The sequence below is a fragment of the Agrococcus sp. SGAir0287 genome (assembly GCF_005484985.1).
Classification (GTDB): domain Bacteria; phylum Actinomycetota; class Actinomycetes; order Actinomycetales; family Microbacteriaceae; genus Agrococcus.
The window spans coordinates 1,851,186-1,908,856 of record NZ_CP027942.1 but is presented as its reverse complement, the minus strand read 5'-3'; the positions used below and the strand labels follow the sequence as shown (position 1 = coordinate 1,908,856).

The 57,671-nt window shown below is 73.8% G+C and carries 50 protein-coding genes and 1 tRNA gene (2 of these 51 cut by a window edge); 29 read left to right on the top strand and 22 right to left on the bottom strand.

Annotated features, from left to right (window positions below; all coding sequences use genetic code 11):
- Positions 1-271 carry the start of an MFS transporter gene (locus tag C1N71_RS09070; RefSeq protein WP_137756094.1) on the bottom strand. 974 nt of this gene lie to the left of the window's left edge, so only the first 271 of its 1,245 coding nucleotides appear in the window; it begins with the start codon at positions 269-271; its stop codon lies beyond the left edge, outside the window.
- Positions 272-444: 173 nt separating this feature from the next.
- Here C1N71_RS09070 and C1N71_RS09065 point away from each other — a divergent pair, with 173 nt between their 5' ends.
- The 12 genes from C1N71_RS09065 (at position 445) to C1N71_RS09010 (ending at position 20,192) form a co-directional block, all read left to right on the top strand.
- Positions 445-1,242, top strand: a complete 798-nt coding sequence (locus C1N71_RS09065; RefSeq protein ID WP_137756093.1) for a siderophore-interacting protein — start codon at positions 445-447, stop codon at positions 1,240-1,242.
- A 332-nt stretch (positions 1,243-1,574) separates the two neighbouring features.
- A complete protein-coding gene (locus tag C1N71_RS09060) occupies positions 1,575-2,999 on the top strand; it encodes a glyceraldehyde-3-phosphate dehydrogenase (protein ID WP_254677964.1) in 1,425 nt (474 codons plus the stop codon).
- Positions 3,000-3,169: 170 nt separating this feature from the next.
- Positions 3,170-3,385 carry a hypothetical protein gene (locus C1N71_RS09055; RefSeq protein WP_137756091.1) on the top strand — a complete coding sequence of 72 codons (216 nt, stop codon included), beginning with the start codon at positions 3,170-3,172 and terminating at the stop codon, positions 3,383-3,385.
- Positions 3,386-3,467: 82 nt separating this feature from the next.
- Entirely contained in the window at positions 3,468-13,838 is a 10,371-nt protein-coding gene (locus C1N71_RS09050; RefSeq protein WP_254677963.1) for a non-ribosomal peptide synthetase, read from the top strand.
- A gap of 132 nt (positions 13,839-13,970) precedes the next feature.
- On the top strand, positions 13,971-14,180 hold the full coding sequence (locus C1N71_RS09045; protein ID WP_137756089.1) for an MbtH family protein: 210 nt from the start codon (positions 13,971-13,973) through the stop codon (positions 14,178-14,180).
- Positions 14,177-15,175 carry an ATP-binding cassette domain-containing protein gene (locus C1N71_RS09040; RefSeq protein ID WP_137756088.1) on the top strand — a complete coding sequence of 333 codons (999 nt, stop codon included), beginning with the start codon at positions 14,177-14,179 and terminating at the stop codon, positions 15,173-15,175. The genes C1N71_RS09045 and C1N71_RS09040 overlap by 4 nt, the downstream gene beginning before the upstream one ends.
- Positions 15,172-15,969 carry an ABC transporter permease gene (locus C1N71_RS09035; protein WP_137756087.1) on the top strand — a complete coding sequence of 266 codons (798 nt, stop codon included), beginning with the start codon at positions 15,172-15,174 and terminating at the stop codon, positions 15,967-15,969. Before C1N71_RS09040 ends, C1N71_RS09035 begins: the two co-directional genes overlap by 4 nt.
- A complete protein-coding gene (locus C1N71_RS09030; protein ID WP_137756086.1) occupies positions 15,966-16,751 on the top strand; it encodes a 4'-phosphopantetheinyl transferase family protein in 786 nt (261 codons plus the stop codon). Before C1N71_RS09035 ends, C1N71_RS09030 begins: the two co-directional genes overlap by 4 nt.
- A gap of 75 nt (positions 16,752-16,826) precedes the next feature.
- Positions 16,827-18,326, top strand: a complete 1,500-nt coding sequence (locus C1N71_RS09025) for a S10 family peptidase (RefSeq protein WP_137756085.1) — start codon at positions 16,827-16,829, stop codon at positions 18,324-18,326.
- Positions 18,327-18,474: 148 nt separating this feature from the next.
- Positions 18,475-18,987 (top strand): NUDIX domain-containing protein, encoded by a 513-nt coding sequence (locus tag C1N71_RS09020; RefSeq protein WP_137756084.1) that lies wholly within the window; start codon positions 18,475-18,477, stop codon positions 18,985-18,987.
- A 72-nt stretch (positions 18,988-19,059) separates the two neighbouring features.
- A tRNA-Pro gene (locus tag C1N71_RS09015) sits at positions 19,060-19,136 on the top strand.
- Between the two features lie 180 nt (positions 19,137-19,316).
- Positions 19,317-20,192, top strand: coding sequence for an oxygenase MpaB family protein (locus C1N71_RS09010; protein WP_137757284.1), 876 nt, complete (start codon positions 19,317-19,319; stop codon positions 20,190-20,192).
- A 12-nt stretch (positions 20,193-20,204) separates the two neighbouring features.
- On the opposite strand, the gene C1N71_RS09005 is transcribed toward C1N71_RS09010, so the two are convergent.
- The 5 genes from C1N71_RS09005 to C1N71_RS08980 form a co-directional block, all read right to left on the bottom strand.
- Positions 20,205-21,173, bottom strand: a complete 969-nt coding sequence (locus C1N71_RS09005; RefSeq protein ID WP_137756083.1) for an NAD-dependent epimerase/dehydratase family protein — start codon at positions 21,171-21,173, stop codon at positions 20,205-20,207.
- Positions 21,170-24,124: an alpha/beta fold hydrolase gene (locus C1N71_RS08995; protein ID WP_254677961.1), complete on the bottom strand. Its 2,955-nt coding sequence runs from the start codon at positions 24,122-24,124 to the stop codon at positions 21,170-21,172. Before C1N71_RS08995 ends, C1N71_RS09005 begins: the two co-directional genes overlap by 4 nt.
- Positions 24,125-24,158: 34 nt before the next feature.
- Positions 24,159-25,181 (bottom strand): 3-oxoacyl-ACP synthase III, encoded by a 1,023-nt coding sequence (locus C1N71_RS08990; RefSeq protein ID WP_368074092.1) that lies wholly within the window; start codon positions 25,179-25,181, stop codon positions 24,159-24,161.
- A gap of 111 nt (positions 25,182-25,292) precedes the next feature.
- The gene (locus C1N71_RS08985) at positions 25,293-25,583 is read right to left on the bottom strand and encodes a glutaredoxin family protein (RefSeq protein WP_254677960.1); all 291 of its coding nucleotides are present in this window, start codon (positions 25,581-25,583) and stop codon (positions 25,293-25,295) included.
- 38 nt (positions 25,584-25,621) lie between these two features.
- Positions 25,622-25,975 carry a DUF6804 family protein gene (locus tag C1N71_RS08980; protein ID WP_137756081.1) on the bottom strand — a complete coding sequence of 118 codons (354 nt, stop codon included), beginning with the start codon at positions 25,973-25,975 and terminating at the stop codon, positions 25,622-25,624.
- A gap of 87 nt (positions 25,976-26,062) precedes the next feature.
- On the opposite strand from C1N71_RS08980, the gene C1N71_RS08975 reads away from it, so the two are divergent.
- A complete protein-coding gene (locus C1N71_RS08975) occupies positions 26,063-26,524 on the top strand; it encodes a GNAT family N-acetyltransferase (RefSeq protein ID WP_137756080.1) in 462 nt (153 codons plus the stop codon).
- Between the two features lie 170 nt (positions 26,525-26,694).
- The gene (locus C1N71_RS08970; RefSeq protein ID WP_137756079.1) at positions 26,695-27,309 is read left to right on the top strand and encodes a TetR/AcrR family transcriptional regulator; all 615 of its coding nucleotides are present in this window, start codon (positions 26,695-26,697) and stop codon (positions 27,307-27,309) included.
- A gap of 63 nt (positions 27,310-27,372) precedes the next feature.
- Here the strand turns inward: C1N71_RS08970 and C1N71_RS08965 are convergent, their stop codons facing one another.
- Together C1N71_RS08965 and C1N71_RS08960 are read right to left on the bottom strand one after the other, a co-directional pair.
- Entirely contained in the window at positions 27,373-28,026 is a 654-nt protein-coding gene (locus C1N71_RS08965; protein WP_254678158.1) for a 5'-nucleotidase C-terminal domain-containing protein, read from the bottom strand.
- Between the two features lie 90 nt (positions 28,027-28,116).
- Positions 28,117-28,677: a helix-turn-helix domain-containing protein gene (locus C1N71_RS08960; protein ID WP_137756077.1), complete on the bottom strand. Its 561-nt coding sequence runs from the start codon at positions 28,675-28,677 to the stop codon at positions 28,117-28,119.
- An 83-nt stretch (positions 28,678-28,760) separates the two neighbouring features.
- Here C1N71_RS08960 and C1N71_RS08955 point away from each other — a divergent pair, with 83 nt between their 5' ends.
- Entirely contained in the window at positions 28,761-30,326 is a 1,566-nt protein-coding gene (locus C1N71_RS08955) for an FAD-dependent oxidoreductase (protein WP_137756076.1), read from the top strand.
- A gap of 76 nt (positions 30,327-30,402) precedes the next feature.
- Here C1N71_RS08955 and C1N71_RS08950 read toward each other — a convergent pair whose 3' ends face one another.
- The 11 genes from C1N71_RS08950 to C1N71_RS08905 all read right to left on the bottom strand — a co-directional run bounded on the left by C1N71_RS08950 (position 30,403) and on the right by C1N71_RS08905 (position 41,331).
- Positions 30,403-30,606 carry a cold-shock protein gene (locus C1N71_RS08950; RefSeq protein WP_137756075.1) on the bottom strand — a complete coding sequence of 68 codons (204 nt, stop codon included), beginning with the start codon at positions 30,604-30,606 and terminating at the stop codon, positions 30,403-30,405.
- Between the two features lie 288 nt (positions 30,607-30,894).
- On the bottom strand, positions 30,895-31,746 hold the full coding sequence (locus C1N71_RS08945; RefSeq protein WP_137756074.1) for an SDR family NAD(P)-dependent oxidoreductase: 852 nt from the start codon (positions 31,744-31,746) through the stop codon (positions 30,895-30,897).
- A complete protein-coding gene (locus C1N71_RS08940) occupies positions 31,743-32,468 on the bottom strand; it encodes a response regulator (protein WP_137756073.1) in 726 nt (241 codons plus the stop codon). The genes C1N71_RS08945 and C1N71_RS08940 overlap by 4 nt, the downstream gene beginning before the upstream one ends.
- Positions 32,465-35,002, bottom strand: a complete 2,538-nt coding sequence (locus tag C1N71_RS08935) for a sensor histidine kinase (RefSeq protein ID WP_137756072.1) — start codon at positions 35,000-35,002, stop codon at positions 32,465-32,467. Before C1N71_RS08935 ends, C1N71_RS08940 begins: the two co-directional genes overlap by 4 nt.
- 1 nt (position 35,003) lies before the next feature.
- A complete protein-coding gene (gene kdpC, locus C1N71_RS08930; RefSeq protein ID WP_217495984.1) occupies positions 35,004-35,615 on the bottom strand; it encodes a potassium-transporting ATPase subunit KdpC in 612 nt (203 codons plus the stop codon).
- 11 nt (positions 35,616-35,626) lie between these two features.
- A complete protein-coding gene (gene kdpB, locus C1N71_RS08925) occupies positions 35,627-37,780 on the bottom strand; it encodes a potassium-transporting ATPase subunit KdpB (RefSeq protein ID WP_137756071.1) in 2,154 nt (717 codons plus the stop codon).
- Positions 37,780-39,471: a potassium-transporting ATPase subunit KdpA gene (gene kdpA, locus C1N71_RS08920; protein ID WP_137756070.1), complete on the bottom strand. Its 1,692-nt coding sequence runs from the start codon at positions 39,469-39,471 to the stop codon at positions 37,780-37,782. Before kdpA ends, kdpB begins: the two co-directional genes overlap by 1 nt.
- Positions 39,471-39,560 (bottom strand): potassium-transporting ATPase subunit F, encoded by a 90-nt coding sequence (locus tag C1N71_RS08915; RefSeq protein WP_137756069.1) that lies wholly within the window; start codon positions 39,558-39,560, stop codon positions 39,471-39,473. Before C1N71_RS08915 ends, kdpA begins: the two co-directional genes overlap by 1 nt.
- On the bottom strand, positions 39,557-39,709 hold the full coding sequence (locus C1N71_RS14995) for a hypothetical protein (RefSeq protein WP_175414168.1): 153 nt from the start codon (positions 39,707-39,709) through the stop codon (positions 39,557-39,559). The genes C1N71_RS08915 and C1N71_RS14995 overlap by 4 nt, the downstream gene beginning before the upstream one ends.
- A gap of 71 nt (positions 39,710-39,780) precedes the next feature.
- Positions 39,781-40,707 (bottom strand): DUF389 domain-containing protein, encoded by a 927-nt coding sequence (locus tag C1N71_RS08910; RefSeq protein WP_137756068.1) that lies wholly within the window; start codon positions 40,705-40,707, stop codon positions 39,781-39,783.
- Positions 40,708-40,773: 66 nt separating this feature from the next.
- Positions 40,774-41,331, bottom strand: a complete 558-nt coding sequence (locus C1N71_RS08905) for a DUF6611 family protein (RefSeq protein WP_137756067.1) — start codon at positions 41,329-41,331, stop codon at positions 40,774-40,776.
- A 139-nt stretch (positions 41,332-41,470) separates the two neighbouring features.
- Here C1N71_RS08905 and C1N71_RS08900 point away from each other — a divergent pair, with 139 nt between their 5' ends.
- From C1N71_RS08900 to C1N71_RS08875, 6 genes are all read left to right on the top strand, one after another.
- On the top strand, positions 41,471-42,829 hold the full coding sequence (locus tag C1N71_RS08900; protein ID WP_254677959.1) for a TrkH family potassium uptake protein: 1,359 nt from the start codon (positions 41,471-41,473) through the stop codon (positions 42,827-42,829).
- Complete coding sequence (locus C1N71_RS08895) at positions 42,822-43,514, top strand: potassium channel family protein (RefSeq protein ID WP_137756065.1); 693 nt, start codon at positions 42,822-42,824, stop codon at positions 43,512-43,514. Before C1N71_RS08900 ends, C1N71_RS08895 begins: the two co-directional genes overlap by 8 nt.
- 74 nt (positions 43,515-43,588) lie before the next feature.
- Positions 43,589-43,858: a hypothetical protein gene (locus C1N71_RS08890; protein ID WP_137756064.1), complete on the top strand. Its 270-nt coding sequence runs from the start codon at positions 43,589-43,591 to the stop codon at positions 43,856-43,858.
- Between the two features lie 49 nt (positions 43,859-43,907).
- The gene (locus tag C1N71_RS08885) at positions 43,908-44,243 is read left to right on the top strand and encodes a DUF7882 family protein (protein ID WP_137756063.1); all 336 of its coding nucleotides are present in this window, start codon (positions 43,908-43,910) and stop codon (positions 44,241-44,243) included.
- A 637-nt stretch (positions 44,244-44,880) separates the two neighbouring features.
- Positions 44,881-46,062 carry an acetyl-CoA C-acyltransferase gene (locus C1N71_RS08880; RefSeq protein WP_137756062.1) on the top strand — a complete coding sequence of 394 codons (1,182 nt, stop codon included), beginning with the start codon at positions 44,881-44,883 and terminating at the stop codon, positions 46,060-46,062.
- A 17-nt stretch (positions 46,063-46,079) separates the two neighbouring features.
- On the top strand, positions 46,080-47,105 hold the full coding sequence (locus tag C1N71_RS08875; protein WP_137756061.1) for an LLM class flavin-dependent oxidoreductase: 1,026 nt from the start codon (positions 46,080-46,082) through the stop codon (positions 47,103-47,105).
- Here the strand turns inward: C1N71_RS08875 and C1N71_RS08870 are convergent.
- Complete coding sequence (locus tag C1N71_RS08870; RefSeq protein WP_137756060.1) at positions 47,102-47,641, bottom strand: DUF4395 domain-containing protein; 540 nt, start codon at positions 47,639-47,641, stop codon at positions 47,102-47,104. The two genes, C1N71_RS08875 and C1N71_RS08870, sit on opposite strands and share 4 nt — an antisense overlap.
- Before the next feature lie 55 nt (positions 47,642-47,696).
- A complete protein-coding gene (locus C1N71_RS08865; protein WP_137756059.1) occupies positions 47,697-48,290 on the bottom strand; it encodes a DNA-3-methyladenine glycosylase I in 594 nt (197 codons plus the stop codon).
- Between the two features lie 29 nt (positions 48,291-48,319).
- Here C1N71_RS08865 and C1N71_RS08860 point away from each other — a divergent pair, with 29 nt between their 5' ends.
- From C1N71_RS08860 to C1N71_RS08840, 5 genes are all read left to right on the top strand, one after another.
- A complete protein-coding gene (locus C1N71_RS08860) occupies positions 48,320-49,063 on the top strand; it encodes an AzlC family ABC transporter permease (RefSeq protein WP_137757281.1) in 744 nt (247 codons plus the stop codon).
- Positions 49,060-49,374, top strand: a complete 315-nt coding sequence (locus tag C1N71_RS08855) for an AzlD domain-containing protein (protein WP_137756058.1) — start codon at positions 49,060-49,062, stop codon at positions 49,372-49,374. Before C1N71_RS08860 ends, C1N71_RS08855 begins: the two co-directional genes overlap by 4 nt.
- Before the next feature lie 159 nt (positions 49,375-49,533).
- Positions 49,534-49,983 carry an FHA domain-containing protein gene (locus C1N71_RS08850; RefSeq protein WP_137756057.1) on the top strand — a complete coding sequence of 150 codons (450 nt, stop codon included), beginning with the start codon at positions 49,534-49,536 and terminating at the stop codon, positions 49,981-49,983.
- Positions 49,980-50,684: a transcriptional regulator FtsR gene (gene ftsR, locus C1N71_RS08845; protein ID WP_137756056.1), complete on the top strand. Its 705-nt coding sequence runs from the start codon at positions 49,980-49,982 to the stop codon at positions 50,682-50,684. Before C1N71_RS08850 ends, ftsR begins: the two co-directional genes overlap by 4 nt.
- Before the next feature lie 176 nt (positions 50,685-50,860).
- Complete coding sequence (locus tag C1N71_RS08840) at positions 50,861-51,409, top strand: MerR family transcriptional regulator (protein WP_137756055.1); 549 nt, start codon at positions 50,861-50,863, stop codon at positions 51,407-51,409.
- Between the two features lie 71 nt (positions 51,410-51,480).
- On the opposite strand, the gene C1N71_RS08835 is transcribed toward C1N71_RS08840, so the two are convergent.
- On the bottom strand, positions 51,481-52,395 hold the full coding sequence (locus tag C1N71_RS08835) for a ParA family protein (RefSeq protein WP_137756054.1): 915 nt from the start codon (positions 52,393-52,395) through the stop codon (positions 51,481-51,483).
- Between the two features lie 75 nt (positions 52,396-52,470).
- Between C1N71_RS08835 and C1N71_RS08830 the strand changes: the two genes are divergently transcribed.
- The 3 genes from C1N71_RS08830 to C1N71_RS08820 all read left to right on the top strand — a co-directional run.
- Positions 52,471-55,869, top strand: coding sequence for a pyruvate carboxylase (locus C1N71_RS08830; RefSeq protein ID WP_137756053.1), 3,399 nt, complete (start codon positions 52,471-52,473; stop codon positions 55,867-55,869).
- Complete coding sequence (locus C1N71_RS08825) at positions 55,866-57,224, top strand: FAD-dependent oxidoreductase (RefSeq protein ID WP_137756052.1); 1,359 nt, start codon at positions 55,866-55,868, stop codon at positions 57,222-57,224. Before C1N71_RS08830 ends, C1N71_RS08825 begins: the two co-directional genes overlap by 4 nt.
- A gap of 82 nt (positions 57,225-57,306) precedes the next feature.
- A protein-coding gene (locus C1N71_RS08820) for a peptide deformylase (protein ID WP_137756051.1) crosses the window boundary here: on the top strand, positions 57,307-57,671 show its 5' portion. 127 nt of this gene lie beyond the right edge of the window; only the first 365 of its 492 coding nucleotides appear in the window; it begins with the start codon at positions 57,307-57,309; its stop codon lies off the right edge, out of view.

Genomic DNA, 57,671 nt, shown 5'->3' with positions numbered 1-57,671 from the left:
CGAGGATGAGCACGAGGCGCGTCTGCGACATGCGCGCCGCGAGCACCGCGATCGCGGGCGCGCCGACGACGACGCCGAGCGCGTAGGCCGAGATGAGCCAGCCGGCGGTCTGGATGCCGCGCTCGGGGTTCTGCACGAATCCGGGCACGAGCTCGTCGCCGATGAGCGGCAGCAGGCCCATGGAGGCGAACTCGGTCGTGCCGATGCCGAAGCCGCCGAGGGCGAGGGCGACGAGCGCGAGGACGCGACGCGTCGGGGTGAGCTGCTGCATGGGAGGGGTCTCCGGATGGTGCGGGGGACAGGGCCGTGCAGCGCTGCAGGACTCCATCGTATTCCCTCGTGCATCGCGGCTCGGGGTCGACGCGGCGCAGGCGGTCGACTAAGGTGAGGGTTGCCTTACCGCCCACCCCTCCCGCAGCGAGCGCTGCACGAAGGAGCTCCCGCATGGCCGGACCCGCCCGCGTCGCCGCCGTCGCACCGCGCTTCATCGAGCTCGAGGTGCTCGGCGCCCAGCAGCTCTCGCCGCACCTGCGTCGCATCACGCTCGGTGGCGAGGACGTGGCGAACATGACGCCGCAGGGCTACGACCAGTGGTTCCGCTTCTTCATGCGCCGTCCCGGCCAGGACGCGCTGCAGGTGCCCACGAGCCCCAAGCAGTGGTTCCCGCAGTACCTGCTGATGTCGGAGGCCAAGCGCCCCTTCATCCGCAACTACACCGTGCGCTCGTTCCGCCGCGACGCGGGGGAGCTCGACATCGACTTCGTCGTGCACGAGGACCCGGGCCCTGGCGCGCAGTGGTCGCTCGACGCGAAAGTCGGCGAGCGCGCCGCGCTGCTCGACGAGGGCCTGCTCTACAACGACGAGGGTGCCGAGGGCGACGTGCTCATGGTCGGCGACGAGTCGGTCATCCCCGCCATCGCCGGCGTCTGCGGCTCGATCGACCGCGCGACGCGCGGCGTCGCCGTCATCGAGGTCGGTCACCTCGACGACGTGCAGGACCTCGGCGAGCCCGAGGGCGTCGAGGTGCATTGGATCCACCGGGGCGCCGAGCGCGAGGGCCAGGCCGGCCTGCGCGCGCTCGCCGACCTCGACCTGCCCGCCGACCTCGGCTACGCGTATGCGGCGGGGGAGCAGTCGCTCGCGACCGGCGCGCGACGCCACCTCGTGAAGCACCGCGGCGTCGACAAGGCGAACGTGACGTTCACGGGCTACTGGCGCCTCGGCAAGGCCTACGTCTCCTGACGCGCGCTCGCTTCGACGACGTCGCCCTCCGCCGTGGAGGGCGGCGTCGCTGCGCGCGGCGGGCGACGCGTCGCGCTCGTGAGCCTCGACGCGCTGCTGCTGCGGATCGATCGCGTCGCCGCCGCCGGCAAGAAGGCCGCTTCTTGACGCTCGGGCAAGCGTCGCCCGCCTGAGCGCCCGGAAGCCGCCCTCGATCTCGCGCTCCAGCGAAAGGATGGGATCGCGGCGAGATCCGCCGCGATGGACATCGACCCCACGTGGTCGCGAGGAGCGAAGAGCGAGTGACGGACGCAGTGCAGCGGTCTCAGGACGCATGGTTGGAGCGCGTGGCGATGGCGGAGTCCGCCATCCCCCTCATCGGCAGGCTCTATCGCGAGCGGAACGTCATCCCGCACGTGCACGGTCGCAAGATCATCAACCGTTCGGCGATCGAGGTGCTGCGTGCGCACCGCTGGGCTCGTCGCGTGAGCGACGTGGAGCTCGACGTCGCGCACTCGCTGCTCGCGCTGCAGGTCGCCGACGAGCTGCGCGTGCAGGGCATCTCGCTCGACCTCGGTCGGCTGCTCGACGGCGCCCCCGATGACGTGGCCGACCTCGAGGCGTACGTGCGCGACGCCATCGGATCGCTGCGCTCGTGGGAGCACCAGGAGCCGACCGACGTCGTGCTCTACGGCTTCGGCCGCATCGGTCGCCTGCTCGCCCGCATCCTCGTCGGCCACGCGGGCAACGGCCTCGGCCTGCGCCTGCGCGCGATCGTCGTGCGCTCGAGCGGGGCGAACGACCTCGACAAGCGCGCGAACCTGCTGCGCCGCGACTCGGTGCACGGCCCCTTCGAGGGCACGATCCAGGTCGACCACGAGGCGTCGACGATCCTCGCGAACGGCACGCTCATCCAGGTCATCCACTCCGACGACCCGGCGACCGTCGACTACGAGGCCCACGGCATCCGCGACGCGATCGTCGTCGACAACACGGGCCGCTGGCGCGACGAGGCGGGGCTGTCGTTGCACCTGCAGTCGAAGGGCGTCGCGCGCGTCCTGCTCACGGCACCGGGCAAGAGCCCGCTGAAGAACGTCGTGTACGGCATCAACCACGACATGATCGCCGCCGACGACCGGATCGTCACGGCGGCGTCGTGCACGACGAACGCCATCACCCCCGTGCTCAAGGTGCTGCACGACGCGTACGGCGTCGAGCACGGCCACGTCGAGACGGTGCACTCGTACACGAACGACCAGAACCTCATCGACAACTTCCACAAGGGCGACCGTCGCGGCCGCTCGGCGGCGCTCAACATGGTGCTCACCGAGACCGGCGCTGCGAAGGCCGTCGCGAAGGCGCTGCCGGAGCTCGAGGGTCGCCTGACGGGCAACGCGATCCGCGTGCCGACGCCCGACGTGTCGATGGCGATCCTCAACCTCACGCTCGAGACGGCCGTGGAGCGCGACCAGGTCAACGAGCTGCTGCGCCGCGCGTCGCTCAAGGGGCGCCTGCGCACGCAGATCGACTTCGTCGACTCGCCCGAGGTCGTCTCGACCGACTTCGTGGGCAACAACCGGGCGGGCATCGTCGACGGCCTCGCGACGATCGCCTCCGGCCGCCACCTCGTCGTCTACGTCTGGTACGACAACGAGTACGGCTACTCGTCGCAGGTGGTGCGCGTGCTCGAGCACATGGCCGAGCAGATGCAGGCGGCGCGCGTCGAGATGACGCGCGAGCCCATCGGCGGCGTCGCGGCGGAGGCTGCCATCGGCTGACGCGAGGATGCGGCAGCGGCGCGGCGGAACCTGAGCCAGGCTCAAGGTCCGCCGCGCCCGGGCTCGGGCGCCGTCCAACCCGCGGCCGGAGCCGTCCCGAACGACCAGCAGTGCCCGGAGCGGGCACGCAGGCTCAGGAGGGACATCCCATGAAGAAGACCACTCGGACCATGAGCGCCGCAGCCATGACGGCTGCGCTGGCCATCGGTGGCGTCGCCATCGGCGGACCCGCCGCCATGGCCTCGGACGCGTCGTACTCCGTGGGCTCGTACTCCACCTCCACTCCGACGCCGCAGGCGGCGCTCATCGAGGGACCGCTCGTGCAGGGCCCGCTCGTCGACGTCGGCGGCATCCTGAACTTCCTGCAGATCGGCCAGTTCCAGTAGGCCTCGCGCCTCGACCGACCGACACAAGACCATGTCGGCCCCGCGCGCCGCGCGGGGCTGGCGTCTTTCAGGAGCGCCATCCGTGACGAGCACGACGCCCACGAACGACCGATCGACCGACACCCCGAGCGACGACGCTCGCGTCCCGCTCACGGCGGCGCAGCGCGGCATCTGGTACGCGCAGCAGCTCGACGAGGCGAACCCGACGTACCAGATCGGGCAGTACCTCGACCTGCGCGGACGCATCGAGCCCGCGCTCATGCGGCTCGCGGTCACGAAGATCGTCGCCGACCTCGAGGCCGTGCACCTGCGCCTGCGCGACGACGGCGACGGCCCCTACGCGATCGCCGAGCCTCCGGCGCCCACCGACGACCTGCTCGAGGTCGTCGACCTGCGCGACCTCGACGCCGACGACGCGTTCGCGCGGGCACGCGAGCGCATGGACGTCGAGATGGCCACGCCGCGCGACCTCACGGGCGACGAGCTGTTCGGCGCCATCCTCTTCCGCCTCGACGGCGACCGCTCGCTGTTCTTCCAGCGCGTGCACCACATCCTGCTCGACGGCTACGGCGCCGTCGTCGCCCTGCGCTACCTCGCGGGCGTCTACACGAGCCTCGCGCGCTTCACGCCCGGCGGCCGCGTCCTCGACCTCGTCGACGGCGTCGTGGCGCGCGTCGCCGCGCGCATCCCCTCGCCGCTGCCGTCGCTCGCCCAGCTGCACGCGTCGCTCGACGCGTACGAGGCGTCCGACCAGCGCGACGCCGACGAGGCGTACTGGACCGATGCGCTCGCCGACGACGCGGTCGTCGAGGGCCTGGAGGGATCGGCGGACGGCGTCGCCTCGCGCGTCGTGCGCGTGTCGGTGCCGCTCGACGACGCCCTCGTCGAGCGCCTCGCCGGCCTTGGCCGCGACCTGCCCAAGACCGTCGTCGGCGTCATCGCGCTGTACATGGCGAAGGTGACGGGGGAGACGCGCGTGTCGCTCGGCCTGCCCGTGACGGCGCGTCGCGGCTCGGTCGCGAAGACGACGCCGTCGATGCTCTCGAGCATCCTGCCGCTGCGCGTCGACGTCGACCCCGCTGCCACGGTGGGCGACGTCGTGGCCCACGCGGGCGACGTCGTGCGCGGCGCCGTGCGCCACCAGCGCTTCCGCGTCGAGCGCGTGGCGAGCGCGCCCACGTTCGCGGGCCCGTCGGTCAACCTGCTGCCCGTCATCGACGCGCTGCGCTTCGGTGCGGCGACCGGGGAGGTGCGCATCCTGTCGACCGGCCCCGTGCACGACCTGTCGATCGTGCTCTCCGGCCTCGCGAGCGACGCCGCCGACGCCACGCTGCAGCTCGAGGGCGACGCCGAGCTCCACACGCCCGAGAGCCTCCGGGAGCACGCCGAGCGGCTGCTGGCGCTCGTCGGCGACGCGCTCGACGACGACGGCCTGGTCGTGACGGACGCGTCCATCCTCGGCGCCGACGAGGCGTCGACGCTGCTCGAGCGAGGCGCTGGCCGGCAGGTTCCGATCGAGCGCGAGACCGTGCTCGAGGCCTTCGCCGCCGTCGCCGCGCAGCGCCCGCACGAGCCCGCGGTCGTCGCCGAGGACGGCATGGCGACGTTCTCGATGCTCGACGCGGATGCCACGCGCCTCGCGCACCATCTCGTGTCGCAGGGCGTCGGCCCCGGCGCACGCGTCGCCGTGCGCATCGAGCGCAGCGCACTGCTGCCGATGCTCGTGCTCGCCGTGCTGCGCGCGGGCGGCGCCTACGTGCCGCTCGACCCCGAGTACCCCATCGACCGCGTCGCGGGCATGGTCGAGGACGCCGATCCCGTGCTGCTGCTCACGAGCACGGGGCAGCTCGAGCGCGACCGCGCCGCGGGAGCGGACTGGGCGGTGCCGACCCTCGCGGTCGACGCCGACACCGCGACGTGGCGCCGGGCCACCGCCGACCCGGCGGCGCTGCCCGTGGCCGCCGACGACGACCTGGCCTACGTCGTGTTCACCTCCGGCAGCACCGGTCGACCCAAGGGCGTCGGCGTCGACCGCATCGCGCTGCGCAACCTCTTCCAGCAGCACCGCGCCGAGATGTTCGAGCCCGCAGCCGAGCGGCTCGGACGCCCCGTGCGCGTCGCGCACACTGCAGGCCTGTCGTTCGACGCCGCGTGGGATCCGCTGCTGTGGCTCTTCGCCGGCCACGAGCTGCACGTCATCGACGACGACGCCCGACGCGACCCGCAGCGACTCGTGCGGCTGCTCGCCGAGCGCCGCATCGACGCCATCGAGACGACGCCGTCGTTCGCCGAGGCGCTCATCGCCGCCGGCATGCTCGACGCCGACCGGCACCCCACGGAGATCGCGCTCGGCGGCGAGGCCGTCGGCCCCGCGCTCTGGGATGCGCTCGCAGCGCGCGACGACATCCACGCCGTCAACCTCTACGGCCCCACCGAGACGACGGTCGACAGCCTGATCGCCGTCATCGAGCCCGGCGTGCAGCCGCACATCGGTGCCTCGGTGCGCAACGCACGGCACTACATCCTCGATGCGAGCCTCGCGCCCGTGCCCGACCGCGCCGTCGGCGAGCTGTACCTCGCGGGCGCGAACGTCGCCCGCGGATACGTCGGCCGGCCCGATCTCAGCGCCGAGCGCTTCGTCGCCGACCCGTTCGCCGACGACGGCTCGCGCATGTACCGCACGGGCGACGTCGTGCGCCGCCGACGCGACGGCTCGATCCGCTTCGTGGGCCGCATCGACGACCAGGTGAAGATCCGCGGCTACCGCGTGGAGCTCGACGAGGTCGAGGCGGCCATGCGCCGCCAGGACCGCGTGACGCGCGCGGCGGCCGTCGTGCACGGCGAGGGCGCCACGGCGCGCATCGTCGGCTACGTCACCGCCGACGGCGACCTCGACGGCCTCGGTGCCGCCGTGCGCGAGTCGATGCGCCGCGGGGTGCCCGACTACATGGTGCCGTCGACGATCATGGCGCTCAGCGACCTGCCGATGACCCCCAACGGCAAGCTCGACCGCCGCGCCCTGCCGACGCCGGAGCGCTCGAGCGCCGACCCGGCGCAGCAGCCGCAGACGACGGTGCAGCGCATCGTCGCCGAGGCCTTCGCCGAGACCCTCGAGGTGGATGCCGTCGGCATCGACGAGGACTTCTTCGCCGCCGGCGGGCACTCGCTGCTCGCGACGCGACTCGCGTCGACGCTCTCGGAGCGGCTCGAGCGGCAGATCACCGTGCGCGACGTCTTCGAGCGGCCGACGGTCGCCGCGCTCGCGGAGCGCGCGGGCGACGCGGGCGTGGACGACCGGCCGTCGCGACTCTCGCGCGCCACGCGCCCCGACCCGCTGCCGGTGTCGCTCGCGCAGCGTCGCCTGTGGTTCCTGAACCGGCTCGAGCCCGACTCGGCCGCCTACTCGATCCCCGTCGTGCTGCACCTCGACGGTCCGCTCGACGTGGCCGCGCTGCGCGCCGCGTTCGTCGACGTCGCCGAGCGGCACGAGCCGCTGCGCACCGTCACGCCGCTGGTCGACGGCGAGCCCGTGCAGCGCATCCTGTCGGGAGCCGACGCCGCGCCGCCGTTCACGGCGGTCGACGTGCCCGAGGAGCGGGTCGAGGCCGTCGTGCGCCAGGAGGCCATGCGTCCGTTCGACGTGACGGTGGAGACGCCGCTGCGCGCCGTACTGCTGCGCGTCGCGCCCGAGCGCCACGTGCTCGTGGCGACGATGCACCACATCGCCTCCGACGGCTGGTCCCTCGCGCCGTTCGCGCGCGACCTCGGCACCGCCTACGCCGCCCGCGCGGCCGGGGAGGAGCCCGGCTGGGCGCCCCTCGCCGTCGACTACGCCGACTTCGCGCTGTGGCAGCGCGAGCACCTCGGCTCGGCCGACGACCCGGACAGCGAGCTGTCGACGCAGCTCGCACACTGGCGCAGCGTGCTCGACGGTGCGCCCGACGAGATCTCGCTGCCGCGCGATCGCGCCCGCGGTGCCGCCGACCCGACCGATCCCGCGCAGCGCGGCGTCGGCGAGGTCGCGCTGACGCTCGACGCCGAGCGGCACGCCGCCGTGCGCGAGCTGGCGAGCGAGCACCGCACGAGCCTCTTCATCGTGCTGCACGCCGCCGTCGCCGCCATGCTCGAGCAGCAGGGCGCAGGCTCCGACGTCGTCGTCGGCACGCCCGTCGCCGGCCGCACCGACCCGCAGCTCGACGACCTCGTGGGCTTCTTCGTGAACACGGTCGTGCTGCGCACGTCGCTCGCGGGCGACCCGACGCTCGAGGAGCTGCTCGAGCGGGTGCGCACGAGCAACACCGAGGCGTACGCGCACCAGGACGTGCCGTTCGACGCCGTCGTCGACGCCCTGCGTCCGCCGCGCGTCGCGGATCGGCCACCGCTGTTCCAGGTGCTGCTCACGCTGCAGTCGACCGAGCCCGCATCCCTCGACCTCGGCGACGTCGCCGTGACGGTGCCCGGCCAGGCCACGAGCGCGGGCGTCAAGGCCGACCTGCTCATCGACGTCGCGACGCCCGAGGGCGACGACGGCGCGCTCGTCGCGACGCTCGGCTTCGACCGCGCGCTGTTCGACGAGACGACGGCCGAGCGGATGCGCGACGCCCTCGACCGCGTGCTCGCGGGGTTCGTGGACGCGCCGCACCGCCGCGTGTCCGACATCCCCTCGGTCGACGCGGCCACCGTGCGCGTGCTCGACGAGCAGTCGACGGGCCGCGCGCTCGAGGTGTCGGGCACCGTGCTCGACCGACTCGCCGCCACGGTCGCGGCGCAGCCCGACGTCGACGCGCTCGTCGACGCCCACGGCACGACGACGTTCGCCGACCTCGGCGCGCGCGTCGATCGCCTGGCGGCCGGGCTCGCCGCCCTCGGCGTCGCTCGCGGCGATCGCGTCGCGGTCGCGCTGCCGCGCTCGTCGGACGCCATCGCGCTCGTGCTCGGCGCCCTGCGCGCCGGTGCGCTCGCGGTGCCCGTCGACGTCGCCTACCCCGACGCCCGCATCGGGCAGATCCTCGTCGGCGCCGAGCCGGCCGTCGTCGTGACGGCCGACGCCGAGCGCGCAGCGCGCATCGTCGCCGACGGAGAGCTCGCCGACGCGCCGCGCGTCGTCGCGGTCGCCGACGTCGACGCCGCCGGTGCCGACGCCGCCGTGCCGATCGCACCTGCGCCGCACGACGCCGCATACCTCGTGTACACGTCGGGCACGACGGGTGCGCCGAAGGGCGTCCAGGTGGCGCACTCGGCGCTCGCCACCGTGCTCGCGCAGCATGAGGACGTCATGATCGCCGCCGTGCGCGACCGCGTCGCCGGCACGCCGCGCATGCTGCACCTCGCGGGCCTGGGCTTCGATGCCGCGTGGGATCCGATCCTGTGGCTCGTCGCGGGCACGACGCTCGAGATGGCGGACGACGCGACGCGCACCGACGCGGAGGCCGTGGTGCGTGCGATCGCCGACCACGGCGTGGACGTGCTCGAGACGACGCCGTCGTACGCGCAGCAGCTCGTCGCCGTCGGCCTGCTCGACGCCGTCGCCGACCGCCGCGCGCCGCTGACGGTCGCCGTGGGCGGCGAGGCCGTGCCGCAGGCGCTTTGGGACCGGCTCGCCGCATCCGACGCGGTCGACGCGTGGAACCTCTACGGCCCGAGCGAGTCGACGGTCGACGCCGTCGTCGCCCGCATCGAGCCGGGCGCCGTGCACATCGGCACGCCCGTCGCCACGGTGACGGCGCGCGTGCTCGACCGCTTCCTGCAGCCCGTGCCGCACGGCGTCGAGGGCGAGCTGTACCTGTCGGGAGTCACGCTCGCGCACGGCTACCGCGGCCGCACCGCCGAGACGGCGGGACGCTTCGTCGCCGACCCTCACGGCGACGGCACCCGCATGTACCGCACCGGCGACGTCGTGCGCAGACGCGTCACGGGCGAGCTAGAGTTCCTGCGCCGCGACGACGACCAGGTGAAGCTGCGCGGCTACCGCATCGAGGTGGGCGACGTGGCGAGCGCGCTCGAGCGCACGCCCGGCGTGCGCAGCGCCGTGGCTCGCGTCGTCGGCGATGCGGAGTCCGCGCGCCTCGTCGCGTGGGTCGCCGGCGACGTCGATGCGGATGCCGTGCGTCGCACCGCGGCCGCCGAGCTGCCCGACTACATGGTGCCGACGGCGATCGCCGTCGTCGCCGAGATGCCGCTGACGCCGAACGGCAAGGTCGACGTCGCGGCGCTGCCCGAGCCGACGGCGACCGGCGGCTCGCGCGAGCCCGAGACCGACGACGAGCGCACGATGTGCCGCATCGTCGGCGACGTGCTCGGCGTGCACGACGTGGGGCTCGACGACGACTTCTTCGCGCTCGGCGGCCACTCGCTGCTCGCGGTGTCGCTCATGGGTCGCATCCGCGACGAGCTCGGTGCCACGCTGCCGCTGCGCACCGTCTTCGACGCCCCGACGCCCGCCGGGCTGCTCGCAGCCATCGGATCGGGTGCCGGGCCGGCGGATGCGGGCAGCCGTGCCGAGGCCGTCCCGGCCCTGCGCGCGTGGGCTGCCGAGCACCCGCGCGTCGACGGCGAGACCCTGCCGCTCTCGCCGAACCAGGCGCGCCTGTGGTTCCTCAACCGCCTCGACGTGACGTCGGCCGAGTACTCGGTCGTGCTGCAGGCGTCGTTCGAGGGCGACCTCGACGTCGACGCCCTCGGCCATGCGATCGACGACCTCGTCGCGCGTCACGAGGTGCTGCGCACCACGTATCCGGAGGTCGACGGCCGACCGGTGCAGCGCATCCATGAGGCCCGCACCGGCGTGCTCGGCACCGAGGCGATCGACACGTCCGCCGGCTTCGACCTCGCGAGCGACCAGCCCGTGCGGGCCGCGCTCGTCGAGACGGGGGAGCGCCGGTGGCGCCTCGACCTCGTCATCCACCACATCGCCACCGACGGCGCCTCGCTCGCACCCCTGGCCCGCGACGTCGCGACCGCCTACGCCGCCCGAGCGGGCGGCACGGCGCGCCTGCAGCATCCCCTGCCCGTGCAGTACGCCGACTTCGCACGCATGCAGCGTGCGCTCGAGGACCGCGACGGCGCCCGCCACGACGCGTCGCTCGAGGCGTGGACGCATCGGCTCGCCGGCATCCCCGACGAGCTCGAGCTGCCCGCCGACGGGCGACGCCCGGAGTCCGCAACGCGGGCCGCGCGGCAGGTGCGCTTCACGATCCCCGCCGACGTCGCCTCCGCCGTGCAGGCTGCGGCCGGCCAGGCGCAGGCGAGCGGGTTCCACGCGTGGCTCGCGGGCCTCGCCGGGTACCTCCACCGCATCGGCGCCGGCGACGACGTCGTGATCGGCTCGCCATCGGCGGGCCGCACGGATCCCGACGTCGCCGAGCTCGTCGGCTTCTTCGTGAACACGCTGCCGCTGCGCATGGACCTGACCGACGCGCCGACGCTCGTGGATGCGATCGGGCGCGCGCGAGCCGCGACGCTGCACGCGATCGAGCACGAGTCGGTGCCGTTCGAGCGCATCGTCGAGGCGATGGCGCCCGAGCGCCGGCTCGGCAGGCATCCGCTGTTCCAGACGATGCTGTCGGTCGAGGAGCCCTCGGGCGTCGCGCTCGAGCTGCCGGGCGTCGCGACGACGCCGATCGAGCCCGACACGACGGGGGCGGCGAAGGTCGACCTGTCGTTCACGCTGCGCCCGCAGCCTTCGGGCGACGTCGAGGGCGTGCTCGAGCACGACGCCGCGATGTTCAGCGACCGTGCCGCGCGCGGCCTCGTCGACCGCTGGATCGCGTTCCTCGCGGCTGCAGCGGAGGCGCCGCGCGAGCGGCTGCGGGATGCCGTGGTCGAGCCGAGCGCCGGCATCCTCGCCGCGTGGGGCTCGGACGCGGACGCGCGACCCGCGCTGCTCGACGCGCTGGCCGCGTCGATCGCAGCCCGCCCCGACGAGCCGGCGATCGTCGCGCCCGATGCGACGCTCGACGGCGCCGCGCTCGCGGACCGCGTCGCACGACTCGCCGGCGGCCTCGTCGCCGCGGGCGTCGTGCCCGGTGATGTCGTGGCGCTGCGCCTGCCGCGCTCGGCCGACACGATCGCCGCGCTGCTGGCCGTCTGGCACGCGGGCGCCGTCGTGTCGCCGATCGACGCCGAGCTCCCGCAGGAGCGAGTCGTGTCGATGCTCCGCACCGCACGGGCGCGACTCCTCGTGCATGCGGGCATCGACGACGTGTCGACCGCAGCGGCGGCGGATGCGCAGCTGTCGAGCGACCACGTCGTGCTCGTCGACGACCTGGCGGGCGCAGAGCCCACCGACCGGGTCGACGCCGCGCTCGACGCGCCCGCGTACCTCATCTTCACGTCGGGCACGACGGGCGAGCCCAAGGCCGTGCAGGTGCCGCACCGCGCGCTCGCGAGCCTGCTCGCGAGCCATCGAGCGACGCTGCTGCCCGACGCCGAGGAGCGACGCGTGCGCCTCGCGCACACGACGGGCGTCGGCTTCGACGCCGCGATGGACCCCGTGGTCTGGCTCGCCGCCGGCCACGAGGTGCACGTCGTCGACGACGCCACGCGCCGCGACCCGCAGGCGCTCACGGTGCTGTTCGACGAGCGCGCCATCGACGCGTGGGAGACTACGCCGAGCTACGTCGCGGCGCTCGCGGCGCAGACGAGCCTCGCCGACGTGCTCGACCGGCGCGACGCATCCGCTCCGTTCACGATGCTGCTCGGCGGCGAGGCGCTCGACGCCGGCCTCTGGACGTGGCTGCGCGAGCGCTCGGCCGTCGATGCCTGGAACCTCTACGGCCCCACCGAGGTGGGCGTCGACTCGATGGTCGCGCGCGTGGCCGACGCCGAGCGGCCGGAGCTCGGCGCGACGACGGTCGACGTCGTCGGCTACGTGCTCGACGGCAGGCTGCGGCCCGCACCCGTCGGCAGCGTCGGCGAGCTCTGGCTCGCCGGAGCGCAGCTCGCGCACGGCTACGCCGGCCGCACCGACACGACCGCCGACCGCTTCGTCGCCGATCCCTTCGCGGCCGACGGCAGCCGCATGTACCGCACGGGCGACCTCGTCGTCGTGCGCGACGCGGATGCGGGGGAGCGGCCGAGCGTCGTCTCCCTCGGCCGCAGCGACGGCCAGGTGAAGATCCGCGGCCACCGCGTGGAGCCGGGGGAGGTCGAGACGCTGCTGCGCGGCGTCGACGGCGTCGCCGAGGCGGTCGTGCGCGCCGTCGACACCGCCCGCGGTGCCGCCCTCGGCGCGTGGATCGTCGCCGAGGCCGGCGAGGACGGCGAGGCGCTCGCCCACGGACTCGTGGACGGCGTGCGGGACCGCGTGCCCGACTACATGGTGCCGGTCGGCGTCGCCGCGATCGACGTGGTGCCGCGCACCCCGAACGGCAAGGTCGACGCGCGCGCGCTGCCCGAGCTGCGCACCGGGGGTGGTGATGGACGCGCCCCCGAGGGCGACGCCGAGGTGGCGGTCGCCGCGGCGTTCGCGGAGGCGCTCGGCGTCGACGACGTGCGCGCCGACGACTCGTTCTTCGCGCTCGGCGGCCACTCCTTCGTGGCGCAGCCGACCATCCAGGCCGTCAACGCCGCGCTCGGTGCGAGCCTGCCGGTGCAGGCGCTGTTCCAGGCGCCGACGGTCGCGGGCCTCGCCGCCCTCGTCGCCTCCGGCGGCGCGGACGTCGCCGAGAGCCTGCGCACGATCCTGCCCCTGCGCCGCGAGGGCGAGGGCGAGCCGGTGTTCGCCGTGCACCCTGCGAGCGGCGTGGCGTGGAAGTTCACGTCGTACGTCTCGAGGCTGCGCACGTCGCGCCCCATCCTCGGCGTGCAGATGCCCGGCATCGCGCCCGACGAGCCCGAGCCGCCGACCGCCGAGTCGTTCGACGAGCTGCTCGATGCGTACGTCGAGGCCATCCGGGCCGAGCAGCCGCACGGGCCGTACCATCTGACGGGCTTCTCGTTCGGCGGTCGGCTCGCGCAGCACATCGCCGCACGCCTGCAGGCCGAGGGCGACGAGGTGGCGCTGCTGGCCGTGCTCGATGCGTACCCCACGGAAGGCTCGGCGCTCGACGGCGTCGCGCATCCCGACGACATGTGGCGCGGGTTCCTCGACGCGAACGGCGTCGCGCCGCCCGAGGGCGACCTCGACGTGCACCGCGTGCTCGCGCTGCTCGAGGAGGCCGGCAGCCCGCTCGCCGACGTGCCGACCGAGGCCGTCGAGCGCATGGTGCGCCGGTTCCTGCGGCTCGGCGAGCTGCTCGACGCCGCCGACGTGCCGACGTTCGACGGTGCGATGCACGTGTTCGCAGCCACCGAGCAGGTGCCCGCCGACCGACCGGAGCCGGAGGCGTGGGCGCCGTTCACGACCGGCGAGGTGACCTCGAGCATCGTCGGCGTGCGGCACCAGGACATGCTCTCCGACCGCGCGCTCGACGACCTCGGCCCCGTGCTCGACGATCTCCTCGACCGCGCGTGACGCGTTCGGGCGTGTCGCGGCACCCGCGACACGCCCGAGCACTGAGCCTCGTTCGACTTCGAACCATCTCCTGCCGCGTCCCGAACCACCCACGACGAGATCAGAGCGACCCCGAGACGAGTGGAGCAGACGATGACGAATCCCTTCGACGACCAGGACGGCACCTTCCGCGTGCTCGTGAACGAGGCGAACCAGCACTCGCTGTGGCCCGAGTTCGCAGACGTGCCGAAGGGATGGGTCGCCGTCTTCGGCCCCGCGTCGAAGGACGAGAGCCTCGCCTACGTGACACAGCACTGGCTCGATGTGACGCCCGTCGCCGAGCGCGACCGCGTCGCCTCGTGATCTCGATCCAGGGCATCCGCAAGCGATTCGGCGATCACCAGGCCCTCGACGGCGTCGACCTCGAGGTGCCGGAGGGGTCCGTGCAGGGACTGCTCGGGCCCAACGGAGCCGGCAAGACGACGACCGTGCGCGTGCTGACGACGCTGCTCGACCCCGACGAGGGCGAGGCGATCGTCGCGGGCCACTCTGCGCTCACCCAGGGCCATGAGGTGCGACGACGCCTCGGCGTCTCGGGCCAGTACGCCGCGGTCGACGAGAAGCTCACCGGCTTCGAGAACCTCACGATGGTGGGGGAGCTGTACGGCATGCGACGTCGCGAGGCGAAGGCGCGAGCGCGGGAGCTGCTGCGGGACTTCCGCCTCGACGACGTCGGCGACACGCGTCACGCCGGTCAGTACTCCGGCGGCATGCGCCGCCGACTCGACCTCGCCGGCGCCATCGTCGCCCGCCCGCCCGTCGTGATCCTCGACGAGCCGACCACGGGCCTCGACCCGCGCGGACGCCGCGACACGTGGGATGCGATCGAGTCGCTCGCGTCGGGCGGCACGACCGTGCTGCTCACGACGCAGTACCTCGAGGAGGCCGACCAGCTGGCCGACTCCATCGCCGTCATCGATGCGGGGCGCATCATCGCCGAAGGCACTGCGACCGAGCTCAAGGCGCAGGCAGGCGGTGCGCGCATCGACGTCGTGCTGGCGCCCGGTGCCGACGCTGCTGCGGCGCTCGCGGCCGTGCGCTCGACCGGCCACGACGCCGAGCTCGATGAACGCGCACGCCGCCTCACGGGCGCTGCCGCCGACGGCAGCGACGGCCTCGTCTCCGTGCTGCATGCGCTCGAGCGCGCCGACGTCGCCGTGTCGGAGGCGGCGCTGCGCCAGCCCACGCTCGACGAGGTCTTCCTGCGCATCACGGGGCAGCCCGCGACCGGGGAGCCCGCGGACGAGCGCGACACGTCCACCGACGCCGTCGCCGCATCCGAGGAGGTCGCCGCATGAGCATCGCAGGCGCCCTCCGCGACGGCGGCATCGTCGCCCGCCGCAACATCCTTGGCGTGCGTCGCACGCCGGGCGCGCTCGTCACGGGCGTCGCGCAGCCCATCATCTTCGTGCTCATCCTCGCCTTCGTCTTCGGCGGGGCGCTCGGTGGCGACGACTACCGCCAGTTCCTCATCGGCGGCATCCTCGCCCAGACGCTGACGTTCAACTCGTCGTTCACGGCCGTGTACCTCGCGAAGGACCTGCAGACAGGCCTCATCGACCGCTTCCGGGCGCTGCCCATGTCGCGTGTGGGCGTCATCCTCGGTCGCACGACCTCCGACCTCGTGACGAGCGTCATCTCGATCCTCGTCATCGTCGCGTGCGGCTTCGCGATCGGGTGGCGGCTCGAGGCGAACGTGCTGCAGATCGTCGTCGTCTTCCTGCTGCTGCTGCTCTACGCGTTCGCGATCTCGTGGATCGGTGCGTTCATCGCGATGACGGCGCGCAGCGTCGAGGTGGCGCAGAGCCTCGGCCTGCTCTGGCTCTTCCCGGTCTGCTTCATCTCCGGCGCGTTCGTGTCGGCGGACATGCTGCCCGGTCCGCTGCGCGTCATCGCCGAGTGGAACCCCGTGACGGCCGTCGCGACCGCCGTGCGCCAGGGGTTCGGCAACGAGGCGCCGGCGGGCTTCGCGACGGCCGGCGGCTGGCCCGCCGACAACGCTCTGCTCTACGCGTTCCTCTGTTGCATCGCGATCATCGCGATCTTCGCGCCGATCGCCGTGGCCCAGTACCGCAGGATCAGCAAGCGGTGATCGACGTCCTGGCCGCCTCGGTCGATGACGTGCATGCGCTCGCCGACCGCCTCGGGCATGCCGTGCCCGGGTCGGGGCTCGGCGTGCAGCGGCTCGTGTCGGATCGCGACTGGGTCGCCGCGAACGCCAGGCTGCGCACCGAGGACTCTCGCCGCACGCTCGCGGGGAGAGCAGCGTTGCGGCTGCTCCTCGCCGCGCGCGCCGGGGCGCCGATGCGCGACGCGGGAGCGCTCGCGATCGATCGCACGTGCACGCAGTGCGGCGAGCAGCATGGTCAGCCGCGCGTCGACGGGCTCTCGATCTCGTCATCGACGTCGGGCCCGCACGTGCTCGTCGCCGTGGGCGACGCCGACGGACGCGTCGGCGTCGACGTGGAGGTCGTGCCCGACGCGCTCTGGACCGGCTTCGACGCGTACGCGCTGCACCCCGACGAGCGGGGCTCGATGCCCGAGGGGGCCGACGGCATATCCCAGCGCATCCGCGCATGGGCGCAGAAGGAAGCTGTGCTGAAGTCCGTCGGCCTCGGCCTGCGCGCCGCACCCGCACGCTTGCGGATCTCGGCCGTCGAGAGGCCGGGCGCGTGGCCGTCGGGCGCCGGGATGCTCGATCCGGGCGCGTGGTGCCCCGTCGCGACGACCGAGGTGCGCGAGGCGGCGGGCTCGTGGGTCACCTCGCTCGACGGGGCCGACGGGGCGTGGTGGATGCTCGCGGCGGCGACGCCGCAGCCCATCCGCAGGTGGACGCTCGACGACCTCGTCGACGCGCACCCGTCGGCGGCGTAGCGCGCCGCGCGCGCTCGCGGTCGGCGTACGTGGGAGTCGGGCATGCTCGCGCCGCTGGGAGTAGCGTTGCGGGGGATGAGCGACGACGCCCCGAAGCCCGAGACCGCATCCGCCACCACCGCATCCGCGCCCGACGCGCCTGCGCCCCCGAAGGTCGTCGACGAGCTCGTCACGACGCACCACACGCTGACGACGCCGGACGGCGAGCTCGTCTACACGGCGAGGGCCGGACGCGTCGTGCTCTGGGCCGACGAGGTCGAGGACGGCGTGCGCAAGGGCCGCCTCGCGAAGGCGCAGGTCGGGGTGACGTCGTACACGCTCGACGGCGCCGACCCGCTCACGCGCCCCGTGACGTTCGCGTTCAACGGCGGCCCGGGCTCGGCCAGCGTCTGGCTGCACATGGGCGTGCTCGGCCCGAGGCGCGTCATCATGGGCGACGCCGGCGACCTGCACGCGCCGCCCTACGGCATCGCCGACAATCCCGAGACGATCCTCGCCGTCTCCGACCTCGTGCTCATCGACCCCGTCTCGACCGGGCACTCGCGCGTCGTCGACGGCCAGAAGGCGAAGGACTTCCACGGGTTCACCGCCGACGTCGAGTCGGTCGGCGAGATCATCCGCCAGTGGGTGACCGCCGAAGGCCGGTGGCTGTCGCCGAAGCTGCTCGCGGGGGAGTCGTACGGCACGACGCGCGCGTCGGCGCTCGCCGAGCACCTGCAGGGCTCGGGCATGTACCTCAACGGGCTCATGCTCATCTCGGCGGTGCTGAACTTCGGCGTGCACGACTTCACGCCCGGCGCCGACGCCGCGTACCCGCGATTCCTGTCGTTCTACGCGGCGACGGCGCACTTCCACGGCAAGCACCCCGGGCGCACGCTGCAGGAGGTCGTGGCGGAGGCCGAGGCGTACGCGGAGCGCGACTACCCGTACGTGCTCGCGCGCGGCTCGCGCCTGACGGCCCAGGAGCGTGCGGAGGCCGTCGCGACCCTCGCGCGCCTCACGGGGGTGTCGGAGGACTACGTCTCGCGCGCCGACCTGCGGCTCGAGCACTGGCGGTACTTCGGCGAGCTGCGTCGCGACGAGGGGCTCACGGTGGGGCGCATCGACTCGCGCTTCACCGGCTACGCCGCCTCGGGGCTCGCGGAGCACCAGGACGCGGATCCGTCGATCGACGCCATCCTCGGCCCGTACGCGGCGGCGTACCAGCACTACCTGCGCGCCGAGCTGGGCGTGGAGGATGCATCCCCGTTCCACGTGTTCGGGCCCGGCGTCATCCAGGAGTGGTCGTACAAGGAGTTCGAGAACGCGTCGGTGACGGTGCTCGACCGGCTCTCGCGGGCGATGCGGCAGAACCCCCACCTCAAGGTGCACGTCGCGTTCGGCTACTACGACGGCGCGACGCCGTTCGGCTGCGCGGAGGACGACCTGGCGCACCTGCAGATCCCCGAGGCGCTGCAGGCGAACATCGAGCGCCGCTACTACGAGGCCGGCCACATGATGTACGTGCACGAGCCCTCGCGCGTGCAGCAGGCGGCGGACCTCGCGGCGTTCGTGCGGTCGGCGACGAGCCGCTGACGCGTCTCCGGCTGGTTGGCGGCTTCCGCCGGGGTGATTGGCGACTCCTGCCAGTGATTGGCGACTTCAACCGTGCCGAAGTCGCCAATCAGTCGGACGGCGTGTCGCGGGAGGTCACCCCGCGGGTGCTGGGCGCTAGCGTCGAGGGATGACCGACCGTCCGCCGCCGCCGCCGCACCTGCGGGATCCGGCGAACCGCGATCCGGCCGACGCGTGGGTCGAGCTGCCGGACGGGCGTCGCTTCTGGGGGCTCGCCGGCGCGGCCGGCCTCCTCGCGTGGCTGCCCGACGAGGATGCGGTGCTGCTGCAGCTGCGCGCCGCGTGGGGCCACCACGGCGGCACGTGGGGGCTGCCGGGCGGCGCGCGGCACTTCGGCGAGCCCGCGCTCGAGGGCGCGCTGCGTGAGGCGGCCGAGGAGGCGTCGGTGCCGCGCGACGCGCTCGAGGTGCTCTTCGAGCACGTGCTCGACCTCGGCGCATGGTCGTATACGACGGTCGTCGCGCGCGCGACGCGCCGCTTCGAGCCGATCATCGGCGACGCCGAGTCGGATGCGCTGCGCTGGGTGCCCGTCGCCGAGGTCGACGCGCTCGCGCTGCATCCCGGATTCGCGTCCGCATGGCCCGGACTCATCGCCGGCATCCGCGACCGCTTCGACGTCTGACGCCGATCTGGTCAGCCAGCACCCCAATCTGCGGCTAGACTCTCCAAGGCCCGATCGCGAGATCGGATGCCACGGGCTGTGGCGCAGCTTGGTAGCGCACTTGACTGGGGGTCAAGGGGTCGCAGGTTCAAATCCTGTCAGCCCGACCACGAATCCTCACCGCGAGAAGCCCCGGAACCGCATCGGTCCGGGGCTTCGTGCATGTCCGCGGGTGGCGCGAACGAGGGCGGCACGGAGCCGCCGCGCAAGCCCGGTCGGCGAGGACGAGGTCCGTGCACGAGCGCTGGCAGGCTGGAAACGTGACGTCCGCCTCGGCCCCCGGCTTCCTGATGCGGATCCGCGCGCGCCTCCTCACGGCGCTCGCGGGCGACCCGACGGGCATGGCGCCCTACGTGCGCGCGATCGCGGAGGGCGACGACGCGGGCTACTTCGCCGAGGACGGACCGGCGTGGACGGTGCACGCCGGGATGGGCACGCTCGTCGCCGGCATCCGCGCGCTGCTGCTGCAGGCGCTGCATCCCGGCGCGCTCGCCGGCGTGCACGACTGGTCGCGCTACCGCGAGGAGCCCATCGCGCGGCTCACGGGCACCGTCCGCTGGGTCATCACGCTCACGTACGCGTCGACGGCGCAGGCGGATGCCGAGACGGCGCGGGTGGGCAGGTTCCACCGGCGCGTGCGCGGCGAGTACGTCGCCGGCGACGGCACCACGCAGCAGTACAGCGCCGACGCGCCCGACCTCGTGCGGTGGGTGCACCTCGCCTTCACGGATGCGTTCCTGCGCAGCCACCAGGCGTACGGCGGTGCTATCCCCGGTGGCGCCGACGCGTACGTCGCCGACTGGGCGACCGCCGGGCGCCTCATGCGCGTGACCGATCCGCCCGTCACCGAGGCCGCGCTGCGCGCCGAGCTCGACGGGTTCCTCGACCGCGGCGAGCTGCGTCGCGACGAGCGCGTCGACGACGTCGTGCGATTCCTGCGCCGACCGCCGTTCACGGGGCTCATGGGCGTCGCCTACCGCGTGCTCTTCGCCGCAGCCGTCGCGACCCTGCCGCCGCGCGTGCGGCGCATGCTCGGCCTGCGCCGCACATGGCTGCCCGTGCGCACGGCGACGCGGATCGTCCTGCGCGTCGCCGAGCGCGCCCTGGGGTCCGGTCCGCGCGCGCAGGACATGGCGCGGCTCCGCCTGCGACGGCTCGGCCTGTAGGGCGGGCGGCGCTCAGCGCCCGTACGACGCGGCGAGGCGCGCCAGCCCCTCGTCGATCGACACCGACGGCGCCCAGTCGAGCGCCTCGCGCGTCGCGCGCTGGTCGAACCAGTGCGCCGTCGAGAGCTGCTCGGCGAGGAAGCGCGTCATCGGCGGCTCGTCCTCGCCCGGACGCACCTCCCACACGCGCTCGACGAGCGCGCCCGCGGCACGGCCCACGCCGGCGGGGATGCTCCACCGCGGCACGCGCACGCCCGCGGCGCGGCAGATGCCCGCCATGAGGTCGCCGACCGGCCGCGGCTCGCCGTTCGTGAGCACGAACGCGCGGCCGTGCGCGACGTCGGCGCGGCGCAGCGCCGCGGCGATGCCGGAGGCGGCGTTGTCGACGTACGTCGAGTCGACGAGCGCCGTCCCGCCGTTCAGCAGCGGCAGGCGACCACGCCGGGCGCGATCGACGATGCGCTCGGTGAGCTGCGCGTCCCCGGGCCCCCACACGAGGTGCGGGCGCACGGCGACGACGGGCATCGCGGCGGAGTCGCGGCCGAGCGCGAGCAGCTCCGCCTCTGCCTTCGTGCGTGCGTAGTCGCCGCGCGCGTGCTCCGGCGAGGCCGGCTCGGCGCCGACGCCGACGAGCGCCGACCCCGCGTGGGCGACCGACGGCGAGGAGACCTGCACGAAGCGCTGCACGCCCTCCGCCTGCGCCGCGTCGAGCAGCGTGCGCGTGCCCTCGACGTTCACGGCGCGGAACTCGGCCGGATCGCCGGCGAGCGAGACCTTCGCCGCGAGGTGCACGACGGCGTCGACGCCGTCGATCGCGCGTGCGATCGCAGCCGCATCGGCGACCGTGCCGAGCACGTCGGATGCGCCGGTCACGCCCGAGGGGCGGCGCTGCAGCGTGCGCACGGCGTGGCCCTCGGCGACGAGCGCCGCGGTGACGGCGCGGCCGAGGAAGCCGGACGCTCCGGTGACGAGCACCGTCACGGCGCCCCCGCCCGCTCGCCCGCGAGCAGCCGATCCGCCCACGCCGACAGGCGCGCGCGGTCGATCTTCGAGTTGTGGCGGATGTCCGTGGGCAGCGCGGGCACCACGAGGACCGCGACGAGCGGCAGGCGCGTGCTCGCGCGCACGTGGGCGGCGAGCGCGACGTCGGCGAGGCCGGTAGCGCGCGCGCCCTCGACGGTCTCGACGACCGCGACGGCCTGGTGCAGCCCCCGCGGGCCGACGCCGACGACCGCGGCTCGGCGGACGGCCTCGACGCGCTCGACGTCCTGCTCCGCGCCGACCGGCGCGACAGGGCCGTCGGCGGTCACGAGCACGTGGGGGAGGCGGCCCTCGATCCAGAGATGACCCTCGGCGTCGAGGTGGCCGACGTCGCCCGTGCGGTGCCAGCGGCTGTGGGGATCGGTGGGCTCCTTTCGAGACGCTCGCTGCGCTCGCTCCTCAAGGAGCGGGTGGGCGGATGCTCGCTCGTCGGGGAGCGGGTGGGCGGATGCTCGCTCGTCGGGGAGCGGGTGGGCGGATGCTCGCTCGTCGGGGAGCGGGTGGGCGGATGCTCGCTCGTCGGGGAGCGGGTGGGCGGAGGCTCCCTCGTCGGGGAGCGGGTGGGCGGAGGCTCGCTCGTCGGTGAGCGGGTGGGCGGAGGCTCGCTCGTCGGTGAGCGGGTGGGCGGAGGCTCGCTCGTCACGGAGGGGGTCGGAGGGCGTGCCGCGCACGGCATCCCGATCGATCAGCGCCAGCCGGTCGTAGCCCTGCTTGAGGTGCGGGGCGGAGACGACGATCTCGCCGAGCACGCCCGGCTCCGCGGAGGGCTCGCCGGAGGCCGACCCGGATGCATCGAGCGCTGCCACGAGCACGCGGTTCGAGCCGATGGGTCGACCGACGCACACGCCCGCGTCCGCCGCCGACGCCGCATCCTCGATGCCCGCGAGCGTCACGTCGGTGACGAGCAGGCACTCCGTCATGCCGTACGGGGTGTGCGGCGTCGCGTTCGGCATGAGCGCCTGCGCGGCCGCGAGCAGCGAGGGCGCGACGGGCGCACCCGTCGACAGGAACGTCTCGACGCGCGCCAGCACGGCGCGGTCGTCGGTGGTGAGCGCGTCGGCGGTCGCGACGACGTTGAGGATGGCGGCGGGCGAGAGGAAGACGATGCGGCCGTCGGATGCGCGCACGGCGGCGGCGACCGCGCTCGCGGTGAGCGTGCGCGGCGACGACACGTCCATGTCGGGCGTCGCCGACCGGGTGCCGAGCGCCGGGCCGAGCAGCGCGAAGGGTGCGAAGCCCGTCACGAGGCCGGTGTCGCGGGTGATCGCGAAGTGCGCCGCCAGCACGTCGCGCAGCGCGGCGAGCTGCCCGTGGCGATAGACGACGCCCTTCGCAGGCCCCGTGGAGCCGGAGGTGAAGAGGATCGCAGCCTCGTCGTCGGCGCCCGGCGGCTCGGGCAGCGGGGCATCCGCGCCGACCGCGGCCACCTCGCCGAGGCTGCGCTCGACGCCGAGGGCGGCGCGGGCGGCAGCCGGGAGGCGACGGGCGGAGATGCGCATGCCCGGCCAGCCGAGCGCGCGGGCCGCGGCGAGGCCCGGCGTCTCGCCGATGATGACGTCGGGCCAGGCGCCGCGCACGGCGCGGGTGAGCCCGCGCACGCCCAGGCCGGCGTCGGCGACGACCACGACCGCGCCGATGCGCAGGCATGCGTAGAGCGCGGCCGTCAGCGTCGGTCCAGGGGGCACGAGCAGCGACACGCGATCGCCGCGCCGCACGCCCAGGCGCGACAGGCCCGCCGCGATGCCGCGGACGCGCTCGCCGAGCCGCCGCCACGAGACCTCGCGAGGCGGCTGCCCCGCCCGCACGGCCATGTCGACGACGGCGACGTCGTCGTCGTCCGCGCGCGCGTCGAGCCCGGCCCAGATCGGCACGAACGCGGGCGCATCCGGCACCGGCTCGTCCGCGGCCGCGCCGTCCGCGGTCCGCACCTCGCCGTCCGGCAGCCGCTCGCCGAGCCACGTCAGGACGGCGTCGGCGTAGGGGCGCTCCTCGGCCACGAGGTGTCCGGCACCCTCGAATCGGTGCACGTCGGCGTGCGGCAGGCGGTCGACGAGGTCGTCGAGGTAGCGGTCGCCGAAGATCGGGTCGCGCGGACCCCACAGCATGAGCGCGGGCACCGTGAGCGCCGCGACGCCCGCGGCGATGCGGTCGAGCTCCGCCCGCGACGCGTGCCGCTCGTCCGCGGGGATGTCGGCGACGAAGCCGCCGATGCCGCCGCGGCGAGCCGCCGTCGCGTACGGCGCGCGATACGCGGCGCGCACGTCGGGCGCCAGGGCGGGTGAGGCGAGCGCGAGCGTCGTGTCGAGGAACGCGGTCGTGCGCACCGTCGAGGCGGCGAGCATCCCGCGCGCGCTCGCGAGGCGCAGGGGCGCGGGGATGGGCACGCCGGCCGGGTGATGGATCGCGGTGTTCAGCAGCGCGAGGCCCGCGAGAGACTCCGGGTGGTCGACCGCCCAGCCCATCGAGACGACGCCGCCCCAGTCGTGACCGATGGTGACGACGGGACCTGCGAGCCCGATCGCGTCGGTGAACGCTGCGAGGTCGGCGACGCGCTGCGCGAGCGGCCGGTGCACGCCCGTCCGCTCCGACCAGCCCATGTCGAGCTGGTCGACGGCGACGACGCGCCACGCGGGTGCGCCGCCCTGCGCCGCGGCGACGGTCGATGCCGCGAGCGACCGCCACAGGTACGACCACGTCGGGTTGCCGTGCACGGCGAGGATCGTGCCGACGATCGGCGCGCGCGCCTCCTCGAGCACCGCCGCCGTGTCGAGGCAGTGCCAGCCGCGCACGACGCCGGCGTCGAGTCCGCGCCCGTCGACCTCCACGATGCGGCTCCAGCGCGGGTCGAGCCCGGGCAGCCCGGCAGGGGGATGCGCGGCGGGCGCCGTCATGCGGTCGGCGTCCTCGCGTCGTCGGCGGGCACGATCACCACGCGAGTTCGAGCATCGCGGTGTTGAGCCCCGAGCCGACGCCCATGAGCAGCACGCGATCGCCCTTGCCGAGGCTCGCCTGCTGCTGGTCGAGCGTGATGGGGATGGATGCCGGGCCGACGTTGCCGAGCTCCGGGTACGTCACGGGCACGCGGTCGCGGTCGAGCGACGCCGCCTTGACGATCGCGTTCGTGTGCACCGAGGAGACCTGATGGGTGATGTAGCGATCCATCGTGGCCCAGTCCCACTCGGGCGACGCCTCCTTCCACGCGGAGACGACGAGGTCGAGCCCGCCCTTCAGCAGCGCCTTCGCATCCGTGAACATGCCGTCGACGCTGCCGACGCACAGGTCGTGGAACTGCGTCGCGGCCCGCGTGACGCCGCCGACGATGCGGTGGCCCTCGGGGTGCTCGTCGCTGCGCCCGATGACCGCGGCGGCCGAGCCCGAGCCGAGGGTGAGCGAGGCGAACTCGCTCATGAACGCCTCGCGGTCGCCGTCGGCGGTGAGCAGGCGCTCGATGGTGTTCGTCTGGATCTCGTCGGCGTCCTCGCCGTTCACGACGATCGCGTAGCGCACCTGCCCGGCATCGACGAGGCTCGCGGCGAGGCTCATGCCGTTCACGAATCCGAGGCATGCGTTGGCGACGTCGAAGTTGATCGCCGACGACGGCAGACCGAGGCCGTGGTGCAGCCGCACGGCGACGGACGGCTCGAGGTGCTTGCGCGTCACGGAGGTGTTGACGAGCAGTCCCACCTCGCTCGCGTCGACGCCCGCCTGCGCGAGGGCACGACGCCCCGCGTCGATCGTCGCCTCGTCGGTCGACTCGCCCTCCGCCCAGTTGCGACGCTCGAGCACCCCGGCGACGCGGCGCAGCATGCCCTTGCGCAGTCGCAGTCGCCGCAGCGCGGGCGCGAGCCGCTCCTCGATGTCGTCGGACGAGGTCACCCTGCTCGGCAGGGTGCTCGCGACCGAGAGCAGGGATGCATTCGCGAAACGCGTGGTGGCGTTGCCGGCCACTGGACCTCCGTCGCATGGGCCCGATGGGCCCGCATGGTCAGAAGCCACCATGCTACGCCCGTGCATGCAGTCCTCGAACGGCATACGTCGCAGGCGAACGGTGGCTCGGCATCAGCGCACGAGCGCCCGCTCGGCGGCGACGAGCACCTGCGGCACCGTCGGCACGCCCGCGGCGCGCAGGACCTCACGCCCGTCGGACGACCGCACGACGACGGTGGGGGATCGCACGATGCCGTGCGCCTCGCCCAGCTCGGGCTCGAGGGCGAGGTCGTGCTCGACGACCGCCGCACCCGGCACGAGGCTCGCCGCACGATCGAGCATCGCGCGGGTCTGCCTGCACGCGCCGCAGAACGACGTCGAGAACAGCTCCAGCAGCACGCCCTCGTCCGCTCGCTCGTCCATGCGAGGTGCAACCGCGTCGCGAGGTGGGCGATTCCGCGTCAGTCCTCGACGCGCTCCTTCACGAGCGCGCCGATCGTGAGGAAGAGGAGGCCCGCGGCGACGTGCGCGCCGATCCACCACGGCCCCTCCATGGGGAAGGGGTAGAGGGGGTTCCACGCGACGGCCATCGCGACGAGGAACGGGATCCACCACCACTGGCCGGCTCGGCCGGCGAACACGGCGACGATGAGCGCGAGGATCGCCACCGCGAAGAGCACGACGACGTGGATGCCCTGGCCGAGCAGCGCGGGCCCGACGAACGCCGCGACGGCGCCGAGGATGCCCGGCGCGAGCGCGTTCCGCTGGAATCGGGGCTGCGCCTCACGTGCACGGTTCGATCGCGACGACGGCATGGCGCTCCTGAGGGTGCGGACGGGACGCGCCCATCCTCCCATCCGACCCGAGCGCCGTCGCGGCCGACGCGGGGCTATCGTCGAGCCATGGCGGGCGAGGATGCGCGGGTCGCGACGGTCGTGGATGCGCGGGACGTCGCGCGCCTCCTGCATGACTTCAACGTCGAGTTCGCGACCCCGACGCCGCGGGCGGAGGTGCTCGCCGAGCGGCTCGCCACCCTGCTGACGCGCGACGACGCCTTCGCGATCGTCGCGGGCTCGCCGCCGACCGCGGTCGCGCTCGTCACGCTGCGGCCCAACGTGTGGGCGGGCACGGTCGCGCTGCTCGACGAGCTCTACGTCGAGCCGCATGCGCGGAGCGCGGGGATCGGGGCCGCGGTGCTCGAGGCCGTCGCGGCCGAGGCTGCGCGTCGCGGCGCCACGGAGCTCGAGGTCGAGGTCGACGAGCCCGACGTCGACGCGCAGCGCTTCTACGACCGCCACGGCCTGCCGCTCGCCGACGCCGAGACGGGCGATCGCGCGTTCGTGGCGCGCAGAGCGCTGCCGTAGGGGACGCGGCGCGTCCCCCGAAGCGTGACGCCGGCGTCCTGCGGTGCCACGATCGTCGCGTGATCGACGACGACGCCCTCCGACGCATCGGGGTACAGATTCCGAGGAAGCCGTCACACGAGGCATCCTCGTCACGTCTCGGTGACGGAGGTATCACCGTGACACGAACCATGACCATGCCGTCCGCCGCCGCGACGGCGCCACGAGCGCCGCAGACCGCCGTCGCCGCACGCCGCGTCGCGCAGATCGTCGACGCCGCCGCACGCATCGTCGACGAGCGCGGCGCGGAGCGGCTCACGACCGCCGCGATCGCGCAGGAGACCGGCCTCGCCATCGGCAGCGTCTACCGCTACTTCCCGGATCGCGTCGCGATCCTCGTCGAGCTCGGCAGGCGCAGCCGCGAGCGGCTCCACGCCCGCCTCGCCACCGCGTTCGAGATCCGGCAGCCGACGCTCGAGCAGGCGATCGATGCCTTCGTCGACGTCGTCGCGCAGCACTACCGCACCGAGCCCTCCGTGCGCTCGATCGGCATGGGCGACCGCGTCGACCTCGGACCGCAGCGCGAGCGCGTCCAGTGGACCGAGATCGCAGCCCCCGTGGTCGACGCGTTCGAGCGCGACCATCACGTGCCGCACGCGCTCGCGGCCGTCGCGATCGACACCGCGGGACCGATGGTGGATGCGCTCGTCGAGCTCGGCTTCCGCGGGCTCGAGTCGGGGGAGCCGTCGTTCCTGCAGCATGCGCGTCTGGTCGCGCGCGGCTGCATCCGCCGCACGATCGGCTGAGCGCACGGACGAGGCACGGCACACGGGCCCGGCGCGACGCGCCGGGCCCCTGCGCGTCGGCGATCAGCACCGACGGGTGCGACGCGCGAGGAGCAGCGCGCCCGCGAGCAGCGCGAGCGTCGCGACGAGCGCGGCCCCCAGCGGGCCCTCGGCGCCCGTCTGCGGCAGCGACCCGCTGCCGCCCGCGCCGGGCGCGACCGCGTCGCCACCGCCGGCGCCATCCGTCGGCGCGGGCGTCGACGGTCCGGGCTCGCTCGGCTCGGGGTCGACCGGCGGGTCGGTGGGCGCGACCTGCGCGTCGGTCGTGAGCGACCAGTTCGGCGTGAAGAACTCGGATGCGTCGATGACGCCTCGCTCGCTCGCCCAGTCGATGAGCAGCTGACGGATCTCGAGCCGCTCGTCGTACACGACGGGCGCGGAGGCGACGTGCGGGTACGCCCCGCCGCCCGACTGCCGGTAGTTGTTCACGGCCATGACGAAGACGTCGTGGTCGCCCACGGCCGAGCCGTCCGGGTAGTTCAGGGTCGCGATGCGCGATCCGACGGGCTGCGACACGTCGATGACGTCGTCGAGGCCCGCGATGACGTCGTAGTTGTAGTCCGGCACGCCCTCGGGGCGATCGGGGTAGGCGGCGTTCGTGCCGGTGGCGGGGTCGAACGTCGCGCCGACCTCGGTCTGCACGAAGTAGCGGGCCGAGAACTCGAGGTAGTCGCGCAGCTGCGCGCCCGTGAGCTCGACGCCCGTCAGCGTGTTCTCGCGACATGTCGGGCCGATGAACGCGCATCGATCCGGCGTGTCGTCGCCCGCTCAACCGACGGGCGCTGCCGTGTGCGTCTGCATGCGCGCTCCGGTCTCGTCGAAGATGCTCAGCACCTCGACGGGCCGCGAGCCGACGGCCGAGAGGGAGTGCGGCACCGACGTGTCGAACTCGGCGGCCTCGCCGCGCGTCAGCACGAGCTCGCGGTCGCCGAGCACGAGCCGCAGCCTGCCCGAGAGCACGTACAACCACTCGTAGCCCTCGTGCACGCGGGGCTCGCCGCGCTCGTGCTCGGGCAGGAACGTGACCTTGAGAGCCTGCACCTTCGATCGCTCCCGCGACAGCGGTGCGACGACCATCCCGTCGCGGTGCACGACGGGCCTTCGCACGCGCGGGTCCGGCTGCTCGCGCACGAGCAGGTCGTCGACGCGGATGCCGAGCTCCGTCGTGAGCGGCAGCAGCAGCTCGAGGGATGCCTGCCGCTTGCCGGACTCGAGCCGCGAGAGCGTGCTCGGGGACATGCGGGCTCGCCCGGCGAGCTCGTCGAGCGTCCACCCGCGCGCCTGCCGAGCGGCGCGCAGTCGCGGACCGACCTGCTCCAGAGCGCCCATCGCGACGCCTCCTCACGATCGTGCCTTGCCGATCCGGCAAGAACGCTTGCCATCCTCTCATGGCGAGGCCGATGGTGGACGACATGGAACGCTACGACGCCATCGTCATCGGCGGCGGGGCCGCCGGCCTCTCCGCCGCCCTCATGCTCGGCCGCGCTCGCCGCCGCACGCTCGTGCTCGATGCGGGCAGCCCCCGCAACCGCTTCGCCGCGCACATGCACGGCGTGCTCGGCCACGACGGCATCGATCCGGCCGAGCTGCTGCACCGCGGTCGGGAGGAGGTCGGGGAGTACGGCGTCGAGGTCCGCACCGCCGAGGCCCTGCGCGTCGACGAGGACGGCGAGGACCTCGTCGTCGTGCTCGACGACGGCACGCGGATCGCAACGCGCGGCGTCGTCCTCGCCACGGGCGTGACCGACGCGCTGCCGCGGATCCCCGGCCTCGCCGAGCGCTGGGGCTCGACCGTGCTGCACTGCCCCTACTGCCACGGCTGGGAGGTGCGCGACCGCACGATCGGCGTGCTCGCCACGAGCAGTGCGAGCGTGCATCAGATCGAGCTGCTGCGGCAGTGGAGCGACGACGTCGTCGCGTTCGTGCACGCCGCCGGCCCCCTGCCGCACGAGGTGCGCGAGCGCATGCTCGCCCGCGGCATCCGGCTCGTGGAGGCGGAGGTCGCCGAGGTCGTCGGCGAGGGCACCGCGATCGACCACGTCCGCACCGTCGACGGCGTCGCGCACCCGCTCGACGCGATCTTCACGGCCGGCACCCTCGTGCCGCACGACGCCGCGGTCGCCCATCTGGGCCTCGCGCGGCAGGAGGGCCAGGCGAGCGTGCTCGCGGTGGACGGCATGGGTGCGACGAGCCATCCGCGGATCGTCGCCGCCGGCAACGTCGTCGTGCCCTTCGGCAACGTGCCGCTCGCGATGGGGGCGGGCGCCATGGCCGGCGCGGGCCTCAACGCCCTGCTCGTCGCAGCGGACGCGCGCGCGGCGGTGGCGGCGCAGGGCGATGCGGATGCGCCCTCGCCCGACGCGGATCCCGCCGCGTACTGGGAGCGGCGCTACACGCAGCGACGCCACTGGTCGCGGCACGCGAACGACGCGCTCGTCGAGGTCGTCGGCGGCCTGCCGCCTGGGCGTGCGCTCGACGTCGGCGCCGGCGAGGGCGGCGACGTGGTCTGGCTCGCCAAGCAGGGCTGGCACGCGACGGGCGTCGACATCGCGCCGAGCGCCGCCGAGCGCGCCCGGCGTGCGGCCGAGCGCGCCGGCGTCTCCGACCGGGTGCGCGCGATCGCGGCGGATCTCGCGACATGGGACGACGACGGCGAGCTCGATCTCGTGACGGCGAGCTTCCTGCAGTCGCCCGTCCGCCTCGATCGCGGTGCGATCGTGCGCAGGCACGCCGCGCGCGTCGTGCCCGGAGGGCACGTGCTCGTCGTCGCCCACGCCGCGCCGCCGTCCTGGACCTCGGCAGCCGAGCACGCGGGACACGCCGACCTGCCCCAGCCGGACGACATCGTCGACGAGCTCGCGCTCGGCGACGACTGGGCTGTCGAGGTCGCCGAGCTGCGCACGCGCGCCGTGACGGCGCCGGATGGCAGCGATGCGACGCTCGACGACGCCGTCGTGCTGCTCCGCCGCGTCGCCTGAGCCCCGACCGAGGCGTGAGACGGCGACGGGCCCGCATCCCCGGAGGGATTCGGGCCCGTCGTGGTGGGGCGTCGACTCAGAGACCGCGGATGTTCGTCGCCTGCGGGCCGCGCTGGCCCTGCTCGACGTCGAACTCGACGGCCTGGCCGTCGAACAGGTCACGACGACCCGAGCCCTGGATGGCGCTGAAGTGCGCGAAGAGGTCGGCCGAGCCGTCCTCCGGAGCGATGAAGCCGAAGCCCTTGTCGGAGCTGAACCACTTGACGGTGCCCTTGGCCATGACGGTGTTCCTAACTGTCGGGGTCGGCGGTCGCCGACCCGGTGTGCGCAGCGAAGCATTCGATGCGTCTGCGACGGTCGTGCGGGATGCACGCCGTGCGCGTTCTGGCGGCGAGCGCGCGAGGCGCGTGCCGGATGGGAGGTGGAGCGTCGAGCGTCGCGGGAGATGAACAGCGACAGTCAATCGACGCCGCCGGCGCGAACCCGGCGGATGACCCTCGTGGCGGACCGAGGATGCGGTCCGTGTCCACAGCCTACGGGTTCTCGCGCTCGAGCGCGACCCATCCGCTCAGCGCGGCGGCAATCCGACCGCGGCGGCGCTCGCACGCCACACGGCGTCGATCAGCGCGACGTCGTGGCTCGCGCGCGACGCGCGACCCACGCGACGGCCGTCGTAGTAGCCGCCGCTCGTCCATGTCGTCATCGGCGTCCACTCGGCGCCGGGCGTGCCGGCGGCCAGCATCGCGAGCGTCTCGCCCGCGTGCTCGTCGGTCGTGAGGAGGCGCCGCGCCACCCCGCGGTAGACGAGGCGCAGCAGGCTCGTCGAGCCCGAGCCGAACGACGTCGCGACGACGCCCGGGTGCAGCGCGACGGCGTGCAGATCCGGCATGTGCGCGGCGATGCCCCGCACCATGAGCACGTTCGCGAGCTTCGCGTTCGCGTACGCCCGCGCGGGGGAGTAGCCGCGGCGCAGCGACAGGTCGGCGCCCGCCGCCGCGACGGGGATGCGGCCTGCATGATGCGCGGCGCTCGCGGTCTGGACGACGAGCCCCGCACCCTCGCGCAGCGCGTCGGCGAGCAGGTGCACGAGCAGGAAGGGCGCGAGGTGGTTCACCTGCATCGTCGCCTCGTTGCCGTCCTCGGTGAGCGCGCGCCGACCGAGGATGCCGCCGGCGTTGCTCACGAGCACGTCGAGCCGGCCGTCGGTCGCCGCGAGCACGTCCGCGGCGAGCGCACGCACCTCGCCGAGCCGCGCGAGGTCGGCGACGAAGGCATCGCCGCCGACGTCCGACGCGACGTGCTGCGTCCGCGTGCGGTCACGGCCGGCGACGAGCACGCGGTGCCCGTCCTCGGCGAGGCGCCTGGCCGCGACGGCGCCGATGCCGTCGGAGGCGCCGGTCACGAGGATGGTGCGGGTCACCCTGCCGAGGCTCCCGCATCCCCACCGTCCGCGTCCACCTCCGTCGGCGTGCCGGGCTCGAACCGATAGCCCATGCCGGCCTCGGTGAGCAGGTGCCTGGGATGCGCGGGCTCGGGCTCGAGCTTCTTGCGCAGCTGGGAGACGTACAGCCGCAGGTAGCCCGTGTCACGCACGTGATGCGTGCCCCACACCTCCTGCAGCAGCGCCTGCCGCGTCACGAGCCGCGAGGGGCTGCGCAGCAGCATGCCGAGCATCTGCCACTCGGTGGGCGTGAGGCGCACCGGCTCGCCGCCCTTCGTCACGGTGCGGGCCGCGAGGTCGACCCGCACGTCGGCGAAGCGCACGACAGGATCCTCCTCCTGCACGGGGATGCGGCGCGTGAGCGCGCGGATGCGTGCGAGCAGCTCGTCGATCTGGAAGGGCTTCGTGACGTAGTCGTCGGCGCCGGCGTCGAGCGCCTCGACCTTGTCGGCCGCGCCCGTGCGGCCGGACACCACGAGGATCGGCGTCGCCGACCAGCCGCGGATCGCCTCGATGACCTCGACGCCGTCGAGCCGGGGCATGCCGAGGTCGAGCATCACGAGGTCGGGATGCTCGTCGATCGCGACCCGCACGGCCTCCGCGCCGTCGGCCGCGGTGATGACGTCGTAGCCCTTCGCCCCGAGGGTGATGCGCAGCGCGCGCAGCAGCTGCGGGTCGTCGTCGGCGATGAGCACCTTCATGAGGCGCTCCGTCCGGTCGCGGGTGCAGCGCCGGCGCGGTCGTCCGCGGGTGCGCCAGGAGCCTCGTCCGGATCGACGGCGGCGAGCGTCACGACCATCGTCAGCCCACCGCCCGGGGTGTCCTCCGCGACGAGCGTGCCGCCCATCCCCTCGACGAAGCCGCGGGCGAGCGCGAGGCCGAGCCCGAGCCCCGTCGTGTTGTCGGTGTCGCCGAGCCGCTGGAAGGGCACGAACACGTCGTCGCGTCGCTCGGGCGGGATGCCGGGGCCATGGTCGACGACGCGCAGCTCGACGCGGCCGGCGAAGGCGCTCGTCGCGACGCGCACGCGCGAGCCCGACGGCGCGTGCCGCTTCGCGTTCGCGACGAGGTTCACGACGACGCGCTGCAGCAGCACGGGGTCCGCGACGACGTCGGTCGCGTCGCCGAGGTCGAGCTCGACGTCGCCCGGACCGAGCGAGAGCTCCTCGAGCGCGGGCAGCACGACGTCGGCCGGGTCGACGCGCGTCGGCGACACGGCGAGGACGCCCGCCTGCACGCGCGAGACGTCGAGCAGGTCGGTGATGAGGGCTGCGAGCGCGTCGAGCGACTCCTCGGCGGTCGCGAGCAGCTCGGCGCGGTCCTGCTCGCCGAGCCGCGCCCCGGCGGTGCGCAGTCCTCCGACCGCCGCCGCGGCTGCTGCGAGCGGACGCCGGAGGTCGTGGCTCAGGGCGGCGAGGAGCGCCGTGCGCACCTTGTCGGTCGCGGCGAGCGGCGCGATCTCGCTCGCCGTCTCGACGAGGTCGTCGCGCTCGAGCGTCGCCTCGAGCTGCGCGACGATGACGGCCAGCAGGCGACGCTCGCTCGCGTCGAGGTCGCGGCCGTGGAGCACGAGGGTCGCGTCGGCGCCGACCTGGATGCGCGTCGCCTCCCCGGTCAGGGCACCGGCATGCGCGACCGCGACGCCCTCGTCGACGAGCGCGACCCCGTCGAGCGCGAACGCCTCGCGCGTGCGGTCGACGAGCGCCTGTGCGGCGCCGGTGCCTCGCAGGACGCTGCCGGCGACGGTCGCCAGGAGCTCCGCCTCCGCTGCTGCGCGCCGCGCCGCGCGGGTCTGCCGCGCGGCCCGGTCGACGACGATGCTGACGAGCACCGCGATGACGACGTAGATCACGAGCGCCCACGCCTGCGCCGGATCGGAGATCGTGATCGTGTAGAAGGGGTCGACGAAGAGCACGTTGAGCGTGAGGCCGCTCATCACCGCGGCGAAGACGGCTGGCCAGAGGCCGCCGACGAGCGCGACGACGACCACGAGCAGCTGGAACGCGAGCACGTCGGCCGTGATCGAGTCCGGGCTGCGGAACGCCCACAGCCCCCACGTGAGCAGCGGCCCCGCCGTGAGCGCCACCACGAGGCCCGCGATCCGTCGTCGGACGGAGAGCGCGCCCCCGAGCCGGGGCAGGCTCAGCCTGCCTCCCGCGGCGGCGTGCGTCACGACGTGCACGTCGATCGTCCCCGCCTTCGCGATGACGGTCTGGCCGATGCCGGGTCCGGTGAGCGCCGACTGCAGCCTGCTCCTGCGTGATGCGCCGATCACGAGCTGCGTGGCGTTGACCGCCTTCGCGAAGGCGACGAGCGTCTCTGGCACGTCGTCGCCGACGACCTGGTGGTAGGAGCCGCCGAGCTCCTCGACGAGCGCCCGCTGGCGCGCGAGCGCGTCGGGGTCCCCGGAGCGCAGGCCGTCCTGCTGCGTGACGTGGACGGCGAGCAGCTCGCCGCCGGAGGATCGGGCGGCGATGCGCGCGCCGCGCCGCAGCAGCGTCTCGCCCTCGGGGCCGCCGGTCAGCGTCACGACGACGCGCTCACGAGCCTCCCAGGGAGTGTCGATGCCCTGCTCGGCGCGATAGCGCTGCAGCGCCTGGTCGACCTCGTCGGCGAGCCACAGCAGCGCGAGCTCGCGCAGCGCCGTCAGGTTGCCGAGCCGGAAGTAGTTCGAGAGGGCGGCGTCGATCCGCTCGGCCGGGTAGACGCGCCCGCCCGCGAGCCGGTCCCGCAGCGCCTGCGGCGAGAGGTCGACGACCTCGACGGTGTCGGCCGCGCGCAGCACATGGTCGGGGATCGTCTCGCGCTGCACGATGCCCGTGATGCGCTGGACGACGTCGTGGAGCGACTCGATGTGCTGGATGTTGACGGTCGAGATGACGTCGATCCCACCCTCGAGCAGCGCATGCACGTCCTGCCAGCGCTTCTCGTACTGCGAACCCGGGGCGTTGGTGTGCGCGAGCTCGTCGACGAGCGCGACGTCCGGGTGGCGCTCGAGCACGGCGTCCAGATCCATCTCGTCCAGCGTCATGCCGCGATGCTCGACGGCCCGGCGCGGCACCACCTCGAGCCCCTCGATCATCGCCGCGGTCGCAGCGCGACCGTGCGTCTCGACGAGTGCCACGACGACGTCGAGCCCCTCGCGGCCGAGCCTCGCGCCCTCCTCGAGCATCGCGTAGGTCTTGCCTACGCCGGGAGCGGCGCCCAGCAGCACGCGAAGCCGCCCCCGTGCCATGTCAGCCCTCCAGCTCGTCGAGTGCCAGGTTGAGCTCGAGCACGTTCACGACGGGAGCACCCATGTAGCCGAGGAGCGGCTGCGACGTGTGCTCGGCGACGAGCGTCTCGACCTCCGCGACGTCGAGGCCCCTGGCCTCGGCGACGCGCTGCACCTGGATCGCAGCGTACTCGGGCGAGATGTGCGGATCGAGACCGGATGCGGAGGCCGTCACGGCATCCGCGGGCACCTCGTCCGCGGAGACGCCGTTGAACTCGGAGACCTGCGCGATCCGCTCCTCGACGGCGGCGATGAGGTCGGCGTTCTCGGTGCCGTAGTTCGAGCCCGACGACGCCTGGCCGTCGTAGCCGTCGCCGGCCGCCGAGGGACGCGGCTGGAAGTACTCGGCGAGCGGCGCGCCGTCGGCGTCGGTGAACGGCTGGCCGATGAGCGAGGAGCCGACGACCTCGCCGGCCTCGTCGCGCACGAGCGCGCCGTTCGCCTGCGACGGCATGGCGAGCTGGCCGATGCCGGTGATGACGAGCGTGTAGAGCACGCCGGTCACGACGGTGAAGAGCACGATCGCCCTCGCGGACACCCAGAGGGTGCGGGCGGTGGTCCTGGTGGTCGCCACGATGCCTCGATTCAGAATCCGGGGATGAGGCGCACGACGAGGTCGATGAGCCAGATCCCGATGAAGGGTGCGACGAGTCCGCCGAGCCCGTAGACGAGCAGGTTGCGGCCGAGCAGCCTCGAGGCTGCGACGGGCCGGTACTTCACGCCGCGCAGCGCGAGCGGGATGAGCAGCACGATCACGATCGCGTTGAAGATCACCGCCGAGAGCACCGCGGAGGCGGGGGAGTGCAGACCCATGACGTTGAGCGCCGCCAGGCCAGGGAAGGCGCCCATGAACATCGCGGGGATGATGGCGAAGTACTTCGCGACGTCGTTCGCGATCGAGAACGTCGTCAGGGCGCCGCGCGTGATGAGCAGCTGCTTGCCGATGCGCACGACGTCGATGAGCTTCGTCGGGTCGGAGTCGAGGTCGACCATGTTGCCGGCCTCCTTCGCCGCGGACGTGCCCGACTGCATCGCCACGCCGACGTCCGCCTGCGCCAGCGCGGGTGCGTCGTTCGTGCCGTCGCCCGTCATCGCGACGAGGTTGCCGCCCTCCTGCTCCTTGCGGATGAGCGCGAGCTTGTCCTCGGGCGTCGCCTCGGCCAGGAAGTCGTCGACGCCAGCCTCCTTCGCGATGGCCGCGGCGGTGAGGGGGTTGTCGCCCGTGATCATCACGGTACGGATGCCCATGGCGCGCAGCTCGGCGAACCGCTCCGCGATGCCCTCCTTCACCACGTCCTTGAGGTGCACGACGCCGAGGGCGCGAGCGGTGCCGGCCGCGGGCGCGACCGCGACGACGAGCGGCGTGCCACCCGACTGCGAGATCGCGTCGGTCGCGCGCTCGAGCTCCTGCAGCCGCTCGGCCTCGAGGGGTGCCCCCTCGGCCTCGAGCCACGCCTTCACGGCGGACACGGCGCCCTTGCGGATGCGCGTGCCGTCGGCCCGATCGAGGCCCGACATCCTGGTCTCCGCCGTGAAGGGCACGATCTCGCCCTCCACGCGCTCGGCGACCTCGAGGCCCTCCGTGCGAGCGAGATCCACGATGGACTGGCCCTCGGGCGTGGGGTCGGCGAGCGAGGAGACGGCGGCGAGGGAGAGGAGCTCCGTCCGCTCGACGCCGGCGAGCGGCACGACGTCCGACGCGCGCCGGTTGCCGTACGTGATCGTGCCGGTCTTGTCGAGCAGCAGGGTCGTGACGTCGCCCGCGGCCTCGACCGCGCGGCCCGACATTGCGAGCACGCCGCGCTGCACGAGCCGGTCCATGCCAGCGATGCCGATCGCGCTCAGCAGCGCGCCGATCGTCGTCGGGATGAGGCAGACGAGCAGCGCGACGAGCACCGCGATCGACACGGGGCTCGCGACGTACGACGCGACGGGGTTGATCGTGAGCGTCACGATCACGAAGACGATCGACAGCGACGCGAGCAGGATGTCGAGCGCGATCTCGTTCGGCGTCTTCTGCCGCGCGGCGCCCTCGACGAGCGCGATCATGCGGTCGACGAACGTCTCGCCCGGCTTCGCCGTGATTCGCACGACGATGCGGTCTGAGAGCACGCGCGTGCCGCCCGTCACCGCGGAGCGGTCGCCGCCCGACTCGCGGATGACGGGAGCCGACTCGCCCGTGATGGCCGACTCGTCGACCGACGCGACGCCGTGCACGACGTCGCCATCGCCCGGGATGAGCTCGCCGGCGGCGACGACGACGTGATCGCCGAGCCGCAGGTCGCTCGAGGCGACCTGCGTCGTCGTCGCGCGCTCCGCCGCGACGTCCGCGTCGGCGTCGTAGTCGTCGACGCGGTTCGCCATCGTGCTCGTGCGCGTCTGGCGCAGGCTGTCCGCCTGTGCCTTGCCGCGGCCCTCGGCGATCGCCTCCGCGAGGTTCGCGAACACCACGGTCAGCCACAGCCAGACGGCGATGACGATCGTGAACGTCGGCGGCACCTCGGAGCCCGCCGAGCTGGCGGGCCCTCCGATGAAGGGCTCGGCGATGGCCATGAGCGTCGTCAGCACGGCGCCCACCCAGACGATGAGCATGACGGGGTTGTGCCACAGGTGCCGCGGGTCGAGGCGGCGGAACGCGCCGGGGATCGCCTGGCGCACCTGCGCCCAGCTGAGGCCCTGGCGGCCGGAGGAGGCCGAGGCGGACGCCGTGGGCGTCTCGGGAGCGATGGTGGTGGACATCAGAGGGAGAGTCCTTCTGCGAGCGGACCGAGCGCGAGCACCGGGAAGTAGGTGAGCGCGGTCACGAGGATGATGATGCCGACGAGCAGTCCGACGAACTGCGGGCGGTGGGTGGGGAGCGTGCCTGCCGTCGCAGGCACCACGTCCTGCCTCGCCAGCGAGCCGGCGAGGGCGAGCGCGAGCACGATCGGCACGAAGCGCCCGAGCAGCATGGCGACGCCGAGCGCCGAGTTCAGCCAGTCGGTGTTCGCCGTGAGCCCCGCGAAGGCGGAGCCGTTGTTGTTCGCGGCCGATGCGAAGGCGTAGACGAGCTCGCTGACGCCGTGGTTCCCCGGGTTCCAGATCGAGGTGCCGATGACGTCGTCGCGGACGCCGGGCAGCCCGAGCGACAGGGCGACGCCGCCGAGCAGCAGCGCGGGGGTGGCGAGGATGTACAGCGCGGCGAGCTTCATCTCGCGGGCCGTGATCTTCTTGCCGAGGTACTCGGGCGTGCGACCCACGAGGAGGCCGGCGACGAACACGGCGATGATCGCCATGACGAGGATGCCGTAGAGCCCCGCGCCGACGCCGCCGGGCGACACCTCGCCGAGCATCATGGTGACCATCGGCACCATGCCGCCGAGCGACGTGTACGAGTCGTGCATGGAGTTGACGGCGCCGGTCGAGGTGCCGGTGGTCGAGACGGCGAACAGGGCGGACGCCGGGATGCCGAAGCGCGCCTCCTTGCCCTCCATCGCCGCGCCGGCGAGCTGGGAAGCCGTGCCGGCACCGCCGAGCTCGAGCGCCGTCGCTGCTCCCCAGGCGGCGAGGTACAGCGTCGTCATGACCCCGAGGATCGCGAAGCCCTGGCGCCGGTCGCCGACCATGGTGCCGAACATGCGCGGCATCGCCGAGGGGATGAGCAGCAGCAGCACGACCTGCAGCATGTTCGTCCACCCCGTCGGGTTCTCGAAGGGATGCGCGGAGTTGGCGTTGAAGAAGCCGCCGCCGTTCGTGCCGATGAGTCGGATGGACTCCTGCGACGCGACGGGACCGCCCGGCAGGTGCTGGGTGAGGCCTGCGAGCGTCGTCGTCTCCTGGAAGCCGGCGAAGTTCTGGATCACGCCGCCGGCGAGCAGCGCGAGTGCGCCGAGGATCGACAGGGGCATGAGGATGCCGAGCGTGCCGCGCGTGAGGTCGACCCAGAAGTTGCCGATCGTGCCCGCGCAGCGGTAGGCGAAGCCGCGCACGAGCGCGACGGCGACGGCCATGCCGACGGCTGCCGACACGAAGTTCTGCGTCACGAGGCCCGCGAGCTGCACGACGTAGCCGAGGGTCGGCTCGGGGGAGTACGACTGCCAGTTCGTGTTGGTCGTGAACGAGACGGCCGTGTTGAACGACAGCAGCTCCGGCACGGCCGGGAGGCCGAGGGAGTAGGGCAGCAGCTCCTGCGTGCGCTGGAGGAGGTAGACCGCGAGCACGCTCACGAGCGAGAAGGCGAGCAGCGAGCGCGCATAGGCGGTCCACGTCTGCTCGCTCGACGGGTCCACGCCGATGAGGCGGTAGATGCCGCGCTCGACGCGCCAGTCCTTCCTCGACTGGTAGGTGTACGCCATGTAGTCGCCCAGCGGCCGATGCACGAGGGCGAGCGCCACGAGCACCGTGGCGAGGGATGCGAGGGCGACGCCCCACTGGGCGCCGGCGTCCGCCATCAGAACCGCTCCGGGCGCAGCAACGCTGCGACGAGCAGGCCGATGGCGCACACCGCGAGGATCGCGCCGAGGACCTCGAAGACGATCACAGGCGCTCCACCCCCTTCACGAGCAGCCCGAGCAGGGCGAAGAGGGCGAGGATGCTCGCCACGACGATGACGTCGAGCATGGGACGGCTTCCAGTCGTTCGATCCGACGCACCCTGGTGCGGGATGCGGGCGCCGGGTGGGCGCCGCATGCGATCCAACGCCCGAGCAGCCGCGCCGGGCGGCGATCCTCACGGATCCCTCACGCCCGCCGGATGGGTCCTCACGACCTCGCCACGGCCCTGCTCCGGCGCGCTCGGATCACGAGAAGCGTCAGCCAGCCCGCGAGCGCCATGGCCGCGACGTTCACGAGCAGCTGCGCGGCCGAACCGAGCACCTCGTCCCACACGCCGAACGCGAGCGCGAGCGCGATGTTGCCGGCGGCGGGGATCGTCGTGACCGAGATGAAGACGCCGGACAGGCCGCCGCTGCGCGACGAGGCGATCGCGATGATGCCGGCGGCCGCGGCGACGAGCGCCACGACGACCGACCACTGGTCCGGCCGATAGATGAAGGCGGTCTCCTCGCGCACGGCGATGTCCTCGACGCGGATCCAGCCGACGAGGCGCGCGAGGAGGGCGAGCGCGGTCGTCACGGCGATCGCGATCGCGAAGCCGACGGCGAGGCTCCTCGCGGCCATCCCGAGCAGGTTCGGACGGCGACCGACGAGCGCGACGCCGAGGGCGGCGACCGCGCCGAACTCGGGTCCGAGCACCATGGCGCCGATCGTGAGGATCTGCGAGTCGAGCACGATCGCGACCGCGGCGATGCCGGTGGCGAGCACGAAGAACGCGAGGTACGAGCCCGTGATCCGGGAGTCCTCGTAGGACCGCTGCACGACCTGCGCCCAGACCACGGCGTCGGATGCGTCGCCCGGCGCTCGTCGCTCGTCGTCGTGGCCACGCCTCGACACCCACGTCTCGACCGGCTCGATGCGCACGATGCCGTCGTCGTGCACGCCTCGCTCGACGAGGGCGTGCACGATCGCGTCGGCCGCCTCGCGCGGCAGATCCGCCTCCACGACGTCGCCGTCCGGTCGCTCGGCGACGCCGCGCTGGTGCACGATGCCGCTCACGACGTCGCTCGCGCGAAGGAGCGCGAGGACGTCGTCGGCGACGTCGGCGGAGGCCGTGACCGTGAGGTGCAGCATCGGGCAAGTCTGCTCGACTGGCAACGGCACCGCCGCGATCCTCACGGATCGCTCACGCGACGCCGCTCAGCGCACGAGGCGCTCGAGGCGGCCGACGAGCTCGTAGGCGTCCCGCCACTCCTCCTGCAGGGCGGAGGCGGGCAGCAGCCCGGCGCGCACGCCGTCCTCCGCGCGCTGCAGGCGATGCACGATCCGTCGCACGCGCCGGACCGCGGCGTCCGCCTCGGCGTCGACGACGAGCGCCGAGCACCACGCGGTGGTCTGGACGGCCGAGCGCGTCGCGGGCGATGCCTCGCGCCAGCACACGAGCCATGCGGCGGCGCCGAGGGCCGCAGGGGCGCCGAACGCCGCATGCCACGGGACGGCGACGCCGATGCCGACGCAGCCGAGGACGAGCGTGAGCATGAGCGCGGCGGGCGGGGCGGCGTGCAGCGCGCTGACCCAGCGTCGCCGCGCAGGCGTGGTGTCGGGCGGGAGGATCGTGACCGTCTCGTGCACCGCGCCGTAGCGGGAGAGGCTCGAGGAGGCCGTGCCCCACGGGTGGGAGCCGTCGAGCGCGTGCAGCAGCGCGGTGCCGACGGGACGATGCGGAGGGCGCGGGACGCGGATGGTGCGAACGGTCACGACGCAGATCCTGCGCCGCGGTCGGTCGCCGACGACGGATGTCCACGACCTCCTCACGCTGCGACTCGCGATCCTGACGGCATCCGATCGATGCGCGGCGCAGCACCGCAGGCGGGCCGTGGCGCTACAGTCGTGCCTCGTGCGAGCAGCGTCGACGACCGGGATCGCTCGTCGCCGACCCAATCCCGCTCGCCGCGTCTTCCTCGGCTTCGTCGTGCTGAACCTCGCCGGCTGGGCGCTGCTCGCGCTGCCGATCTCGTCGACGCCCGAGGGCTCCTCCTCGTGGATCGACGCGCTCTTCACCGCGGTCTCCGCGGCGTGCGTCACGGGGCTCACGGTCGTGGACACCGCGCTCTACTGGACCCCGTTCGGGCAGACGGTCATCCTCGTGCTCGTCCAGCTCGGCGGCCTCGGCGTCATGGTGTTCACGACGCTCGTCGGCGTGCTCGTGCTGCGGCGCCTCACGATCGGCGCGCGCGTGCAGACCGCGTCGGAGACCCACAGCCGGGGCATCGGCGAGGTGGGCAGCATCGTGCGCGCGATCGTCGTGACCTCGCTCGTCGTCGAGGGCGTCGTCGCGCTCGCGCTGCTGCCTCGCTTCATGCTCGGCTACGGCGAGTCGTTCGGCGATGCCCTGTGGCTGAGCGTCTTCCACGCCGTCTCGTCGTACAACAACGCCGGCTTCGCGCTCTTCAGCGACAACCTCATCGGATTCGTCGACGACCCGTTCGTGTGCGTGCCGCTCATGGTCTCCACCGTCGTCGGCGGGCTCGGCTTCCCGGTCATCGTCCAGATCCTCAAGCGCGTCTCGGGACGCGCGCGCATCCTGTCGCTGCACGCGCTGCTCGTGCTCGGCGGCACCGCGCTGCTGCTGCCGCTCGGCGCGCTCGCGATCGGCGCGCTCGAATGGTCGAACCCGGGCACGCTCGGCGCGCTCGAGCCCGGCAGCCGCGTGCTGACGAGCCTCTTCCACTCGGTGCAGACGCGCACCGCCGGCTTCAACGCCCTCGACATCGGGGCGATGCGTCCGGAGACCCTGCTCGTCATGGACGTGCTCATGCTCATCGGCGGCGGACCCGCGGGCACGGCAGGCGGCATCAAGCTCACGACGTTCGCGGTGCTGCTGTTCATCATCCTCGCCGAGGTGCGCGGCGACGGCACGGTGCACGCGTTCGGCAGGCGGCTCTCGCGCGCCGTGCATCGCGAGGCCATCACCGTCGCGCTCCTCGCGGTGGCCCTCGTCGTCGCTGCGACGCTCGCGATCCTGGTGCTCACCGAGGAGACGTTCGACGACGTGCTCTTCGAGGCCGTCAGCGCCTTCGCGACCGTCGGGCTCTCGACGGGCATCACCGCGGACCTGGGGTGGCCGAGCCAGCTCATCCTCGTCATCCTGATGTTCCTCGGACGCGTCGGTCCCGCGACCGTCGCGACCGCCATCGCCCTGCGCCGCACGACGCGCGCGTACGAGCTCCCGAAGGAGAGGCCCCTCATTGGCTAGGCAGCAGCGCATCCGGCACGACTCCGCCATCGCGGTCATCGGGCTCGGCCGCTTCGGCGCCTCGCTCGCGATCGAGCTCGCCGACCACGGCACCGAGGTGCTGGGCGTCGACGCCGCGGAGGACGTCGTACAGTCCCTGCACGGCACGCTCGCGCACGTCGTGCAGGGCGACTCGACCGATCCGGCGCTCATCGAGCAGCTCGGCCTCGGCGAGTACGCGCGGGTCGTCGTCGCGATCGGCTCCGACGTGACCGCGTCGATCCTCACGACGAGCCAGCTGCTGCGTGCCGGCGTCTCGGAGGTGTGGGCGAAGGCGATCTCCGAGCAGCACGCCGTCATCCTCGACCAGCTCGGCGTGCATCACGTCGTGAGCCCCGAGGCGGACATGGGGCGTCGGGTGGCGCACATGGTGCGCGGATCGTCCGACGACTTCCTCGAGGTCGACAGCCGCTACGGCGCGATGCTCGTCGAGGTGCCGTCCGCCCTCGCGGGGGTGCCGCTGCGCGAGCTCGGCCTGCAGCGGGAGCACGGCGTGTCCGTGATCGCGACGCGGATCGACGACGACCTGCAGAACGCGAACACCGAGACGCGGCTGCAGGCGGGCGGCGCGATGCTCGTCGCCGGGCCGACGGGCAAGGTCGAGGCGTTCGCCGCGCTCGCCGCCACGCTCCGCGCACGCGGGTGACGGCGAACGACGTCGTCAAGCCCGTCCCGCTCGCGGCGCGCGCGGCGTAGCGTCCGGGCACGAGAGGAGGCGTCATGAGCGACGAGCACGTGCAGGGCACGGACCCCGACCTGACGACCGAGGAGGTCGCCTCTGGCGGTCACCAGGACCGCGCCGAGCAGTGGGAGAAGGACGACGGCGCCGGCACGCACCACAGCGGTGCGCCGCAGGACACGGCCGACCAGTGGGCGGGCTCCGGCCCCGAGGCGACCGAGGACGCCGCGCAGCAGTGGAGCGGCGAGGAGGCCGCTCCGGGCGCGCAGGACACCCCGGGCCAGTGGTACGAGGAGGGGGACGGGCGCTAGGCGCGTCCCACCCCACGATGTCCCATCGCTGCCGCTAGCATCGGCGGCGATGGGACATCTCACCTATGCCGGCGCGACCGAGTATCAGATCGAGGATCGGATGCTCGCGCACCTCAAGACCGTCATCGCATCGAAGCTGCGACGCCAGGAGAGCTTCCTCGTGTCGTGGACCGTCGAGCCCGAGTCCGGCTCCGGCCGCGTGAGCCTGTGGATGTCGCCGTCCATCCCGCTCGAGTTCCGGTTCCTCGGCTCGCGCCCGCCGCAGCTGAACCCCGTGTGGCTCGAGGTGCTCGCCGACATGGCGCACACGGCCCGCGGGCTCGTGCTCGTCGGCGAGCAGGAGGCCGAGGCCATCCATCGCGGCGAGGCGCCGAAGGAGCACTGACGCCCGCTCGGCCCTCTGGCCAGCGCGGACGCCGTCACGGACACTGCTTCTCTGCAGCTGGTCGAGGAGCGCAGGCGCGCAGCGCCCTCGCGTCACGACACCCGCGTCATCGCGGGCAGGGTCCGCGTCGAGACGTCGTGCGGGGTCGGCGGGTCTCGTGACGCGTGCTCGCTGGCGCTCGCGCGCTCCTCGACCAGCTGGTGGGTGGACGTTCCCTTGCAGCTGGTCGAGGAGCGCAGGCGCGCAGCGCCTTCGCGTCACGAGACCCGCGTCATCGCGGGTAGGGTCCGCGTCGAGACGTCGTGCGGGGTCGGCGGGTCTCGTGACGCGTGCTCGCTGGCGCTCGCGCGCTCCTCGACCAGCTGGTGGGTGGACGCTCCCTTCGCAGCTGGTCGAGGAGCGCAGGCGCGCAGCGCCTTCGCGTCATGAGACCCGCGTCATCGCGGGCAGGGTGTGCGTCGAGACGTCGTGCGGGGTCGGCGGGTCTCGTGACGCGTGCTCGCTGGCGCTCGCGCGCTCCTCGACCAGCTTGGTGGGGGAGCCGGCGGCGCAGCGAGGAGCGGCGGGACCCTGGGAGCCTGAGGCGGCACGGCGGCCGGTCGTAGGCTGGCGGCACCGCCACTGCGAAGGAGCAGCCATGACCGACACGATCGTCGCCGGATTCGCCCGCACCCCGTTCGCCCGCTACCTCGGGCAGTTCGCATCCACCCCCTCGACCGTGCTCGGCGGCCACGCCGGCGCCGCCGCGCTCGCGGCCGCGGGCGTCGCGGGGGAGTCGGTGCAGACGGTGATCGTGGGACAGGTGCTGCCCGCGGCGGTCGGGCAGAACCCGCCCCGGCAGGCGGCGGTCGCGGCGGGCGTGCCGATGACGGTGCCGTCGCTCGGCATCAACGCCGTGTGCCTCTCGGGCACCGAGGCGGTCGTCGCCGGCCATCGCCTCATCCAGCTCGGCGAGGCCGACGTCGTGCTCGCGATCGGCCAGGAGTCGATGTCGCTCGCGCCGCACGCGGCGTCGATGCGCACCGGCCAGCGCTACGGCGCGCTCGAGCTCGTCGACACGATGGAGCACGACGGGCTCACCGACGCCTTCGAGCACCGCTCGATGGGCGCGTCGACCGAGTCGTTCAACGGCCCGCTCGGCGTGACGCGTGAGGAGCAGGACGCCTTCGCGGCCTCGTCGCACGAGCGCCTCGCGGCTGCGCAGGACGCGGGCGTCCTCGACGACGAGATCGCGCCCATCGAGGTGCGCGCAGGGCGCGAGACCGTCACGGTGTCGGCCGACGACGGCGTGCGTCGCGACACGACCCCCGAGTCGCTCGCCGGACTGCGCCCCGCGTTCGACCGCGAGCGCGGCACGATCACGGCCGGCAACGCCTCCCAGATCACCGACGGCGCCGCAGCCGTCGTGCTCGTGTCCGGCCGCTACGCCGCCGAGCACGGGCTCGCGGGCCTCGCGCGCATCCGCGCGACCGGCCTCGTCGCGGGCCCCGACGTCTCGCTGCACGCGCAGCCGTCGAACGCGATCCTGCAGGCGCTCGGCCGGATGGGCGCGAGCGCGTCCGACCTCGCCGCCGTCGAGATCAACGAGGCGTTCGCGGCCGTCGGCATCGTCTCGACGCGCGAGCTGGGCGTCGATCCGGCCATCGTGAACGCGAACGGCGGCGCGATCGCGCTCGGGCACCCGATCGGCGCGTCGGGAGCCCGCATCGTCGGCCACCTCGCCCGGCGGCTGCAGGCGCAGGGGTCGGGCGCGCTCGGCGCCGTCGGCATCTGCGGCGGTGGCGGTCAGGGCAGCGCGGTCGTGCTCGAGGCGCTCTGACAGGAATGGCGGGAGGGATGCGCACGTTGCGTCGAGACGTGCGCCTCTCCATCCTCGACCTCGCCCCCGTCAGCCGTCACGAGTCGGTCGCCGACTCCCTGGGAGGCAGCGTCGCCCTCGCGCAGGCGGCGGAGCGCCTCGGCTACGAGCGGGTCTGGTACGCCGAGCACCACAACATGCCGACGATCGCGTCGAGCGCGACGGCCGTGCTCATCGCGCACGTCGCTGCGCACACCTCGACCATCCGGCTCGGGGCCGGCGGCATCATGCTGCCGAACCACTCGCCGCTCGTCATCGCCGAGCAGTTCGGCACGCTCGCGACCCTGCATCCCGGCCGGATCGACCTGGGGCTCGGTCGCGCACCGGGCACGGACCAGCGGACGCTGCAGGCGCTGCGCCGCGATCCGCGCGTCGCCGACCGCTTCCCGCACGACGTGCGCGAGCTGCAGGGCTACCTCTCGGGCGCCTCGCTCGTGGAGGGCGTGCAGGCCGTGCCGGGTGCGGGCACCGACGTGCCGATCACGATCCTCGGCTCGAGCCTGTTCGGCGCCGAGCTCGCCGCCGCGTACGGCCTGCCCTACGCGTTCGCGTCGCACTTCGCGCCCGACCTGCTGCTGCAGGCCGTGCGCGTGTACCGCGAGTCCTTCCAGCCGTCGGCGCAGCTCGCCGAGCCGTTCGTCATCGCGGCGTTCAACGCGATCGTCGCGCCGACGCGCGAGGAGGCGGAGCACATGGACGCGGTCGTGCGCCGCTCGCGCATCCGCTCCTTCCTCCTGCGCGGCGCCGCTGCGGCCGAGTCGCTGTCGGACGAGGACCTCGACGTGCTCGCCGAGTCGCCGCAGGGGCGTCAGGTGCTCGCGATGATGCGCCGGTCGGTCGTCGGCACCGGTGAGGACGCGGCAGCCGCCATCGCTGCGTTCGCCGAGGAGGCGTCGGCGGACGAGGTCATGCTCGCCGTGCACGGCACGAGCGCCGCGGAGCGCGTGCGCGCGCTCGAGCTGCTCGCAGCCGCTCGCGTGGCGACGAGCGCGCAGCCCGTCTAGGCGAGGCCGCTCGCAGCGGGCTCGGCGGCGAGGGTCGCCGAGCGCTCGCGGAGCCGTGCGGTCACGTCGGCGCACGCCTCGCAGACGGACGCGGGGATGACGCCGACGCGCATGAGCCACGCGAACAGCCAGCAGCCGAGGCAGAACCCGACGACGGCCTCCGCGGACGCGGCGAGCACGAGGACGCCGGCGAGCGCCCAGGCGACGAGCGGCGAGCCCAGCGCGACGGCGAGCGCGGCCGCCGCGGACACGGCGAGGCCGATCGCCTGCGCGAAGCGCTTGGGCGCGCCGGGCACGAGCCTGGGCGCACCGAGCCGGGGTGCGACGACCCGGGTCGCGAGCAGCCCGAAGGGCGACAGGCGCGGACCCCATCCGACCCGCAGCGCGAACCCGGCGGCGACGGCCCACAGCGCCCAGCCGGCGGCGGCCAGCACCGTGGCGCCCAGCGCCACGATCGCGAGCGTCGCGACGACGACGAGGGCTGCCACGACCCGCGCGGCGAGCTCGTTCACGACGTCGGGGAAGCCAGGGCGCATGCCGTCAGGATGCGACGCCGGGACCGCGGACGCGAGGTGCGCGCGTCACATCGCGTCACGCGGGCCAGATGCCGCTCGAGCCGCGGCGGTGGCTGCCCGCGAGATGGGTGTCGACGATGCCGACGGCTTCCATGAGGGCGAACATCGTCGTCGGGCCGACGTGCGCGAAGCCCGCCGCCCGCAGGGCCTTCGCGAGCGCGATCGACTCGGGGCTCGACGTCGGGACCTCTGCGAACGACGTCGGTCTCGGCGTGACCGGCGGCTGGAACGACCAGACGAGCGCGGGCAGTCCTCCGTCGTCGCGCAGCGCGATCGTCGCGCGCGCGTTGCCGATCGTCGCGTCGATCTTGCGACGGTTGCGCACGATGCCGGCGTCGGCCATGAGCCGGTCGACGTCGTCGTCGCCGAACGCCGCGACGGCGTCGGGGTCGAAGCCCGCGAACGCCGCGCGGAAGGCCGGCCGCTTCGCGAGGATCGTGCGCCACGACAGCCCCGACTGGAACGCCTCGAGCGAGAGGCGCTCGAAGAGCCCGCGCTCGTCGCGCACGGGCATGCCCCACTCCTCGTCGTAGTACGCGCGCAGCAGGGGATCGTGCGCCGCCCACGCGGGCCTCGCGAGGCCGTCGTCGCCCACGACCAGATCCGCCATGCAGGCGAGCCTAGGCTGATCCGGTGACGATGGCGGATGGGTCGAGCGAGGGCACGAGGGCGACGCGGAGCCCCACCGAGCGGCAGTCGTGGCGCCAGGGCCTCTCCGTCGTGCTCGCGACGTCGGCCTACGGCATCTCGTTCGGCGCCCTCGCCGTCGCGAGCGGGCTCGACGTCTGGCAGACGTGCGCGCTGAGCCTGCTGATGTTCTCGGGCGGATCGCAGTTCGCGCTCGTCGGCGTCGTCGCGGGCGGTGGCGCACCGGCGACGGCGATCGCCTCGGCGACGATCCTCGGCGTGCGCAACACGCTCTACGGGCTCAGCGTGCGGCCCTGGCTCGGTGCGCGCGGCGCGCTGCGCATCCCCGCGGCGCAGCTCACGATCGACGAGTCCACCGCCGTCGGCCTCGCGCAGCCCGACGAGCGAGCGCGGCGGGTCGGGTTCTGGGTGACGGGCGTCGGCATCTACCTCGGCTGGAACGTCATGACCCTCGTCGGCGCGCTCGTCGGCGACGTCCTGGGCGACGTGCGGATGTGGGGCCTCGACGCCGCCGCCGCTGCGGCGTTCGTCGGGCTCCTGTGGCCGTGGCTGCGCTCGCGGCAGGCGGTCGCGGTCGGCGCGGCGAGCGCCGTCGTCGCCGCGGCGCTCGTGCCGGCCCTGCCCGCAGGCGTGCCGGTGCTCGCCGCGGTCGTCGTCGCGATCGTCGTCGGCTGGACGAACTGGCTCGGGCGCCCCGTGCAGCCCGGCCCGGATGAGGCGGAGGACGCAGCATGACCACCTGGCACGTCATCCTCGTCGCGTCCATCCTCGTCGCGGCGCTCAAGGTGCTCGGCCATCTCGTGCCGTCCGGTCCGCTCGAGGGACCGCGCCCCGGGCGCATCCTCGAGCTGCTCACGGTCTCGCTGCTCGCGGCGCTCGTGGCGGTGCAGACGCTCGCCGACGGCACCGCGCTCGTCGTCGACGCGCGCCTGCCCGCCGTCGGCGTCGCGATCGTCCTGTACCGCCTGCGCGTGCCGTTCCTCGTCGTCGTCGTCGCCGCGGCTGCGATCGCCGCGCTGCTGCGGCGCCTCGCCGGCTGGGCGTGACGAGCGCCGGCGCGGGCGACGCGTGGCGGCATCGAGCGAGCGTGTCGTAGAGTGCCGATCACTCTCGGGCGCGCGGCTCGGCGACGACGCCGACTCGCGTAGTCTGAACCTGCACTCGAACGTGAGGCCCTGCGGGGCGCACCCGACCCAGGAGGACGCATGAGCGATCTCGACGACGCACCGCGCGACGGCGACAGCACGCAGTCCTGGGGGCACGACTACCAGCAGCAGCTCGCGTCGATGATGACGGGGGTCGGCAAGGACGAGCAGGAGGCCGTCGCGGCGCTGCCGTCGGGCTCCGCGCTGCTCATCGTGCGCCGCGGCCCCGACGTCGGCGCGCGGTTCCTGCTCGACCAGGACGTCACGGTCGCGGGCCGCCACCCCGACGCCGACATCTTCCTCGACGACGTGACGGTGTCGCGTCGTCACGCGGAGTTCACGCGCTCCGGCAACCGCTTCGAGGTGCGCGACCTCGGCTCGCTGAACGGCACCTACTCCGGCGGCGAGCGCGTCGAGCGCGCGCCCCTCCACGACGGCACGGAGGTGCAGGTCGGCAAGTTCCGCCTCACGTTCTACGCGTCGCGGCACGACCTCGGCGCCGGCTCGTGAGCGCGCAGGCCGCGCCGCGGGGTGGGGCCGCCCAGCGCCGGTCGCTGCTCTCGATCGGGCAGGTGCTCGCACGCCTGACGCCCGAGTTCCCCGACCTCGCACCCTCGAAGCTGCGCTTCCTCGAGGATCAGGGGCTCATCGCGCCGTCCCGTACGCCCAGCGGCTACCGCAAGTTCTCGGCCGACGACGTCGACCGCGTGCGCTACATTCTCACGCTGCAGCGCGACCACTACCTGCCGCTCAAGGTCATCCTCGCGCACCTCGAGCAGGTGGATGCGGGCGAGGCGCAGCCGTTCACGGCCGGCAACGTCGTCTCCGAGGGCCCGAGCATCCTGCGCGTCGATCGCCGGCTCTCGCGGCGCGAGCTCGAGACGGCCTCGGGTGCGCCGCGCGCGCTCGTGCAGGAGGCGATCGCGGCGAGCCTGGTGCCCGCGGCGGAGCCGTACGACGAGCGGGCCGTGCGCGTCGTGCAGGCGCTCGTCGAGCTGCGCCGCTTCGGCATCGAGCCCCGGCACCTGCGCGGCATGCGCGCATCCGCCGAGCGCGAGGCGGCGCTCATCGAGAGCGCCGTGCGCCCCGTGCTCGGCCGCCGTGGCGAGGGTCGGCCGGAGGCGGCGGAGGCGGCGCGCGACATCGCGGGCCAGATCGCCGCGATCCGCGAGGTGCTCGGGCGCGAGGCCGTCGAGCGCATCGCGCGCTGAGGCGCGGATCGCGCTCGGATCGGCGGACGACGCTGAGGCGATCCGTCGGGGGTCGGGCGTAGACTGCGACCACGAGAGCCCGACACGCCGACGCCGCCTGCGCCCCGGTTCGCGTCCCGCTCCCTAGGCTCGAGTCGAAGGTTCAACTCCTGCTTGAAGGTTGAGAAGGGCACACGATGGCCGAGAACGAGACGACACCCCGATACGACTCGGGGCTGCTGTTCACCGACGGCCTGCCCGACGACGAGGGCGTCCAGGGCTACCGCGGCGCCGACGCCGTGAAGGCCGCGGGCATCACCTACCGCCAGCTCGACTACTGGGCGCGCACCGACCTCGTGGTCCCGAGCATCCGCAGCGCCGCCGGATCCGGCTCCCAGCGCCTCTACTCCTTCCGCGACATCCTGGTGCTCAAGCTCGTCAAGCGACTGCTCGACACGGGCATCTCGCTGCAGCAGATCCGCGTCGCCGTCGCGCGCCTGCGCGACGAGGGCGTCGGCGACCTCGCCCAGGTACGCCTCGTCTCCGACGGCGCGAGCGTCTACCTCGTCACGAGCGCCGACGAGGTCATGGACCTCCTCGACCGCGGCCAGGGCGTGTTCGCCATCGCGGTCGGCACCGTCGTGCGCGAGGTGCAGTCCGAGCTCATCGAGCTCGACACGACGCCGGTCGAGCCCGTGCTCGACGAGCTCGCGGCGCGGCGAGCGGCCCGCACGCGCGCGTCCTGACGCGAGGCCCCGAACGCGGCGAGAGGCGCCCACCGACCGGTGGGCGCCTCTCGCGTCGTCGGGGCGTCGCGTCAGTCGCGACGCTCCTGCAGGTCCTCGCCCGTGGCCTCGGCCTCGGCGTCCTCGATCGCCGCGGCGCTCGAGGCGTCGATCGCGGCGGTGGGCGCGGGCACGCGGCCGCCGCTGGCAGCCTCGTCGCCGCTCGCGGCGGCGGCATCCAGCACCCGCTGCAGCAGCTCGTCGAACTGCAGCGCCATCTCCTGCGCACCCTCGCCCGGCCACACGTGCAGCGGGCGGGCGGCGCCCTGCGCCTGCTGCATCGAGGTGCGCTCGGGCAGCACCGTCTCGAGCACGAGCGGGCCGAACATGTCCTTGAGCTCCTGGATGCGGTACTGGTGCTCGAGCGACTGCGGACGCGCGCGGTTCACGACGATGCCGAGCGGCTGCAGGCGCGGGCTGAGGCCGCGGCGGATCTCCTCGATCGCGCGCAGCGCGCGGTCCGCGGCCGCGACGGAGAAGAGGCCGGGCTCCGTGACGACGAGGACGCGGTCGGATGCCGCCCACGCGGTGCGCGTGAGGGCGTTGAGGCTCGGCGCGCAGTCGATGAGCACGAGGTCGTACTCCGTCTCGAGCGTCGCGAGGGCCGTCTCGAGCCGCCAGATCTCCTTGATCGTGGGGTGCGGGCCGTCGAAGTTGATGGCGGACGGGCTGCCGATGAGCACGTCGATCGTGCCGCCGTGGCCCTCGGTCCAGCCCGACGGCGCGATCGCTTGGCGCACGATCTTGTCGCGCGGGTTGCCGAGCACGTCGGCGACGTTGAGGCGGCCGGCCACGTCGATGTCCATGCCCGTCGACGCGTCCGACTGCGGGTCGAGGTCGACCACGAGGGTGCGCAGCCCCTTCGCGAAGGCCGCGGATGCGAGGCCGAGGGTGACGGTCGTCTTGCCGACGCCGCCCTTCAGGGAGCTGATGGAGAGGACGTGCACGGTAGGCGAGCCTACAGCGACTACGGTGGGATCACGCGCTGGCAGGCCCCATCCGAACGATCCCTTGGGAGACCCATGTTCCGCAAGATCCTCGTCGCGAACCGTGGAGAGATCGCCATCCGGGCCTTCCGGGCGGCGAACGAGCTGGGCATCGCGACCGTCGCGATCTACGCGCACGAGGATCGGAACTCCCTCCACTGCCAGAAGGCGGACGAGGCCTACCAGGTGGGCGAGCCGGGGCACCCCGTGCGCGCCTACCTCGACGTCGATGACATCGTGCGCGTCGCCAAGGAGGCCGGCGCCGACGCCATCTACCCCGGCTACGGCTTCCTGTCCGAGAACCCCCGCCTCGCGACCGCGGCGGCCGAGGCCGGCATCACGTTCGTCGGCCCGCCCGCCTCCGTGCTCGCCTCGGCGGGCAACAAGGTCACCGCGAAGGAGCAGGCCATCGCGGCCGGCGTGCCCGTGCTGCGCTCGACGCCCGCGTCGAAGGACCTCGACGAGCTGCTCGCCGGCGCCGACGAGATCGGCTTCCCCGTCTTCTGCAAGGCCGTCGCGGGCGGCGGCGGCCGCGGCATGCGGCTCGTGCAGACGCGCGAGGAGCTGCGCGGCGCCCTCGAGCAGGCGATGCGCGAGGCCGACTCGGCGTTCGGCGACCCCACGATGTTCATCGAGCAGGCGGTCGTGCGCCCCCGCCACATCGAGGTGCAGATCCTGGCCGACGCGACCGGCGAGACGGTGCACCTGTTCGAGCGCGACTGCTCGGTGCAGCGCCGCCACCAGAAGGTCGTCGAGCTCGCGCCCGCCCCGAACCTCTCCGAGGAGAAGCGCGCCGAGCTCTACCGCGACGCCGTCGCCTTCGCCCGCTCGATCCACTACGTGAACGCGGGCACCGTCGAGTTCCTCCTCGACACCGCCGGCGACCGCGCGGGCGAGCACGTGTTCATCGAGATGAACCCGCGCATCCAGGTCGAGCACACCGTGACGGAGGAGATCACCGACGTCGACCTCGTGCAGTCGCAGATCCGCATCGCAGCGGGGGAGACGCTCGCGGAGCTCGGCCTCACGCAGGACGCCATCGCCATGCACGGCTTCGCGGTGCAGTGCCGCGTCACGACGGAGGACCCGGCCGACGGGTTCCGCCCCGACACGGGCCGCATCACGGCGTACCGCTCGCCCGGCGGCGCCGGCGTCCGCCTCGACGGCGGCACCATCAACCCGGGCGCGGAGATCAGCCCGCACTTCGACTCGATGCTCGCGAAGGTCACGTGCCGCGGTCGCGACCTCGCCTCCGCCATCGCCCGCTCGCACCGCGCCGTGAGCGAGTTCCGGATCCGCGGCGTCGCGACCAACATCCCGTTCCTGCTCAACCTGCTCGACGAGCCGCAGTTCCGCGCCGGCGACGTGTCGACGCACTTCATCGAGGAGCACCCCGAGCTCACGCGCATCACGCCCTCGCGCGACCGCGCGTCGAAGGTGCTGTCCTGGCTCGCCGACGTCACGGTCAACAAGCCCAACGGCTCGGCCGACGGGGTCATCCAGCCGTCGCTCAAGCTGCCGAGCATCGACCTCGACGCGCCCGCACCCGACGGCGCGCGCCAGCGGCTGCAGACGCTCGGGCCCGTGGCCTTCTCGAAGGCGCTGCGCGACCAGACGGCCCTCGCCGTGACGGACACGACCTTCCGCGACGCCCATCAGTCGCTGCTCGCCACGCGCGTGCGCACGGCCGACCTCGTCGCAGTCGCGCCGCACGTCGCGCGGCTCACGCCGCAGCTGCTCTCCGTCGAGGCGTGGGGCGGCGCGACGTACGACGTCGCGCTGCGCTTCCTCGGCGAGGACCCGTGGGAGCGCCTCGCAGCGCTGCGCGAGGCGATGCCGAACCTGCCCATCCAGATGCTGCTGCGCGGTCGCAACACCGTCGGCTACACGCCGTACCCGACCGCGGTGACGACGGCGTTCGTCGACGAGGCCGCGCGCACGGGCATCGACGTCTTCCGCATCTTCGACGCGCTCAACGACGTCGACCAGATGCGGCCCGCGATCGACGCGGTGCTCGAGACCGGCTCGACGGTCGCCGAGGTGGCGCTGTGCTACTCGGGCGACCTGCTCGACCCGGCCGAGGACCTCTACACGCTCGACTACTACCTCCGGCTCGCCGAGCGCATCGTCGACGCCGGCGCCCACATCCTCGCGATCAAGGACATGGCGGGCCTGCTGCGCGCCGGGGCCGCGTCGCAGCTCGTCACGGCGCTGCGCCGCGAGTTCGAGCTGCCCGTGCACCTGCACACGCACGACACGGCGGGCGGGCAGCTCGCGACGCTCCTCGCCGCGTCGGCCGCGGGCGTCGACGCCGTCGACGTCGCCTCGGCCGCGATGGCGGGCACGACGAGCCAGCCGCCCATGTCGGCGCTCGTCGCGGCCGTCGCCCACACCGAGCGCGACACGGGCCTCGACCTGCAGGCCGTCGGCGACCTCGAGCCCTACTGGGAGGCCGTGCGCCGCCTGTACCGGCCGTTCGAGTCGGGCCTGCCCGGCCCCACCGGCCGCGTCTACCGGCACGAGATCCCCGGCGGGCAGCTGTCGAACCTGCGCCAGCAGGCGATCGCGCTCGGCCTCGCCGACCACTTCGAGCGCATCGAGGACATGTACGCGGCGGTGAGCACGATGCTGGGCCGGCCCACGAAGGTCACCCCGTCGTCGAAGGTCGTCGGCGACCTGGCGCTGCAGCTCGTCGCGCAGGACGTCGACCCCGCGGACTTCGAGCAGAACCCGCAGCGGTACGACATCCCCGACTCCGTCATCGGCTTCATGGCCGGCGAGCTCGGCGACCTCCCGGGCGGCTGGCCCGAGCCGTTCCGCACGAAGGTGCTCGAGGGGCGCACCGTGAAGGTCGGCGTCACCGAGCTCACCGACGAGCAGGCGGCGTCCCTCGCCGAGCCCGGCGTGGAGCGCCAGCAGGCGCTCAACGCGCTCCTCTTCCCCGGGCCGACGAAGGACTTCCACGCGACGCGCGAGGAGTTCGGCGACCTGTCCGTCGTCGACACGATCGACTTCCTCTACGGCATGCAGCCCGGCGAGGAGCACCGCGTCGGCATCGGCCGCGGCGTGACGCTCAACGTCGCGCTCGAGGCGATCGGCAAGCCCGGCGACGACGGCATGGTGACCGTCATGACCGTGCTGAACGGCCAGCTGCGCCCCGTCTACGTGCGCGACCGCTCGGTGAAGGTCGAGAAGGCGGCGGCCGAGAAGGCCGACGCCTCGCAGCCCGGGCACGTCGCCGCGCCCTTCGCGGGCGCCGTCACGGTGACGGTCGCCGAGGGCGACGCGGTCGCCGTCGGCCAGCCCGTCGCGACGATCGAGGCGATGAAGATGGAGGCGGCGATCACGGCGCAGGTCGCCGGCACCGTCCAGCGCCTCGCGATCCAGGGCACGCGAGCCGTCGAGGCGGGTGACCTCATCGCGGTGATCGCATGATCGAGGTCGAGCTCGCGATCGTCGGCTCCGGCAGCGGCAACGCCGTCGTCGGCAAGGAATGGAAGGGTCGCGCCGTCGCGATCGTCGACGCGGCGCCGTGGTTCGGCGGCACGTGCCTCAACGTCGGCTGCATCCCGACGAAGATGCTCGTGCATCCCGCCGACGTCGTCGAGGCCGTGCGCCACGGCGCCCGCATCGGCGTGCACGGCACCGCCACGGGCGACTGGCACGCGGTGCAGGAGCGCGTCTTCGGACGCATCGACGCGAACGCCGCCGCGAGCGAGCGGTGGCGCGAGGGGCAGGAGGGCGTGCACGTCGTGCGCGAGCACGTGCACCTCGAGGACGCCAGGACGCTCGTGACGGCGTCGGGTGAGCGAATCCGCGCCGAGCGGCTCGTCATCGCCGCAGGCAGCAGGCCGCGCGACATCCCCGGCGTCGACCCCGCGCTCGTGCACACGTCGGACACCGTCATGCGCGTGCCCATCCTCCCGCGGAGCGCCGTCATCGTCGGCGGCGGCGCGATCGCCGTCGAGCTCGCGCACGTGCTCAGCGCCTTCGGCGTCGACCTCACGCTCGTGCTGCGGGGCGAGCGCGTGCTGTCCGCGGAGGACGAGGCCGTGTCGGCGCTCGCCACCCGCATCGCCGCGGATCGCTGGACGGTGCTGCGCGGCCGCACGGTCACGGCCGTCGAGGCGGCCGGCGACGGCAGGCGCGTCACGCTCGACGACGGCACCGTCCTCGACACGGGGCTCGTGCTGAACGCCACCGGCCGCATCCCGAACGCCGACGCCCTCGGCGCGTCCGCGCTCTTCGACACGCACGACGACGGCCGCCTGGTCACGGACGCGCGCATGCGCGTGCTCGCGCGCGGCGAGCCCGTCGAGGGCGTCTACGCCCTCGGCGACGTCACGAGCGAGCACCAGCTGAAGCACGTCGCGAACCACCAGGCGCGCGTCGTGCGCGACAACCTCGCGGGCGGGGCGATGGAGGACGTGCTCGCGCCGGTCCCGCAGGCGATCTTCGGCCATCCCGAGGTCGCCTCGTTCGGCGTCCGCGGGCAGGACGCGCCCGCCGACGCCGTCGTCGTCGACCGCGCCTTCGGCACGACCGCGTACGGATGGGCGATGGAGGACGAGTCGTCGTTCGCCCGCCTCGTCGTCGGTGCCGACGGCACGATCCTCGGCGCCCACGTCATCGGCCCCTCGGCGGCGATCCTCATCCAGCCGCTCGTGCTCGCCGCGAGCGAGGGCCGCACGGTGCACGGCCTCGCGCGGAGCCTCTACTGGCCGCATCCCGCACTGACCGAGGTCATCGAGAACGCCCTGCTCGACGCTGAGAAGGCGCTGTCCCGATGACCGACCGCGCTCGCGCGACCACCGACCGCGACCGAAGCACGACCGCGCGAACACCGCTCGAGGCCCAGAAGGAGCTCCACCGATGACCGTCCGCGACATCCGCGTCTTCGGCGATCCCGTGCTGCGCACGCCGGGGGTGCCCGTCGACCCAGTCGACCCCGCGACGCGCCAGCTCGTCGAGGACCTCGTGGACACCGTGCGGCTGCCCGGCCGAGCGGGCGTCGCCGCGTGCCAGATCGGCGTCGCCGCGAGGGCGTTCAGCTACAACGTCGACGGCGACGTCGGCTACGTGCTGAACCCCGTGCTCGTCGAGGTGCGCGGCGAGGTCGAGCTCGTCGACGAGGGCTGCCTGTCGGTGCCCGGCCTCGGCTACCCGACGCCGCGCCATCCCTGGGCGCGCGTCGAAGGCGTCGACCTCGATGGCGGTCGCGTCGTGCTCGAGGGCTC

Coding starts and splice junctions, on each gene's coding strand:
- C1N71_RS09065 (WP_137756093.1), top strand. CDS start 445: ATGGCCGGACCCGCCCGCGTCGCCGCCGTCGCACCGCGCTTCATCGAG.
- C1N71_RS09060 (WP_254677964.1), top strand. CDS start 1,575: ATGGCGGAGTCCGCCATCCCCCTCATCGGCAGGCTCTATCGCGAGCGG.
- C1N71_RS09055 (WP_137756091.1), top strand. CDS start 3,170: ATGAGCGCCGCAGCCATGACGGCTGCGCTGGCCATCGGTGGCGTCGCC.
- C1N71_RS09045 (WP_137756089.1), top strand. CDS start 13,971: ATGACGAATCCCTTCGACGACCAGGACGGCACCTTCCGCGTGCTCGTG.
- C1N71_RS09035 (WP_137756087.1), top strand. CDS start 15,172: ATGAGCATCGCAGGCGCCCTCCGCGACGGCGGCATCGTCGCCCGCCGC.
- C1N71_RS09025 (WP_137756085.1), top strand. CDS start 16,827: ATGAGCGACGACGCCCCGAAGCCCGAGACCGCATCCGCCACCACCGCA.
- C1N71_RS09020 (WP_137756084.1), top strand. CDS start 18,475: ATGACCGACCGTCCGCCGCCGCCGCCGCACCTGCGGGATCCGGCGAAC.
- C1N71_RS09010 (WP_137757284.1), top strand. CDS start 19,317: ATGCGGATCCGCGCGCGCCTCCTCACGGCGCTCGCGGGCGACCCGACG.
- C1N71_RS08995 (WP_254677961.1), bottom strand. CDS start 24,124: ATGACGGCGCCCGCCGCGCATCCCCCTGCCGGGCTGCCCGGGCTCGAC.
- C1N71_RS08985 (WP_254677960.1), bottom strand. CDS start 25,583: ATGGACGAGCGAGCGGACGAGGGCGTGCTGCTGGAGCTGTTCTCGACG.
- C1N71_RS08980 (WP_137756081.1), bottom strand. CDS start 25,975: ATGCCGTCGTCGCGATCGAACCGTGCACGTGAGGCGCAGCCCCGATTC.
- C1N71_RS08975 (WP_137756080.1), top strand. CDS start 26,063: ATGGCGGGCGAGGATGCGCGGGTCGCGACGGTCGTGGATGCGCGGGAC.
- C1N71_RS08970 (WP_137756079.1), top strand. CDS start 26,695: ATGACCATGCCGTCCGCCGCCGCGACGGCGCCACGAGCGCCGCAGACC.
- C1N71_RS08960 (WP_137756077.1), bottom strand. CDS start 28,677: ATGGGCGCTCTGGAGCAGGTCGGTCCGCGACTGCGCGCCGCTCGGCAG.
- C1N71_RS08955 (WP_137756076.1), top strand. CDS start 28,761: ATGGAACGCTACGACGCCATCGTCATCGGCGGCGGGGCCGCCGGCCTC.
- C1N71_RS08950 (WP_137756075.1), bottom strand. CDS start 30,606: ATGGCCAAGGGCACCGTCAAGTGGTTCAGCTCCGACAAGGGCTTCGGC.
- C1N71_RS08940 (WP_137756073.1), bottom strand. CDS start 32,468: ATGAAGGTGCTCATCGCCGACGACGACCCGCAGCTGCTGCGCGCGCTG.
- C1N71_RS08935 (WP_137756072.1), bottom strand. CDS start 35,002: ATGGCACGGGGGCGGCTTCGCGTGCTGCTGGGCGCCGCTCCCGGCGTA.
- kdpB (WP_137756071.1), bottom strand. CDS start 37,780: ATGTCCACCACCATCGCTCCCGAGACGCCCACGGCGTCCGCCTCGGCC.
- kdpA (WP_137756070.1), bottom strand. CDS start 39,471: ATGGCGGACGCCGGCGCCCAGTGGGGCGTCGCCCTCGCATCCCTCGCC.
- C1N71_RS14995 (WP_175414168.1), bottom strand. CDS start 39,709: ATGCGGCGCCCACCCGGCGCCCGCATCCCGCACCAGGGTGCGTCGGAT.
- C1N71_RS08910 (WP_137756068.1), bottom strand. CDS start 40,707: ATGCTGCACCTCACGGTCACGGCCTCCGCCGACGTCGCCGACGACGTC.
- C1N71_RS08890 (WP_137756064.1), top strand. CDS start 43,589: ATGAGCGACGAGCACGTGCAGGGCACGGACCCCGACCTGACGACCGAG.
- C1N71_RS08885 (WP_137756063.1), top strand. CDS start 43,908: ATGGGACATCTCACCTATGCCGGCGCGACCGAGTATCAGATCGAGGAT.
- C1N71_RS08880 (WP_137756062.1), top strand. CDS start 44,881: ATGACCGACACGATCGTCGCCGGATTCGCCCGCACCCCGTTCGCCCGC.
- C1N71_RS08875 (WP_137756061.1), top strand. CDS start 46,080: ATGCGCACGTTGCGTCGAGACGTGCGCCTCTCCATCCTCGACCTCGCC.
- C1N71_RS08870 (WP_137756060.1), bottom strand. CDS start 47,641: ATGCGCCCTGGCTTCCCCGACGTCGTGAACGAGCTCGCCGCGCGGGTC.
- C1N71_RS08865 (WP_137756059.1), bottom strand. CDS start 48,290: ATGGCGGATCTGGTCGTGGGCGACGACGGCCTCGCGAGGCCCGCGTGG.
- C1N71_RS08860 (WP_137757281.1), top strand. CDS start 48,320: ATGGCGGATGGGTCGAGCGAGGGCACGAGGGCGACGCGGAGCCCCACC.
- C1N71_RS08855 (WP_137756058.1), top strand. CDS start 49,060: ATGACCACCTGGCACGTCATCCTCGTCGCGTCCATCCTCGTCGCGGCG.
- C1N71_RS08850 (WP_137756057.1), top strand. CDS start 49,534: ATGAGCGATCTCGACGACGCACCGCGCGACGGCGACAGCACGCAGTCC.
- C1N71_RS08840 (WP_137756055.1), top strand. CDS start 50,861: ATGGCCGAGAACGAGACGACACCCCGATACGACTCGGGGCTGCTGTTC.
- C1N71_RS08830 (WP_137756053.1), top strand. CDS start 52,471: ATGTTCCGCAAGATCCTCGTCGCGAACCGTGGAGAGATCGCCATCCGG.
- C1N71_RS08825 (WP_137756052.1), top strand. CDS start 55,866: ATGATCGAGGTCGAGCTCGCGATCGTCGGCTCCGGCAGCGGCAACGCC.